Genomic DNA, 42,219 nt, shown 5'->3' with positions numbered 1-42,219 from the left:
ATTCAGACTTCAGAGGGAACGACAATGACCAACCTGATCGCCAAGTTCGCCGACGCCGCCACCCCGGCCCTGGTGGCCTTTCCGCTGGCCATCATGCTGGCCACCGCCGCGCACGCCGCGCCGGTGAGGATCCACGTCTCCGACCTGAACCTCGCCACGCACGCCGGCGAGGCGACGCTGCAGGCCCGCGTGGCGCGCGCCGCGCAGAGCTTCTGCGGGGCTGAGAAGGACCTCGGCATTCAGGCCGCCTGCAAGGCGGGCGTGCGCCAGGAAGCGCAAGAGAAACTCGCGATGGCGACGCCTGCCGCCATCGGCGCCATCGCCGCCCGCTAGCCCAGCTAAAGCCAGCCCGAGCGCTTGAACTGCCAGTAGAGGAACAGGCAGGCGGCGAGGATGCCCGCCAGCACCGCGGGATAGCCGTAGATCCAATGCAGCTCCGGCATGTGCTGGAAGTTCATGCCGTAGATGCCGGCCACCGCCGTGGGCACCGCCAGGATCGCGGCCCAGGCGGCGAGCTTGCGGGTGATCACTCCCTGGCGCTGCTGCTCCAGGAGGTTGGAGACCTCGAACACCGAGGAGAGCACTTCCCTGAGTCCTTCGACCCGGCTGGCGACCCGCCGCACATGGTCGGCGACGTCGCGGAAATAGGGCCTGACCTCGGGGTCGAGGCCCGGGATGGCGAGGTGCTCGAGCCGGCTCGCCATCTCCTCCATCGGCCCCAGGATGCGGCGGAAGCGGATCAGCTCGCGGCGCAGCAGGAAGATGCGGCGGATGTCGGCGCGCGACAGGAAGGCCTCCAGCGCCCGGCCCTCCATGGACAGCACCTCCTCCTCGATGTCCTCGACGATCGGCAGGTAGCCGTCGACGATGAAGTCCAGGATGCCGTGCACCACGTAGTCGGGCCCGTGCCGCAGCAGCGCCGGCGCCGCCTCCAGGTGCGCCCTGAGTTCCGAGTGCGCCCGCGGCGAGCCGTGGCGCACCGTGACCACGTAGGTCTCGCCCATGAAGATGTGGGTCTCGCCATAGGTGATGGAGTCGCCCTCGATCTGGGCGGTGCGGGCGACCACGAACAGCTCGCGGCCGTAGACCTCAACCTTGGGCATCTGGTGGGCGGAAAGGGCGTCCTCCACGGCCAGCGGGTGCAGCCGGAAACGCCGCGCCAGCAGCCGCAACTCCGTCTCGTCAGGGTCGACCAGCCCGATCCAGACGAACTCGCCGCGGGCGAGCTTGAGGCCGGCCTCGGTGAGCGAGGCGTCGCGGACCCTCCGGCCGTTGCGATAGATATAGGCCGCAACGACGCTCATCGGCCCTGCCTGATGAACAGCCCGACGGTGAGCGCGACGCCCAGCAGCACCACGAACCCGCGGATGATCCGCTCGTCGACGCGCTTCAACAGCATCGCCCCCCCGTAGCCGCCGGCGATCGCGCCGACGCTGACCACCGCCACCCTGAGCCAGGGGATGTGCGGCGTGAAGATGAAGATCGCCACCGCCGCGGCGTTCATGATCGAGGCGAGCACGTTCTTGGTCGCTCCGGCCGCCCGGACGGCCAGGCCCGCGGCGGTCAGCGCCGCCAGCATCAGGAAGCCGATGCCGCCGCCGAAGTAGCCGCCGTAGACGGAGATCGCGAACTGCATGGCGCCGGCGGCGAGGGGGCCCACCCGCGGCCCCGCCTCGGCCGGCCGCCTGACGAAGCTGCCGTAGGCGAACAGCCCGGTCGCGAACAGCACCAGCCACGGCACCAGTCGGGCGAAGAAGGTCGACGGCGTGAGCAGGAGCAGCACCGCCCCGAGCGCGCCGCCGGCCAGGCTGACCGCCACCAGCGCCCGGAAGCTCAGGCCGCCCGCCCCGCTGACCAGCTTGCGGCCGACCCAGCCGGTGGTCACCTGTCCGGGGAACAAGGCCAGGGTCGAGGCGATGTTGGCGGCGCGCGCATCCAGGCCCGAGAGGATCAGGGCGGGAAGCGTCACGAAGGAGCCGCCGCCCGCGAGCGCATTCTGGCAGCCGGCCCAAACCGCCACGGCGAACAGCAGCACGAACATGGCCGGTGCCTAACGCGGGCCGGCGCGTCTGGCCAGCGGCTCAGCTTTCAGGCTTGGCCTCGCGCCGCCAGACCAAGGCTTCCTCGGCGGCGGCGTCCTGGAACGAGCGGTGCTCATGGAGAGGCCGGCCCCCGGACTCCAGCGGAATCGCGCGGTCGTTGACGCGGGCGAAGGCGCGCTCCGCGCGGACCAGCCAGACCTCGGCCTCGTCCATCAGCCGGGCCCGCTCGACCGCGTCCTCGCAGCGCCCGGCCCGGGCGAACGCCTGCTCCGCGCGCGCGAGGCAGTGCTTGATCTCGACGAAGCGGTCCGGAGTCTCCGAGCTCATGGCTCGCAGAAGAACCCTCGAAAGCCCGCTCGGGTTCAAAGCCGTCACGGTTCGGCGCACCCGGCGGGCGTGGACTTGCAGTCATGACCGCGCCGCAAGCGGCCTAGCGTTCGCGCCGCGCGGCGGCGAACAGCATCCACGCGCTCGTGGCCGCAAGCCATGCGGTGATGAACGGGTGGATGAGGACGAAATCCCAGGCTCCGCCCACCACGTCCGGAAGTCTCGGCATCGCGGGTCTCCACGTTCGGGAGCCGCCCCTCACCTCGTCCGTGATAGCCAAGTAGTGTTCACCTTCCGCGAACGAGCGCGGTTAAGCGGCGCTCACAGTGAATCCTCGTTCACCACGCCGGGGACGGAACGCGGGGTCGGGCGGCGCGCGTTTATGCAAGACGCGCCGGCTCGGAACCCGATGTCCCTGACTCTCCAACCCATTCTGGTCGCCACGGGCGAGGAGGGCGAAGGCTGTCTCGTGTTCCACGACCGCTGGCTCGTCGCCGTGCTCGTGCGGCTGTCGGACCTGCACGAGGACCGCTCCGGATGCTGGTTCCTGGAAAAGGGATTCGGCGGCCTGGACGGCCCGGAGTCGCCGACGTTCGACAATCTGGACGCCGCCCAGGACTGGATCGTCGAGCATCTCGCGGGCGGCGGCGGCTCGCAGCTGGCGCAGGGCTGAGAGACGAGCTGGTCGCAGCCTGCGCTGCGCCGGCTGGGGATGGCTATTCGCTGCCCTCGGCGGCCGGCGCGCCGGAGGCGTCGCGGGGGCCGGCGCCCGGATCGCGGCCCTCCTTCTCCATCTCCCGCGCCCCGGCCAGGATGCCCGGCATGGCGTAGTTGCCTTCGTGGCAGGCGTATTCGTAGATCGGCCCGCGCGCCGCGTTCAGCGCCACTTCGCCGCTGAACGGGCGGGTGTAGATCTCCGGGTCCTCGACGGTGAAGCGGTAGAGGATCTGGGTGGGCGAGATGCGCGTGAAGCGCTCGGTGACCTTGGTGTCGCCGCCGGCTCCGCGGAAGCCCTGCTCGGGCCGCATGTTGGTGGTCTCGACGACCAGGGTGTCGCCCTCCCAATGGCCGACGCTGTCGCCCATCCATTCCTTGATGCTGGGCGGAAGGTGCTGGGCGTCGAGGCGGATGTGGCGCAGGTCGTGGACCATCTCCACCAGGATCGAGACCTCGTCCTTGGACTGATAGATCTGGTAGTTGTTGTTGTAGAGCAGCGGCAGCATCGGGGGGCCGGCGGCGGAGCCGAACGAGAGGATGCACCGCTCCCCCAGCGAGCGCGATTCCGGGCCGTCGAAGGCGCCGCGCCTGAAGCGCGCCGCCAGCCGCGTCCTGCCCTCATCGGTGAGCGGCGGCAGACGCCCGTTCGGCGGATCGACGATGATCGAGGTGCGCTTCTCCCCGGCGATCGCCATCACCTCGGTGCCCGGATCGGTCCAGGCGAAGTTGTAGCCGCAGTCGCTGCCCTTGAAGCCGCGTCCGCACTCGTAGGGCAGGTCCGTGGTCTTCAGCTTCGGATCCGTCGGAGCGTTCGCCTGGGCGATGAACTTGGCGTTCGCATGCTCGATCGCCGCGGCTTCCTGCGGCGTCATGGCGAGACGCTCGCTGTACTTCGGGTCGCGCTCGAGCGTGGTGAGGGTGGCGTTGGTCCAGACGCCCTCCAGGTCGGGCTGGCCGAAGGCGTTCCGGGGCGCGTGGTAGGCCGGCGGCTTGGCGGCGGGAGACTGGGCGAACGTCGGCGCGGCGGCGAGCGCGCTGATCACGGCTGCAATCGACAGGGCTGCGGATTTCACGGGCATCTCCCCCGCGCAGGGCCTTGAACGCCATGGCCGCGCACCCCGACGATACCGCCGCCGCGCGCGGGGTGACAACGTTCGCCTGGTTGCACGCTTGAAACCGGGCCGCGGCCGGTCTAGGGCCGCTCTCACATGAGCGACGCCCCGCCCGACCGCCTCTCGGTGGATCCTTCCAGCCCCCACTACGACGCCGAGGTCCTGGCGCGCGGCGTGGGGGTGCGCTTCATGGGCCAGGAGAAGACCATCGTGGACGAATACTGCGTCTCAGAGGGCTGGATCCGCGTGGTCGCCGGCAACGCCAAGGACCGCAACGGCCGTCCCCTGATGCTGAAGCTCGCCGGCCCTGTGGAGCCCTATTTCCGGGACCAGGCGTAGGGCCTGTTCCGCGGCAAGGCCGCTGCGCGCTTGCGCCGCAGCGGGTGCGACGCGCCGACATAGCGGCCTCGGTCCGACGCGGTGACAAGACTTGGCGCATCGGGCGAACGCCGATTTGTCCGGGGCCGGGGAAATTCGATCATGAGCGAGCTGACCGTCGTGGCCCGGAGCGGCCGATGGATGCTGGTGGACCAGGACGACGCCGAGCTGGGCGCCTATGGCTCGAAGGCCGAAGCCCTGGAGGCGGCCGGCGACTTCGCCCGGGTCGACCAGGAGCCGCGCCATGTGCTGATCCAGGATGACGCCGGCGACTGGGACGAGGCGTTCGTCGCGCCGCGGCCCCTGAACTGATCGCCGGCGCGCGGATCGCCCTTGCCGGAGCTCCGGCCCGGCGGGATGCTGGGCCGATGAGCGACGAGCCCGCAACCCCGCCGGACGGCTGGAAGCAAACCGGCGTGAAGGTGATCCCCGGCGACCGGCTGGACGACAACACGGCCCAGACCCCCGGCATGCATCGCGCTGCGGCGATCGACTACGCACGGGCGGGCGCGAAGAAGCTCTGGGCGGGGACCGTCCACATCCATCCCGGCGCCAAGACCGGGGCGCACCACCATGGCGCGCTGGAGAGCGTGATCTACGTGGTGAGCGGTCGGGCCCGCATGCGCTGGGGAGAGCGGCTGGAATTCGTCGCCGAAGCGGGGCCGGGCGACTTCATCTATGTGCCGCCCTATGTGCCGCATCAGGAGATCAACGCCTCGGGCGAGGCGACGCTCTCGTGCGTGCTGGTGCGCTCCGACAGCGAGGCCGTGGTGGTCAATCTCGACATAGAGCCGGTGGAGAAGCCCGAGGGCGTGGCCTGGGTGGACCCAATCCACAGGCCGCCAGGCTGAGGCTCGCTCCGCCGCTCAGCCGCCCAGCCGCCAGCCGGTGGCGGCGATCAGCCGTTCGAAGAACTCCGGCTCATAGGCGTGTTCGGGGTCCTCGCGGACCAGCAGGTCCATGGCGTGGGCGTCCTTGCCCACCAGGATCCGCCAGCGCTCGGCCCGCACGCCGTCGAGGATGATCTTGGCGGCTTCCGCAGCCGAGGTCGGCGCATCCTCCAGGAACCGGCGGGCCTGCTCGGCGGCCATCGCCGAGATCTGCTCGTCGCTGAGCTGGGCGGCGGCCTCGCCCATGGCCCGGGCAATGCGGGCGCGGGCGCGGGCGATGTCCTCGGCCGAGAGCTGATCCTCGTCGCGCCCGGAGATCACCTTGCGCGAGTTGGCGACGATCGAGGTGCCGATGTGCCCCGGCATCACGACCGAGCACTTGATGTGCGGCGCATTGAGCCGCAGGTCGGTGACCAGCGCCTCGGTGAAGCCCTTCACCGCGAACTTGGCGGCGGCATAGGCGGTATGGCTGACGCGCGGGCCGAGCGAGGCCCAGAAGCCGTTGACCGAGGCGGTGTTGACGATGTGGCCTTCGTCGGCCTCGAGCATCATCGGCAGGAAGGTGCGGCAGCCGAGATAGACCCCGCCCCAGCAGACATTGAAGGTCTTCTCCCATTCCTGCCGGGAGTCGTTCACGAACGAGCCGCCGCCGCCGATGCCGGCGTTGTTGAACAACAGGTTCAGCTTGTCGGTCTGGTGCCGCTCGGCGGCTTCGCCGCGGAAGCGGATCAGCTGGGCCTCGTCCGAGACGTCGGCGACATGGCTCGAGACCTTGGTGCCCTGCGGCGGGCGATCGGCCTCGATGAGCGCCACGGTCTCGGCCATCGACTTCGCCGAGACGTCGCACATGGCGACATTGCAGCCCTCGGCGGCCAGCTGGCGGGCGAGCTCGCGCCCCATGCCCGTGCCGCCGCCGGTCACAACCGCGAACTTGCCTTCGAACGATTTCATGTCCGCCCCCAACCGCTCACGCCCGCACTGGCGGGAATCCAAGCGGCCTATCGACCGCAACGCAAGCGCGACGTGGCGGAAGGCGATCGATTGAACCGGCGTCGCCGCCCCAGCGGGGATCAGCGGCTAGAAAGATTATCAGCGATAAGTTATCCTTGAGGCAAGCCAACAAGGCGCGGCGCGGACCGACGCCGTCTCATGCGGCGCTGGAGGACAACGGGATGGACGACGCCGGGATGATCGCGCGCTCACAGGTGGACGCACGGGTCGAGCACTTTGACGTGCTGATCGTCGGCGCCGGCATCTCGGGCGTGGGCTCGGCGGTGCACCTCAAGGAGCAGTGCCCCGACAAGAGCTTCGTCATCCTCGACGCGCAGGAGCATTTCGGCGGCACCTGGTGGACGCACCAGTACCCGGGCATCCGCTCCGATTCCGACCTCTACACCTTCGGCTACCGCTTCAAGCCGTGGACCGGGACGCCGATCGCCACGGGCGACAAGATCCTGGCCTACATGGGCGAGGTGATCGAGGAGAACGGCCTGGCGGGCCACATCCGCTATGGTCACAGGATCCTGGCCGCCCGCTGGTCGAGCGAGACGAGCCTGTGGACCGTGGAGGCGAAGCGCACCGACACCGGCGAGCGCAAGGTCTTCACCGCCAACTTCCTCTGGATGTGCCAGGGCTACTATCGCCACGAGCAGGGCTACACCCCGGAGTGGCCGGGCATGGCCGAGTTCAAGGGCCGCATCGTCCATCCGCAGACCTGGCCGGCTGATCTCGACTATCGCGGCAAGAAGGTGGTGGTGATCGGGTCCGGGGCGACCGCGGCGACGCTGATCCCGGCCATGGCCGACGAGGCCGGGCACGTCACCATGCTGCAGCGCTCGCCGACCTACTTCGTGCCGGGGCGCAACGTCGACGACCTCGCCGACACCTTGCGCGGCCTGGAGATCGACGAGCGCTGGATCCACGAGATCGTGCGCCGCCAGCGGCTGAAGATGGGCGGCCTGTTCACCCGCCGCTCGTTCGAGGAGCCGGAGGCGGTGAAGCAGGAGCTGCTGTCGATGGTCGAAGCCTTCGTGGGCCCGGAGATCACCGCCAAGCACTTCACGCCGAGCTACCGCCCCTGGCGGCAGCGCATCGCCTTCGTGCCGGAGGGCGACATCTTCCAGAAGGTGAAGGACGGCAAAGCGAGCGTCGTCACCGACGAGATCGAGCGCTTCACCGAGACCGGCATCCTCCTGAAGTCCGGCGAAGCGCTCGCGGCGGACATCATCATCACCGCCACCGGCTTCAACCTCTGCGTCCTGGGCGACATCGCCTTCGAGGTGGACGGCCGGTCGGTCGACTTCGCCGAGACGATCACCTACCGCGGCATGATGTTCACCGGCGTGCCGAACCTGGTCTGGGTGTTCGGCTACTTCCGGGCGAGCTGGACGCTGCGCGTCGACATCCTGGGCGATTTCGTCTGCCGCCTCCTGAACCACATGCAGGCCAAGGGCGCGGCCAGCGTGACGCCGAAGCTGCGGCCCCAGGACGAAGGGCTCGAGCCGCTCTCCTGGATCGACCCGGAGAACTTCAACCCGGGCTATCTGATGCGCGACATCGAGAAGATGCCGAGGCGCCTCGACAAGCCGGAGTGGCAGCACACTCAGGACTATTGGGCCGAGCGCAACGAGCTCCCGAACATCGATCTCGACGGCCCGGAGTTCGCCTACGGCGGCAAGGTGGGCGCAAAGGCGCGGGAGCGGGAACCCGCTTAGCGGCGTTACGGCGCGTCGCCCTGCGCGGTTCCGAACGCGCGGCCCTTGGCTTCGGGACCGAACCAGGTGACCAGCGCCAGGATCACCGCGACCACGCCGCACACCAGCGCCAGCGCGAAGCCGTAGTCATCGCCGCGGCTCTCGGCCAGCCCCGCCTGCCAGGTGGCGTTGCCGGCGGCGAACAGGTTGCCGAGCTGGTAGGCGAAGCCCGGAAATGCGCCGCGCGCGCCCTCGGGGCTGAGCTCGTTCAGGTGGGCGGGCACCACGCCCCAGGCGCCTTGCACGCTGACCTGGATCAGGAACGCGCCCAATCCCAGCATCAGGGGCGTCGCCGAGAACGCCCACAGCGGGATGATCGGCAGCGCGAGCAGGGCGGCGATGACGATGGCCCGCCGGCGCCCGATCTTCTCCGACAGCGCCCCGAAGATCAGGCCTCCGACGATGGCCCCGAGATTGAGCACGATGGTGAGGGCGGTCACCATGCCCGCGGAAAACCTGTGCTGCACCTTCAGGAAGGTCGGATAGAGATCTTGGGTGCCGTGGCTGAAGAAGTTGAACGCCGTCATCAGCACGACGACATACACGAGCAGGCCCCAGCGGCCCTTCATCGCGGCGGCGAAGCTGACGCCCCGGCCGGCGGCCCGGGTCGCGCGGGCCGTCTGCCAGGCCGGGCTCTCGGGCACGTGGGCGCGGATGAACAGAATGAGCAGCGCCGGCAGGGCGCTCATCATCACCAGCCCTCGCCAGCCGATCGTGGGCAGGAAGAGGTTGGCGATCGAAGCCAGGAAAAAGCCGACCGGATAGCCTTCCTGCAGGATGCCGGAGACCACGCCGCGGCTCTTCGCGGGGATCGTCTCGAGCGCGAGCGACGCGCCGATTCCCCACTCCCCGCCCATGGCGAAGCCGAACAGGGTCCGGAGCACCAACAAGGTGATCAGGTTGGGCGAGAAGGCCGACACGAAGGCCAGCGCGGCGTAGACCGCCACGTCGATCATCAGGACCGGCCGGCGGCCGTAGGTGTCCGCGAGGCGGCCGAAGACAAAGGCCCCCACGGGTCGTGCGGCGAGCGTGAGGGTGATCGCGACGGCGACCTGCTTCACGTCGGTGTGGAACTCGGTGGCGATGTCCTTCAGCACGAAGGTGAGCAGGAAGAAGTCGAAGGCGTCCAGCGCCCAGCCCAGCAGGGCGGCGATGAAGGCGGCCCTCTGCGGCTTGTCGAGCGCGCGCAGCTCGTCCACGATCACCATGCTCGGACTCCCCTCCCCGATTTGCCCGCAGACTAGCCCGCGCCGCAGGGCCGAAGGCAAGGGCCTCGCCGCCGAAGCGCGCTAAGGTGGGGCATGAGCTGTCCCTTCTCCCCCGGTTTCCGCGACGAACTGCTGGCCCGCTGCAGCGCCTTCCCCCGCATCGCCGAGGAGACCGCCGGCCTGAAGCGGGCCGCGGTGGCGATCGCCCTGGTGGAGGCCGACGATGGCTCGGGCGAGACGGCCTTCCTTCTCACCCGCCGAGCCTCCGGCCTGCGGGCCCACGCCGGCCAGTGGGCGCTGCCGGGCGGCCGCTGCGATCCTGGCGAGAGCCTGGCCGAGACCGCGCTGCGCGAACTGCAGGAGGAGCTCGGGGTGCGGCTGCCGGCGGAGGGCGTCCTGGGTCTGCTGGACGACTATCGGACCCGTTCGGGATTCCTCGTTGCGCCGGTTGTGGCCTGGCTGGCCGATCCCGCCGAGCTGCGGCCGAACCCGCAGGAGGTCGCCTCGGTGCACCGGGTCCGGCTGGACAGCCTGGGCGGCGAGGACGCCGTGGCCTTCGAGACCATCCCCGAGAGCCCGCGGCCGCTGATCCGCCTCAAGATCGGCGACCAGCATATCCATGCGCCCACCGCCGCCCTGATCTATCAGTTGCGCGAGCTGGTGGCCGGACGCGTGACCCGCGTCTCGGAGCTGGAGCAGCCGGTGTTCGCCTGGCGCTGACCAAGCCGCCGATGCCGCAATACCGGATGCACGCCGCCGACGCCGCCGCGGTGGCGGCCTATCTGGCCTCGCTGAAGCGATAGCCGGCGAGTCCGCGCCGATCCGTCGCGGACGCCCGGCGCGGGCGTTAGGGGAAGCTCCACCATGGCCATGTTACAGACCGGTCCCGAGGGACGTATTCGGGATCAGGGGCTGCCATGCGCCACCTCCGCGCCCTCCTCGCCGGTATCTGCGGCGGGCTCTTCCTCTGCTCAGCGCCCGGCCTGGCGGCGGCCCAGGTCGGCGTCGAGGCCGCGGTTCTCGACGAGCTCAACTTCGCCCGCACGCATCCGGCGCAATATGCCCGCGAGCTGCGGCGCAGCGCCGCGCGCGGCGGGGAGGTCGGCTACTCCGAGATCGGCAACGAAGACCTGGACGCGCTCGCCGAAGCGATCGATTTCCTCTCGCGGCAGCGGCCGCTGCCGCCGCTGAAGCCGAGCGAGGGGCTCGCCGCCGCGGCGCGCGCGCACGCCCGGATGCAAGGCCGCACCTATCTGGTCGGCCACGTGAGCCCGGACGGCGCGACGCTCTCCGAGCGGCTGCACGCGCACGGCGTCTGGGCCGGCCTCGCCGCCGAGGACATCTCCTACGGGTACGACGATCCGCGCGAGGTGGTGCGCCAGCTGATCATCGATTCCGGCGTGCCCAGCCGCGGGCATCGGCAGAACATCTTCGGCGCCCACTATCAGCTCGCCGGCGTGAGCTGCGCCGCCCACCGCGCCTGGGGCGCGATGTGCGTCATCGACTTCGCCGGGGCTCTCGCGCAGCGGTGACGTTCGCCTGGCGGCGACGGGATTCGACTGACGTAGGGTCCGCCCGCCATGATCGCCGGCGAGAGAGACCTTTTCGCTGGAGCCCGCCATGCCCGAAGCCCTGATCATCGACACCTGCCGCACGCCAAGGGGCATCGGCAAAGTGGGCAAGGGCGCGCTCGCCGACCAGCACCCGCAGCACCTCGCCGCCACGGTCCTCAAGGCGATCGCCGAGCGGAACAACCTGAAGACCGAGGAGGTCGACGACATCATCTGGGGCACCGCCTCGCAGAACGGCAAGCAGGGCAACGACCTCGGCCGCATGGCCGCACTCGACGCCGGCTACGACGTCCGCGCCTCGGGCGTGACGCTCAACCGCTTCTGCGGCTCAGGGATCACGACGGTGAACCTGGGCGCGGCGCAGATCATGGCCGGCATGGAAGACCTGGTGATCGCCGGCGGCACGGAGATGATGTCCTACACCGCGACGCTTGCCGCGCAGCGGAATCCGGAAGACGGGCCGCCGCTGATGGACGCCGGCAACGAGCGGCTGCGCGCCAGGCGCCCGCAGTCCCATCAGGGCGTCTGTGCGGACGCCATCGCCACCCTGGAGAACATCCCGCGCGAGGCGCTGGACGAGCTCGCCTATGTCAGCCAGCAGCGCGCGGCCAAGGCGCTGGACGAGGGCCGGTTCGACCGCTCGCTGGTGCCGCACTACCGCGAGGACGGCACGCTGGCGCTCGACCGCGAGGAGTTCCCCCGCCCGCAGACGACGCTGGAGGGCCTCGCCGCCCTGAAGCCCTCGTTCGAGGCGATGGCGAACGCGCCCCTGGACGCGCAGGGGACGACGTTTGCGGGGCTGATCCAGCAGGTCTATCCGGACCTGAAGATCCGCCACGTGCACCACGCGGGCAATTCCTCGGGCGTGGTGGACGGCGCCGCAGCCGTGCTGCTCGCCTCGCCGGAGTACGCCCGGAAGAACGGCCTGAAGGCCCGCGCGCGGGTCATCGCCATGGCCAATGTCGGCGACAGCCCGACGCTGATGCTGAACGCGCCGGTCCCGGCCGCCAAGAAGGTGCTGAAGAAGGCGGGGCTCACGCCGGACGACATCGACCTGTGGGAGATCAACGAGGCCTTCGCGGTGGTCGCCGAGAAGTTCATTCGCGACCTCGAGCTCGACCGCGACAAGGTCAACGTCAACGGCGGCGCCATGGCGCTCGGCCATCCGATCGGCGCCACCGGCTCGATGCTGATCGGCACCATCGTCGACGAGCTCGAGCGGCGCGGCCTGAAGCGCGGCCTGGTCACCATGTGCGCCGCCGGCGGCATGGCCCCGGCGATCATCGTCGAGCGGATCTAGGCCGCCGCCTCGAGGATCATCACGTCGAGCTGGAAGGAGCCGTCCGGCTCGATCGCGAAGTGCGTGCGGACGGGTTCCGAAGCGGCGGCCTGCAGGGCGCGCACGGCGGCCGCGTTCAGCTCAGGCGTCCGCATGCGCTCGATCCAGCTCGGGAAATCGATCCGGATCTGGTGACGGTGCAGCGCGGCAATGCTGAACCCCGCCCGCTCGACGGCCGCCGTCCATTCCGCGGCGGTGTAGTCGCGAACGTGGCTGGGATCGCGCAGCACCTCGATCGCCTGCAGGTGGGTGTCGAGCAGCGGAGGCCCGGGCGAGACGGCGTCGATGAAGACGACGGCCGCGCCGGGCTTGGCGACGCGATGCGCCTCGGCGAGCCCGCGGTCGAGGTCGCTCCAGTGGTGGGCGCTGAAGCGCGTCGCGAGGAAGTCGAAGCTGGCGGCCTCGAACGGCAGCCGCTCCGCCGCCGCCTCGGCGGTCGCGATGTTGGCAAGACCCCGGGCGCGTGCGGCTTCGGCGACCGCCGTGAGCATCTCGGGGGCGGGATCGCAGGCCACCACCTCGGCGAAATGCGCCGCGAGGCGATAGGCGACGTGGCCGCCGCCGCAACCGAGGTCGAGGGCGCGGCGCCCGGCGTGGGCGGACGCGACGGCCGACAGCGCCTCGAGGTCGGCGCCCTGCGCATGGACGGCGCTCTCGACGTAGGCGGCGGCGCGCGGACCGAACTGGGCGCGCGCGAGGCTCTCGGGGCTGGCGGACATGGCGGTCTCCTGGCCGCGCAAGGACCCGAAATCGCCGCCGCGCGCAAGCCGTCGTTCAGGCCGGGTAGGCGAGGCTCGGATACCAGTGCGGCGGCCGGCCCTCCGGGGTCATGTCGAGGACCATCCACAGCGGCGCGGGATCCGGCGCGCCGCGCGGATCCTGGCCCGGATCGGCCGTCCGGTCGCCCATCTCGCCCGACCAGAAGTGGCGGGTGGTCCCGTCGCGGCGGGTGAAGACGTTGAGCGACGGGATGTCCGAGCCGTCGGGCGCCACGCCGAAGTAGTCGCGGGAGTAGGCGCCGTTGAGGTCGCTGTAGAGGCGCAGGTTCTTCCAGCCGCGCTCGCGCTTCCAGGCGGTGAGCCTCTCGAGGGGCGAGCGGGCGATGACCACGAGCGAGATCTGCTGGCCGATATCGGCGGCGTTGCCCTCCCAGGCGCCCAGGAGGTTGGTGCACATCGGGCACGGCCGCTCGCGCTGCGGGCCGAACATGTAGCTGTAGGCGACCAGCGTCGGCTTGTCCCTGAACAGCCCCGCGAAATCGACCTCGCCCTCCTCGCCCTGGAAGCGGTAGTCGCCGCGGACCTCGCCGCCCGGCGGCAGCGCCTGGCGCTGGGCGGCGACGCGGGCGATGTGGCGGCGCAGCTCGATCTCCTCGGCCAGCAGCGCCGTCCGGGCCGCGCGGTACTCGGCGCTTTCGTTGGGGAAGCGCAGCGGATTGTCGCGGGCGAGCTGCAGGGCAGGCGTGAGGGTTTCGGTCTTGGCGTCCATGGCGCGCCTCCGGCTTGATCAGGAGAGTTGATATCAACATAATAGCCGGCATGACCGAACCGGCAAGCCTTCCTGTCGAAACCTCGCAGCAGGTGCGCGACACCTGCCTCTGCCTGCACGCCCACCGGGCCGCGCGGGCGCTGGCCCGGCGCTTCGACAAGGCGCTAAGGCCGCTCGGCCTGACCAACACCCAGTTCTCCCTGCTGATGGCGCTGAACGGGCCGGAGCCTGCCCCCCTGGGCCGGGTGGCCGCCCTGCTCGGGGCCGACCGCACAACCCTGACCGCCGCCCTGAAGCCGCTGGCCCGGCGTGGGCTGGCGGCGATCGCCCAGGACCCGACGGACCGGCGGGCGCGACGGGTCAGTCTGACGGCGGCCGGGCACGCCGTGCTCACGGCCGCCCTCCCCGCCTGGCGCGCAGCGCACGAGGGCCTCGAGTCGGAACTGCCCGGCCTCGATCCGGGCCGGCTGCGGGCGGAGCTCAGGGCCTTGTCGGAGACCGGCTCGCCCAGCGACTGAGACGAGCGCCTAGCCGCGCGCGTCCTTGCCGGCGGCGCGGTGCAGCCACACGGCGATGCCGAGCCCTGCAGCCTGCATCGCGGCGCCCAGGATCAGCACCCCGTGGGCGTTGTGCGGCCGCACGGCGAGCGAGGCGAGCAGCGGGCCCAGCGCGCCGGAAAGAAGCTGCACCGGGCCGCTCTGCAGCGCGGCGCGGCGGGTGGGGTCGGCCTCGATGGTCATCGGCACCAGGAAGGGCGCGGCGAGCGAGCCGCAGAGGCCTGTGCCGCCGGCCAGCCCGATCAGCAGCCAGGCCGGCGGGTGGCCGGCGTAGGCCAGCCAGTTGGCGAAGAACACCGCCGCGCAGATGGCGAACACCTGGATGTAGCGCACGTGCCCGGCGATGGCGGTCGCCAGGGCCGCGCCGGCGATGGCCGTGCCGAGGGCCACCGGGATGGCGCTCCGCGCGAGCTCGAGGCTGAGGCCGGCCTGCACGGCCAGCGGCACGCCGTAGACCCCCACGCAGGAGAGCGAGGCCGAGAGCAGCAGCGTGCCGAAGAGCGCGATCCAGCCCTTCAGCGGCGGGGCGCCGGCCACGCGGTCGCCGGCGCCGGGCATGGGCCCGAGCGCGCTGGGCGCCAGGAAGGCGAGCGGAACGCCGAGCGCGCTGGCCGCGGCCACGGCCAGGTAGCCGCCGTTCGCGCCGAACCTCGGCAGCAGCAGGGCGGAGGCCAGGGTGGCGAAGGCCAGCTGGCTGACCGCCATGCCGGTGAACAGCACCGCCGCCCAGCGCTCCGGCGTCCGGGTGCGCGCGATGAACCCGATGGTGATCCACAGCAGCACGCCCTCGGGCGCGCCGGCGAGCGTGCGCACCGCGAGCACCGAGACGCCGCTGGCGCGCAAGGTCGCCAGGTTGACCGCGACCAGGCCCACCGACGCCAGCGCGGCGGTCAGCTTCAGGCGCTTCGGCCGCACCAGGATGCCGGCCAGTCCGGCGACAATGCCCGTCGACAGGGCCTCGAACATGGCCGCCTGGCCGATGCCGGCGGCCGACAGGCGATGCTCCTCGGCGAGCGCGCTGAGCATCAGGGCCAGGAGGCCCGCCATCAAGAGGGCGATGACGCCGAGCCCGATGGCGCCGGCCGTCTGCAGCGGCGTGAACGGCGCGCCGGAAACCTCGTCGACGGTGTCGTCGGGCGTGCGGGCGAGGTCGTCCGGAAAAGCGGTCATCGCGGGAAGGCTGCACCGGGATGCGCCGGGCGCCTAGGCTGTCGCAGGGTCACACCAGCGAGCCGCCGCCGTCGACGCGCAGCACCTGGCCGGTCGTGTAGCCGCCGCGCATCAGATAGAGGTAGGCCTCGGCGGCTTCCTTTGGCTCGCCGATGCGGGCGAGCGGCTGGCGGGCGGTCATCTGGGTGATCCGCGCCTCGCGGACGTCGGCGGGGATGGAGTCCCAGACCCCCGTTCGGATCATGCCCGGACAGACGCAGTTCACGCGGATGGGCGCGAGCTCGGCGGCGAGCCCGCGGGTCAGGTGCTCGACCGCGCCGGCCATGGCGGTCGAGAGGCTCGAGCCCTTCGCCGGACGGTGGGCGATCATCCCGTCGGTGAGCGTGATGGAGCCGGCGGGCGCGATCGCCTTGGCGGCGTGCTTGGCGACCGCCGCGGCGCCCCAGAAGCGCACGTTGAAGATCGCCCGGCCGGCGTCCAGGTCGAGGTCCATGAGCAGCCCCCGCCGCGGCCCGCCCCAGTCGCCGGCGGTGAAGGCGAGGTGGTCGAAGCGCCCGAGGCCGGCGAACGCGCGCTCGACCGCGCCCTCGTCGGTGACGTCGAGGACGAACCCCTCCGCGCCCGGCAGGCGCGCCGTGGCCGCCTCGACGTTCTGCGGGTTGCTGGAGGCCACCGCGACGGCGGAGCCTTCGCTCAGCGCTGCTTCGGCCACGGCGAAGCCGATGCCCGAGGTCCCACCGATCACGACGATGCGCTGGCCCGCGAGGCTCATGCGGCCCTCCCCTACTTGCCGTCCAGGCTGAAGGCCAGCAGCACGTTCAGCGGATTGCCGGTCGCGCCCGTCGCGCCCGAATAGCCGGAGATCACGAACAGCTGCGAGCCCGAGACCACCGGGCCCGTGCCGTCGATCGAGCCGCCCGGCTGGTTGGCGACGCCGTTGACCGTCATGTAGCCGCCCTTGCCGGTGTCGTAGCTCCAGACCATGCGGCCGTCGCTGGCGTCGAACGCCTCCAGCCAGCCGTCGGACGAGCCGGAGAACACCAGCCCCGGGACGGCGGTCGGCGGCGCGGAGTGGGCGTGCAGGCAGCGCGCGGCCTTGAAGCTGCAGCCGAGCTTGGGGGCCGGCGCCGACCAGATCAGCTTCCCGCTGGCCGGATCGAGGGCGTAGACGCCGGGCTTGGCCACCGCCGGCGGAAGCGCGAACGGATCGGAGATGGCGACGTAGAGCGCGCGCCCGTCATAGGCCATGCCCCATTCCACCCCGCCCAGCGCCGAGCCGGTCCCGACCTGGGTGCGCCAGACGAGCTTCCCGGTCGCCGGATCGAGGCCGTAGACCGCGCCGGACTTCTGGCCGGCGAGGATCATCTCCTTGCCGCCGGGCAGTTTGGCGACGATCGGGGTGGCCCCGAAGTCGTGGTCCGGCCCGGTCTCGCCGAGCGGGCAGTTGACGCTCTTGATCCGGCCGCAGGCGATCAGGAAGTTGTCGGCCTTGGTCACCTGGTTGGCCCAGGCGATCCGGCCCGAGGTCGCGTCGAAGGCGACCACGGCGTCGGAGGCCGGCGCGTCCACCTCGGTGTAGGAATCGCCGGTCGCCACATAGACACGGTCCCGCTTCGCGTCGATCGAGGGCTGCGACCAGATCGCGGCGCCTGCGGGGCCGTAGAGCTGGGCGCCGGCGGCGTTCTTGCGGGTGGGCTCGGCCTTGGGCAGCACGGCGGTGCGCCACCTGATCCGACCGGTGCGGGCGTCGAGCGCCACGACCGCGCCGGAGAAGGTGCAGCAGGAATAGCTCGCCGTGGTGGCGGTGATCTCCTCGCCGGAGGACAGCGGCACGTAGACCGTGCCGTCGTGGTAGGCCGCCCCGCCGGTGAGCACGCCAAGCGGATGGGTCTGCACCTCGGTCTTCCAGAGCATCTTGCCGGTCTGGGCGTCGAGGGCGAACTCGTGGCGGTTGAAGTCGCCGACGAACATCACCCAGCCGGTCGAGCCCATGCCGGGGATGCGCACCACCACCGGCGAGGTGCGCGAGCCGGATCCTAACGGCGTTCGCCAGTGGACGCAGCCCGTGGCCGCATCGAGCGCATAGGCGTCGCCGCCGCCGGTGGTGAGGAACAGGTGCTCGCCGATCACCGCGGGCTCGCCATTGCGGCCGCCGGAGACGGCGAAGGCCCACTTCAGCTTCAGGCGCCCGACGTCGCCGGCATCGATCGTGGTGTGCGGCTGATACCGGTCGCCCGTCGGATCGTGGCCGTAGCCGTTCCAGTCCGCGGGGCTCGCCTTGATCGGCGGATTTGCCTGGCACATCGGATCCGGCGGCTGCGGCGCGCCCGCCTGGGCCGGAAAGTGCAGGGCCGGCCGCTGGCGGAACGAGGCGGCGGCGGCCGGCGCGCCCATCGGCTTGCCGGACAGGTAGACGGCGAGCGCCTTGATGTCGTCGGGCGAAAGCCCCTGGGCCATGGCCTTCATCGGCCCGTCGGTCAGGGCGTAGGCGATCGCCTCCGGCGCCATGGCGGCCATGGCCTCGCGGCTGATGGCGCGCTCCACGGGCGGTTCGTGGCAGGCCTTGCAGCGGGCGTCGAAGATGGCCGCGGGCGACTGGCCCGAGGCGCCCCCGGCCTGCGCCCGGGCGGGCGTCTGGACGAGCGGCGCGGACAACAAGGCGAGGCCGAGCGCGGCCGCCGCGACGACCGCCATACGCGACTGTGACACGATCACGAATTCCCCCGAAGGTGTTCTGGGCGCGGAGCATCGCGCGCCTGCTTGGCGCCGAGATTTCGCCGGGGCGCCGCTTATTGCAAGCGGGCAATCGGGCGCCGTCGCGTCAGGCTCGCCGGATGCGCGCGGGCGTGCCAAGCTTCTCCCGATGGGAGGAGGCGCGCGATGAAGGCGGCGGCCTTGATGCTGGCGACGCTGGCCCTGGCGCCCGCCCAGATGGGCGCGGACGCCACGCGCGAGGCGGTGGGCTTCATCTGCGGCGCGGAGCACACTCCCGCCGCGGCGGGACCGGTGAAGGTGGTGCTGGAGGACGGGGTCGGCAACGCCCACTGGGCGATCCGCACCGCCGATCCGCAGGCCCAGCGCTGGTTCGACTACGGGCTGAACCTCTACCACGCCTTCTACCACCAGGAGGCCAAGGCTGCGTTCAGGCGCGCCATGGCGCTCGATCCGGCTTGCGCCATGTGCGCCTGGGGCGAGGCGCTGTCGCTGGGCGCCACGCTGAACTACCCGATCTCGGCGGACGAGACGGCCGCGGCGCTGAAGGTGGCGCAGCAGGCGCAGGCGCTCGCCGCCAAGGACGATGACAAGGCGCGCGCGCTCACCGCCGCGCTCGTCACCCGCTACAGCCCCGAGCCGGGCAAGGGCGAAGCGGCCTTCCGGCGCGAGATGGACGCCATCGCCGCCCGCTGGCCCGCCGACGACGACATCGCCGTCGTGACCGCGCACGCCATCCTGATCCCCTCGCGGGCGGACGACTTCTCGACCGTGCCGCGCGCCATGGCCATCCTCGAGGGCGTGCTGAAGCGCAGGCCCGACGACATCGCGGCCATCCACTACTACATCCACGCGACGGAATTCGCCGGCAGGGCGGAGCTCGCCCTGCCCTACGCCGAGCGGCTGGCGAGCCTGGCGCCCAAGGCGAGCCACCTGGTGCACATGGGCGCGCACACCTTCATCAACGTCGGCGCCTATGAGCGCGCGGCCGTGGTCAATGCCGAGGCGCTGGAGGTCGACGCCGAGTTCAGCCGCGAGATGGGCTACGTCCGCCCGCTGGGCGCGGCCATGTACTATCCGCACAATATCGGCTTCGGGACCGAGGGCGCGCTGATGGCGGGCGACGCGGCTCTGGCGCTCCGCTTCGCCGACGACGCCAAGGTGGCCTTCCCGGAAGGCGTCAGCCGGCGCGCCAGCGCGCTCAGCCGCAGCTTCGTGGCCTACGGGCGCTTCGCCCCCGACAAGGCCCTGGCGATCCCGGAGAGCGCGGCCGGCGACGGCCTGCTGGCCGTCTACCGCCACTACGCGCGCGGGGAGGCCTTCGCCGCGAAGGGGGATGTCGCCGGCGTGCTCGCCGAGGCCGCGGCGCTCAAGGCCATGAAGCCCGCGCCCGCGGACGCGGCGATCGCGCCGCACATCGAGCTGGCCGCCGGCGTGCTGAGCGGACGCGCCGAGATGATGCAGGGCCGCCCCGAGCTGGCGGCCAGGACCTACGCCCAGGCCGCTGCGGTCCAGGAGGCCGCGTTCGGCAAGGAATTCGATCCGCCGCCCTGGTGGTACCCGGTGCGGCGCAGCGAGGCGGCCGCGCTGCTGGCGGCCGGACGCGCCCGGGAGGCCGCGGCCGCCGCCGAGACGAGCCTGACGCGCTGGCGCGCCGACGGTCTGGCGCTCAGGGTGCTGGCCGAGGCGCAGGAGAAGCTCGGCCGGGCCGCCGAGGCCAGGCGCGAGCGCCAGGCCGCGCGGCGCGATTATCGCGGCGATCCCGCGGCCCTGCCGCTGGCGCTGATCTGAAGGAGAGGCTCGCGATGAGCACGCGACACCTGGTCGATCCCGAGCTCGCCGCCGCGTTGGAGGTGCTGCCGCCCTTCGAGCTCTCCGCCGAGACCCTGGCGGCCACGCGCGAGCTGATGAAGGGCTTCGCCCCGCCCAAGGAGACCTACTGGCGCCAGGACGTCGGCGTGCAGGCGGCCGCCGCGCCTGGCCTGAACGGCGCGCCCGAGGTCCCGCTGGTTGTCTATCGGCCCTTGCGGGCGGAAGGCCCGCTGCCGGCGATCCTGTTCATCCACGGCGGCGGCTATGTGATGGGCTCGGCCGAGACCGGCGCCCCGGCCTGCGTGAACGCCGCAGGCGACCTGCCCTGCGTGGTGGTCAGCGTCGACTATCGCCTGGCGCCCGAGACGCCGGCGCCCGGGCCGGTGGAGGACTGCTACGCCGGCCTTCTCTGGCTGCAGCGGCATGCGGGCGCGCTCGGTGTGGATGCGAGCCGCATCGCGATCTGGGGCGAGAGCGCCGGCGGAGGCCTCGCGGCGGCGCTGGCCCTGATGGCGCGTGATCGGGCCGAGGTCCCGCTGCGGCTGCAGATGCTGATCTACCCGATGCTGGACGACCGGACGGCGAGCGAGGGGCCGCGCAACCCGCACGTCGGCGAGTTCATCTGGACCAACGCCTCCAACCGGTTCGGCTGGGCCTCCCTGCTCGGCAAGGCTCCCGGATCGGAGGGCCACCACCCCTATGCGGTCCCGGCCCGGGCGGAGGACCTGAAGGGCCTGCCGCCGGCCTTCATCGCCGTGGGCTCGCTCGACCTCTTCCTGCAGGAGGACCTTGACTATGCGGGCCGCCTGCTCGCGGCCGGCGTGCCCACCGAGCTGCACGTGATCCCCGGCGCCTACCACGCCTTCGAGGCGCTCGCGCCGCAGTCGGCGGCCGCCCAGGCCTATGTCCGGCTGCGGCGGGACGCGCTCGAGCGCGCGCTGAAATGACCGCGTCATCCCGGACGGCCGCAGGCCGATCCGGGACCCAGGGCAACGGCGTTGCAGAGCCGTCTGGGTCGCGGCTCTCCGCTGCGCGCCGGCCGGGATGACGAAGGTTATTGGGATCGCGCCAGCAGCGCCGCGAGGTCGTCCTGCCAGAGCGCGGCGAGCTGGCGCCATTTCCGCGCCCCAAGCCGGAATCAAAGACCCAACGGCCGCGCTGGCGCAACACAGACCCGAGCCGTCGGCGGCCTGACAGGCTCATTCAGCACCGGTTCAGGTGCCGCGCGTTAACCCTTGAGACTGACGCGGCCCGCCCGGCGGTGGGCCGCCCGCAATGGAGGTTCGAGATGAACAAGACCCTCGCCGCCGCCATGGCGGCCGTCACCTTCGGGGGCGCGGTCGCCGCGGCCGCCCTGCCGAGCGCTGCGGAAGCCCACGACTGGCACGGCGGCTACCGCTACTACGGGGGCTATCACCATCACCACGGCGATGCGGCCGGCGCGGCGCTGGTGGCCGGCGTCGCCGGCTTGGCGCTCGGCGCGGCCCTGGCCGACCGGCCGCACTATTACAGCTATTCCTACGGCCCGGCCTATTACGACGACTACTACGGCGGCTACGCGGTGTGCGAATCCGCCCGCTGGGTGTGGGACCCCTACATCCATCGCCGCGTGCTCGTGCGCCACCGGTATCCTTGCTGACCTGACGCGGAGCCCTCCTCGTCAGGGAGGGCGGACGGCGCGCAGCGCGGGCCGGGCGGGGGTGCGTGGGCAGGCTCGGACCTCGAGCCCGATCCGCATCCCCCACCCTGGCCGCGGCTCGGCCATCCCTCCCCTGGAGAGGCGGGATTATTCGACCGCGAAGGTCAGCCCGGCGTTCCGCTGCAGGCGCTCCACCAGCTTCATCCCCATCGCCGCGCCGGGGGTCCAGACGCCCCCGGGCGTATCCGGGCAATCCTTCACCAGACACAGCGCGGCTTCGGCCAGCATCTTCGAGGTCGACCCGTAGCCGGGGTCCTTGTCGCCCTTCACCGAGACGCGCACCTGGCGGCCACCCGCGGCCAGGCCGACGAACAGGATGTCGAAGAAGCCGGTCTCCCGCTCTTCCCTCGAAGGGCCCTCGCCGGGCTTCGGACCGCCGTCGCCCAGCGCGGTGAACTCGGTGGGCGCGCCGGGCGCGAGGATCGCCATCTCGTCGTACTGGAACGCCCGGCCCCAGGGATGATCCATCAGGTAGTTCGACCGGTGGACGTTCTTGGTGTTGATCATCGCCATCATGAAGGGGCCGACCTCGGCGTCGAGATCGGGGTCGCGATGGACCTTGTCGCCCGCCGGCTGGTCCGGGCCGCGAAAGCCCGGGGTCAGCGCGAACGGATCCATCAGCACGCCGAGCACCGACGGGTCCTTCTGGACCGCGTCGCGAGTCGCAGCGCCGGACGCCGCCGTCCCCCCGGAGAGCCCGCCCTTGATGGCGCGCACCCGACCCTTCACGCGCGGGACGTAGGCGCCGAGCCGCTGCCGGGCCGTCTCCTCGCAGAACAGGACGCCGAGCTCGAAGGGGATGGAATCGAAGCCGGCGGAATGGACGAGGCGCGCCCCGCTCGCCTTGGCCGCCGCTTGGTGCGCGGCGACGGTCCTCGCCATCCAGTTCGGCTCGCCCGTGAGGTCCAGGTAGTCCGCGCCCGCCGCCGCGCAGGCGGCGATCAGCGCGTCGCCGTAGAGCTGGTAGGGCCCGACCGTGGTGATCACCGCCTTGGCGCGGCGGACCATGGCGTCCAGCGAGGCCGCATCCGAGGCGTCGGCGACCAGCAGCGGCGTCTCCTTGGGCGCACCGATCTCGTCGCGCACGGCCGCGAGCTTGCCCGCCGAGCGGCCGGCCATCGCCCAGCTGATTTCGCCGTCGTCCCCGTAGCGCCGGGCCAGGTGCTCGGCCACCAGCCGGCCGGTGTAGCCGCTCGCGCCATAGACGACGACGTCGAATTCGGCTTTCGGGTCCATGCGCTCTCTCCTGATCCTGGCCGCAGGAAGCATACGTTTACGCGGTAAGCAAACCGCAATGCGAACCGCCTCTCCCACTCCCGGCGAGAGGACAGGAAGGCGATGAAACGTAACGGGAACATGCTATAGGGGCCGGCATGGCCGATGCGGGCGCGCAGCTTCCCGACCTCCTGCCGCCGAAGTTCCGGGCGTGGTTCGCCGGGCGCGGCTGGACGCCGCGGGCGCACCAGCTGGCGATGATCGAACAGGCGCGCGCCGGCCGCGACGCCCTGCTGATCGCGCCGACCGGCGGCGGCAAGACGCTGGCCGGCTTCCTGCCCAGCCTCATCGAGCTTTCCGAACGGCCGCCGGCCAGCGCGCCCGCGGGGCTGCACACGCTCTACATCTCGCCCCTGAAGGCGCTGGCGGTGGACGTGGAGCGCAACCTCACGGCGCCGATCGTCGAGATGGGGCTGCCGATCACGGCGGAGAGCCGGACCGGCGACACCGGACTCTCGCGCCGCCAGCGCCAGCGGGTGAAGCCGCCGGAGATCCTGCTGACCACGCCCGAGCAGCTCGCCCTGCTGTGCGCCTGGGAGGGCGCGCGGCTGCTGTTCGAGGGCCTGCGCTGCGTGATCCTCGACGAGATCCACACCCTGCACGCCTCCAAGCGCGGCGACCTCCTGGCGCTGGACCTGGCGCGCCTCTCCAGCCTCGCCCCGCGCATGCGCCGCGTCGGGCTCTCGGCGACGGTCGACGATCCCGAGGTGATCAAGCGCTGGATGGCCGGACCCGCAGGTTCGGGCGGGATCGAGCTGGTGACCGGCCCGCCCGGCGCGCAGCCGATCGTCGACATGCTGCTCTCGGAGGGGCGCGTGCCCTGGGCCGGCCATACGGCGCAGCACGCCATGGCGGAGGTCTACGAGGCGATCCAGCGCTCGAAGACGGCGCTGGTGTTCGTCAACACCCGCTTCCAGGCGGAGTTCGCCTTCCAGGAGCTCTGGCGGCTGAACGAGGATGCGCTCCCGATCGCGCTGCACCATGGCAGCCTGGCGGCCGAGCAGCGGCGCAAGGTCGAGGCGGCGATGGCCCGAGGCGCACTGCGCGCCGTCGTCTGCACCTCGACCCTGGACCTCGGCATCGACTGGGGCGACGTCGACCTGGTCATCCAGCTCGCCTCGCCGAAGGGGGCGGCGCGGATGGTGCAGCGGATCGGCCGCGCCAACCACCGGCTGGACGAGCCCAGTCGTGCGCTGTTCGTGCCGGCCAACCGGTTCGAGATGCTGGAGTGCCAGGCGGCCCGCGAGGCGATCGCCCAGAACGTGCTGGACGGCGATCCGCCGCGGGACGGCGCGCTGGACGTGCTGGCCCAGCACGTCATGGGCTGCGCCTGCGCCGAGCCGTTCGACATGCTCGAGCTCTACGACGAGGTCCGCAGCGCCGGGCCCTATCGCGACCTCGCCTGGGAGGACTTCGAGCAGGTGGTCGATTTCGTCTCCACCGGCGGCTATGCGCTGAAGACCTATGACCGCTTCCGCCGGATCGTGAAGGGTCCGGACGGGCGCTGGAGGGTGCGCAACGGCGAGGTCGCCCAGCGGCACCGGCTGAACGTCGGCGCGATCGTCTCGCCGGCCATGCTGGCGGTCAGGATCGCCGGCCGGCGCGGGGCCGTCGGGCGCAAGGTCGGCGAGATCGAGGAGGGCATGCTGGAGATGCTGGATCCCGGCGACACCTTCGTGTTCGCCGGCCAGGTCTGGCGGCTGGTCGGCATCACCAACCTCGACGTCCTGGTGCAGCCGGCCAACGATCGCGACGCCAAGATGCCCTCGTGGGGCGGCTCGAAGTTCGCGCTCTCCACCTTCCTGGCCAAGCGCGTGCGCCAGCTGATGACCGACCAGGACCACTGGCGGGTGCTGCCCTTAGACGTGCGCGAATGGCTGGAGGCGCAGCGCGACCGCTCGTTGATCCCGGCCGAGGACGAGATGCTGCTGGAGACCTTCGCCCGCGGGCATCGGCATTTCCTGGTCTGCTATTCCTTCGAGGGCCGGCTGGCGCACACCACGCTCGCCATGCTGCTGACGCGCCGGCTGGAGCGGCTGGGCGCCGCGCCCTTGGGCTTCGTCTGCAACGACTACGCGCTGGCGGTCTGGGCGTTGAACCCGCTGGACGGCCTCGATTTCGACGCGCTGTTCGCCGAGGACATGCTGGGCGACGACCTGGAAGCCTGGCTCGCGGAGAGCTTCATGATGAAGCGCGCCTTCAAGGGCTGCGCGATCGTCTCGGGGCTGATCGAGCGGCGCTTCCCGGGCGACCAGCAGAAGACCGGCCGGCAGATCACCTTCTCCACCGACCTGATCTACGACGTGCTGCGGCGGCACGAGCCGGACCACCTGCTGTTGCGCTGCGCCCGGGCCGATGCGGCGACCGGCCTCATCGACGTGGCGCGGCTGGGCCAGATGCTGGCGCGCATCCGCGGCCGGATCCGGCACGCGCGCCTGGACCACCTGTCGCCGTTTTCGGTGCCGATCCTCCTGGAGATCGGCAAGGAGCGCTCGCCGGGCCAGGCGGGCGAGATCATCCTGCACGAGGCGGAGGAAGACCTGATCGCCGAGGCCCTGAGTTGACCAAGCCGCTGCCCGCCTATGAGTTCTCGACCGCGCCCTGCGGTTCGCTGCGGCTCATGCTGGCGGGCGCGCGGGCGGAGCTGCGCACGTCCGGCGCGCTGTGGCTCGATCGCGACGCCGCCCTGGTCGCGGCCGACCTGCACCTGGAGAAGGGCTCTTCCTACGCCGCGCGCGGCCAGATGCTGCCGCCCTACGACACCCGCGACACCCTCGCGCGGCTGGAGGCCGAGATCGAGGCGCTGCGGCCCAGGCTCGTGGTGCTGCTGGGCGACACCTTCCACGACCGGCGCTCGGAGGATCGGCTGGCCCGCGACGACGCCGCGCGGCTCGGGGCGCTCGCCGCCGGCCGGACGCTGATCTGGGTGATCGGGAACCACGACGCCGACGGGCCCAAGGCGCTGCCGGGCGAGGTCGCAGGCGAGCTCGCGGTCGGCGGCCTCACCCTGCGCCACGAGCCGCGGCGCGGAGTCTCGCCGGGCGAAGCGGCCGGCCACCTGCACCCTGCGGCCAAGGTGCGCGCGCCGCGGGGCACGATCCGGCGGCGATGCTTCATCACCGACGGAGAGCGGATCGTGCTGCCGGCCTTCGGAGCCTATGCGGGTGGCCTGAATGTGCGCGATGAGGCCTTCCTGGGCCTGTTCGCGCGGCCGCCGCTGGCCGCCGCCGTGGGCGGCGCGCGCGTCCATGCGGTGGGCTGGCGTTCGCTGGCGGCCGACTAGGCGCCTTTCACTTCGAAGGCTGGCTTGCGGGCGAGCCCTGGGCCGGCTGACCGGGTTGCGGGGGCGGCGGCAGGCTGTTCGCCGCCGGTCCGGCCGGCGTCGGATGGGTGTCGGAGAGCGTGGTCGTATCAGGCGGCGGCGCGTGCGGGGCCTGGGCGGCCGGCCCCTGGGCCCCGGGGGTCGAAGCGGCGTCGGGCATGGCGGTGGCGACCTCGCTGTGCTCGGGCGAATGCTGCTTGACGCAAGCGGCCAGGCTGAGCGCGGCGATCGCGCTGGCGGCCAGGAGGGCGGATTTCATCGGGCGTCTCCTCGATTTCGCGCCGTGAAACGCCCGGGACGCGCCTTGGGTCCGCTCAGCCCGCCGGACCCCGCCCGCGGCGGAGCTGCAGATCGACCCCGCTCGCGCGGTGGGAGACGAAGAGGCTGTTGCTCCAGCGGTTGAAGCCGATCACGCGAGCGCCATGCGCGCCCACCAGCTGCATCCCATCGGCGGTGGGCCGCCAGCCGGCGACGGCCGACGGCAGATCCGCGCCGCAGGTCGCCGGGGCGTTGGCCGCATAGGCGCCGCCTCGCGTCTTCCTGGCGGTCAGCGTGATCACGCAAAGATCGCGGCCGCCGGCGGCCAGGGTCCACGGCCCGGCGGCGTCAGACGGCGCGAGCGGCAGGCCCGCCTGGTTGTCCTCGGCCCGCGCCGCCTGTGCGAAGGCGAGCAGCGCCGCGGCGGTCAGGCCGGCCATGACCTCGGGTCTCATGCAGTTCCTCCCTGAGGTTCGCAGGGAGGAGAACGCGAGCCGTCGCGGCCGAGTTGCGGTCCAGATGCGGACGTGGCCCCGTGCGTTGGGGAGCCCGGGGCCACGCCGCTGCTGCGATTGGGGGCTATTGCTCCCCGGACGCCGCGACACGTTCGCGCGAGCGGACCTGCAGAGCGGTCGCCTGCTGCGCAGACGGCGTGCTGCTGGCCACCGCCGCCCGCAGGCAGGCCCGGCGCGCCTGGACCGCCGCCAGATCGACGATCTGCGGCGCGGGGCCGCAAAGCGCCGAGGCGGCCGCCGAGATGCGAGCCGCAAGCTGCGCCTGCCCGGAAGCGCTGGCGAGGTTGAGATCGGAGTATTGGACCACCGTCTTCGGCGCATCGCCGGCGGCGGCTTGGGTCGCGGCGCCCGCACATCCCAGGACGAGGGCTGTCGTCGCGATCGTGGCAAATGCCTTGAGCATAGTCGCACCCCATCAGAATCGTTTGTGATGGGCTGAGCATGAGGGCAAATTGTTGCGCGAGTATTTGCATTTCCTGTGGTCGCGTCGACAGCGATGAGCTAAATGCCGCCAATCGGCGAAATAATATTGCTCGTCTGGCGGGCGCCGCGAACCCTCGGTTGTTCCTCGATGAAAGATGGCTCTCCTTCTCATCGCTACTATGACGTGACGTTCGACGCCGACTTTCTCACCGCGGCGCGCGACGATGGCCGGCAGCTTCGCTTCTCCCGCTTGGAACGGACCCTTCTGACCAGCCTGGCGCGCAGGCCAGGGCGGCTGTTCTCGCGCGAACAGCTGCTCGCCGCGATGCGCTCGGAGCCGGACGAGCTCAACGATCGCAATGTCGACTTCGTCATCAACCGGCTGCGCAGGAAGCTCGACGATCCGGCGCGGGCGCCGCGGTTCATCGCCACGCAATACGGCGAAGGCTATGTCTGGATCGCCCCGCTGCGCCAGGTCGCCGCCCGCGGGTTCCTGGTGATCGGGCCGCTGCGCGGGCTCACCGGCGCCGCCGATGGGCCAATCCTCCACCACATGCTCGACCGACTGCATGAGCAGATCGCCGGGCGCTGCGCCGTGGGGCAGGAGATCGTCCTGCTGCCGAACTGGTCGCGCGAGCCCGGCGCCTTCCGGTTTTCGGTGAGCGTCGACCTGATCTTCGACGGCGGCCGCCTGCAGGCGGCGTTTGCGTTGCGTGACGAGGACCGCGGACGCGTGGTGCGCGTCGTGCGCTGCGCCCTCGAGCCCGAGGTGATCGCGGAGCGGATGCGCGAGGCGGCGAGCCGGCTGGTCGCGGCGATCTGGCGCGATCTGGTGCTGTTTCCCGGCGCACAGCACGAGCCGGCCGGTCCGCCGCTCGAAATCCGCATGCAGGACGCGGCCGCGACGCTGTCCCGCAGCATCGATCGGGGCTGGGCCTATATCGCCGAACGCCTGGCGGAAGAGCAGGCCGAGGCGCCCGACGACCCGGAGCTCGCGGTCATGCGGGCGACCTATCTCTATGCCCGCATGATGGGCGGCATCGACTTCGACGGCCAGCCGGAGAGCTATCGCCGCCTGGAAGCTGAAATGGAGCGGCTGCTGCTCGGCGCTCTCCCGGAGGTCCGCGCGGATCCGATCCTCAGGCTGGCGGTCGCCAAGCTCTTGTTCATGGTGGGCGGCCGTCACCTTGCGGTCGTCGAGGAGCTGATCCGCGAGAGTCTCGCCGAGAGCAGCATGTTTGCGGCCGTGCTCTCGCACCAAGGCACGCTGCACGCGTTCCGCGGCGATCTTGCCGCCGCGGTCGGCGCGTTCGACCAGGCGCTGGCGCTCTGCCAGCCCGGCACCGAGTTCCAGATCTATCTGCTCGTCAAGAAGTCGACGCTGCCGTTGGCCGACGGCGATTGGCCGGGCTGCTGCGCGATCTTCCGGCAAATCGTCGAGCATAAGCCTGCGGCGGAGCGCCAGTTGCAGCTCTTCTACCTGCCGGGCGACGACCGGCTGCTGGAACCCCCCATGGCGAAGGCTGTCGAACGGGCCACACGGGGTCTGGCGGCCTGGGTCATGTCCCACCAGCTGTTCATGATCGCCCGCCACTTCAGCGAGCCGCGACACGCGCGCAACATCATGGCTGGGCCCGCGCGCCACCTCCTGCCCCGCTTCGGGGACTCCATACTGCCGGCCGAGGCCCCATCCGGCATGGCTTGGCTGCTGGACGAGCTGCGCGCCATGGCCGCGCCCGGCGAGCGCTGCGCAGGCTAGCCGCGCAAAGCCTTGTCGAGGCAGACCGCGAGAGAGATGCAGGCCGCAGCGGTGATCGCCGTGGAGAGCTTCGGGTAGCGGGCCGGCACCTCGGGCGCCTGGTGATCGAACAGCCACTGGACCAGGAAGGCGGCGATGCCGGCGCCGATGATCCAGCGATCGGCGATGCGATGGCGCGCGAGCAGCAGCAGCCAGGCCACGACCCCGGAGGACACCGAAATCATCTGGCGCGGCCACCGCGGGCGGGGCAGCAGGCTTTCCATTCCCCAGCGGACGCCGCCCAGGAAGCACAGCACCACCGCCGACCAGGTCAAGATGACGGTCAAGGCCGGCCTCGCCGCCTCCGGCGGGCCGTAGCCATAAGCGGCGGCGGAGATCGGAAACGGCGCGAGCGCCAGGAGCGCGATGGCCCAGAGCGCCATCGGCGGCGCCTCGTTGCGGGAGAGGATCTCCGCCTCGTCCATCAGCATCCAGTCCCCCCGTCGCGCTGGCGATGCGGCCTTGGACGCACCCGGCGCGAGATCCTCGCGGCTAGACCTGCCGACCCCGATGGTTGGACCGCGGAAAGGTAAACGCCGCGTTCACGATGAGCCGGCCCCTCAGCGCGTGAATACCGAAAGCTTCGCCGTAGTGCGGGGATCGAGCGAACCGGTCGCGGTCAGGCCGTGATCGCGCTGGTAGGCCGCGATGGCGAGCGTCAGGTTGGATGAAGGGGCGCCGCTCACCGCGCCCCGATAGTAGCCGAGCCGGGCCAGCACCCGTTGCGCCTCAGCCACGGTCGCGCCGTTCGCCGTGTGGCTGGCGGGCGCGGCCTCGCCGCGCGGGCGGAACGCCTGGGCCGCCTTCTGCGCCGATGCAAGGGCCGCCGGCGAGAGCTTCGCCTCGAGCGCGAGGGCGTTGGCGCGCGCCTCGCCGTCGCCGCCGGCCGCAGCGATCGAGAACCACTTGTACGCCTGAGCCTCGTCGCGTCCCACGCCCGATCCGGATTCGTAGAGCAGGCCGAGGTTGTACTGCGAATCGACCACGCCGGCCTCGGCGGCGCGGCGGAACCAGGCGGCGGCCTCGGCGAGGTTCTGCGCGCCGCCCTCGCCGCGGAAATAGTAGAGGGCGAGGTTGTGCATGGCCGAGCGGTCGCCGCCCTGGGCCGCGGCCTCCGTCCACCTGCGGGCTTCGGCCGGGCTCTTCAGCACCCCGAACTGGCCTGTCTCGTAGAGTTTGGCGAGGTAGAACTGCGCCGGCCCGTAGCCGTCATCGGCGACCCGCTTGAGCCGCATGAGACCGCCCGCTTCGCCCGATTCAAGACTCCGCACCGCCGCTTCGTAGGCCGCAGCACGCGCCTGCGGGGCGACTGCAGCGTCGATCTCGGGAGTTGGGGCTGCGGCGCCGAGCGACTGGGGCGCCAAGGCCACCGCGGCGCGTGGCGCAGGCGCGCCCGGCTCAGGCGAAAGCGAGGCTTCCGGCTCGGGGCGCGGCCCCTCCATCAGGACGACGCCGGCGGCCGCGACCGAGAGGAAGGCCGCGCCGCCGGCGACCATCAGCGCCGTCTGCCAGCTGGAAGTCGGTCGCAGCTGCGAACGGAAGCCCAGCCGCCCGAACAGGCGCCCGCCCGCGCGGCCGGCGGGCCGGCGCTCGGGGGGCGCGAAGGCTTGCGGACCGGCCGCGGCGCGCGCGGCGATCCTGGCCTGCTCGATCACCTCGCGGGTGGACAGGCCCTGGCGCTCGGCGGCCAAGGCGTCCCCCGTCTCGTCGTCGGCGGCGAAGGCGTCGTCCTCGAGGTCGGCGATGGGCGCGAAGTCGTCTTCATCGTCATCATAGAGGGTGGGGCCGCTCGGCGGCGGTTCCGGCTCCAGGTCGGCCGGCGCGGGCTCGGCGCGGGCCAGGAGCTCGGGAAAGGCGTGCACCGGCGGGGGCGTCGGCTGGACGGAGGTCGCCTCGAGCCTGGCCTGGGCCGCGGCGAGCCGCGCCTCGATCCCCGCGCGCGCCTCTTCCAGAAACCGGGCGGTGCGCTCCTCGCTCTGGCGCAGGCGCTCGGCGAGATCGTCGGACAGCCGCTCGTGACGGTGCTCCATGCGCTCGGTGACGCGCGCCACCTGCTCGCCGACATCCTCGATGGCCTGCGCGGCGCGACGCTCCGATTGTTCGAGGCGCTCGCTCAGACGCTCGGCCCCGCGGCCGATCTCCTCGCCCAGCCGGCGCAGCGCCTCGGCTTGCGCCTGCTCGGCGTGGGCCAGCCGGCCCTCCAGCATCGCGCCGAGGCGTCCGACATCGGCCGCGACCTGCTCGGCGGCGGCGGCGCTCTGCTGCTCGGCGCCCTGCAGGCGTCGGTTGAGGGCTTCCGCCAGGGCCAGGACCTCGCGGCCCATCCGATCGATAGCGCGCGCGGAGCGGGATTCGACGGCCGCGACCTGCGCAGCCATCCGGGCGAGGCGATCGTCGAGCGGCCCGGCCGCGGCGCCTCCCAGGTGGGCGGCCGCCTCGGCGCGGGCTTCATCGACCCGGCGGCCGAGGTCCTGGGCGAGCGCCTCCAGGCGCCGGTCGAGGCCGAGGCTCGCGCCCCCTTCCACGACGCGCAGGCGGCCATCGAGCGCCGCCAAGGCCTGGCGCAGCGCCTCCAGCGACTCCGTCGTGCGCCCCTCCGCCCCGGCCAGGCGTTCGCCGATCCGCGCCGTGACCTCGTCGATCAGCTCCGCGCCCCCGGAGCTCGGGATCTCGACCTCATCGCCGTAGAGAGCTCGAAGCGCCTCGGCCGACCGGGGTCCGGCGGGGTTCGCCTCGCCACGCGCCGGCGGGCGATGCGAAATCTCCTCGATCCGGGCGGCCACGGCGATCTGCTCGCGCTCGGCGGCGTCGATTCGCGCCACGGCCTCGCGCACGGCGTGCTCGATCCCGGAGATCGCCAGGCTCGTGCGCGTCTCCGAGGCCTCGATGCGGTCGGCGAGCCGGTCCAGGGCCTGGGCCACGCGGCCGGGGTCCTGGCCAGGGCCGCGGGAGGAGGCCAGACGGAGGGGACTTCCGGGCGGAGTCCGTGCGGGCCGCGCAAGGTCGGCCTGGGAAGCGACCTCTTCGGGCACGTCGTCCTCGAGGATGACCCGGTTCAGCCACTCGCCCAGGGTCACTCCGGAGCGACGGGCAAGCTCCTTGGCGACCTCTCGGGCCTTAGGATCAATCCCCTTGACGCTCCAGGGCGCCGCCCCCGCCATCGAATCGTTCTCCAGGACAACCAGGACGCTAACCACCGATTGTTGGGGTGTAAACGCGAGCAACACGCAAGATATTGCGTCTGGATGGGTTCTCCTGTGGACGGACGCGCCGCGCCAGGCGGCGCGGCTTCCGCCGAGTCGCCGCGGGTGCGATAGGCGGTCGCAGATGGACCTCACGCCCACGCTCATGGTCGGCGGCGCACTGGCCGCGATCGCCGTGGTCTCAGGATGGCTGGGCGCCCGGCCGCCGAATCCGAAGCGCGGGCCGCGGCTGATCCCGTGGCGCCTGATCATGCTGCTGGCCGCGGCCGGGGTCATGATCATGGCGGTCCACGTGGTGAACCTGCTGGGCTTCAGGACCGGCCGCTAGGCGGCTTGCGGCATCTCCCGCCCGGGCTCGCGGCGAGGCCGCTTGGCGAGCCCCGCGACGCCGCCGGAGGACAGCAGGCCGACATCGGCCAGCAGCAGGGGGATGGCCCACCTGTGCGGCGCGGCGATGTAGCGGGGCTGCCAGACCGGATCGTACTTGTCCTTGTAGCGGCGGACGCCCTGGAAATTGTAGATTTCCTCGCCACGCTCGAAGAGCAGGCGTCCCACGCGCGACATCATCGGCGCGAGCGGCCGGTCCTCGAGTCCGGCCAGCGGCGCCATGCCGAACTCGATGGCCTCGAAGCCCTGCTCGCGGCCCCAGGCGATCAACTCCACGAACAGGTAGTCCATGATGTTCTTCGGCGCCTCGTCGGCGTAGCGCATCAGGTCCATCGAGAAGGCGCTCTTGGCGGCGGTGGTCCAGAGCGTCGCGAACGCGACGGGACGGCCGCGGTCGCGGACCAGGGCGACCGGGAACTCCCTGACGTAGCGCGGCGTGAAGCTTCCCATCGAGAAGCCCTTCTCACCGCCGGCGTGGTGCGAGAGCCATTCGTCGGAAATCGCCTGCAGGTCGTCCATCACGGCGGCCACCCGATCGCCGGTCAGCACCTCGAAGCTCGCGCCCTCCTCGGCCGCCTTGCGCCAGGCGCGACGCAGGTTGCCGCGCCGGCGGCCCTCGATGGAAAAGGTCTCGAGCGGCACGGCGGCCGCCTCCCCCACCTTCTGGATCGAGAAGCCGAGCTCGACAACATCGGGCAGGTCATCCGCCAGCAGGCCGTAGAGGCCGGGCCGCGCGGCGTGGGAATCGGCGAGCTCGCGGAACGCCCAGAACAGCTCCAGCCGTTCGTCGCGCCGCCCGACCGGCCCGCCGAGCGCGATCCAGCTGCGGCCGCGCACGCCGAACATCAGGAAGCTCTCGCCGCTTGCCGAGAAGATGAACCGCTTGTCGCCCAGGAGGGCGAGGTTGGACGAAGCCTCGGCGGCCTCCGCGCCCGCCAGGATGGCGCGCACCTTGTCGAACTCCGGATCGGCCTCGCCGGCGACCTTCGGCGTCGCGGCGGAGGCGAACAGCCGCCACAGCCCGAACGCGAACAGGCCCAGCGCCGCGCCCGCCCAGGCGCGGATCGAGCGCTCCGCATCGGCGTCGGCCATCACCCGCCACCAGGGCAGGCTGGCGTAGTCGGCGTGCTGGAACGACCACAGGCCCAGCAGCCCCGCGCCGAGCACCGCGCAGGCGGCCGAGACCAGCCAGCCAGGCGTGATCTCCATGCGCATGAGCCGCGCCTTGCGCGGAAAGGCGCGGTGGAACGGGAGCAGCAGCACCGCGAGCGCCACATAGGCCGCGGTCTCCTCCCAGTTGAGGCCCTTCAGCAGGGCCAGCGGAGCGGCGACCAGCAGCACCGTCACGCTGGCCCACCAGGCGGCGTCGAGCCGCGCCCGAAGGCCGAACGACAGCAGGATCAGCGCCAGGCCCAGGATCGAGGAGAGGAAGTGGCTGGTCTCGATCAGGTAGACCGGCGCGACTTCCAGCAGCTTCATGAACCGCACGGGCTCGGACGGCGTCGCCCCCGACGCCACCAGCGCGACGCCGGCCCCGAGCGTCAGCAGCGCCGCCGTCCAGGGCGCGGCCGCGAACAGCGCCGGCCGGACGTCTCGGAACAGACGAAGGAATTGCATGCGACCTCGTTGCAGTGCGGCGCGCCTTATAGCCCGGATCGGACGCGAGTGGCCCGCGGCGTTGTCTCAAACAACTGTTCGTCCGGCTTGGCTCGGGCGCGCCGCCCGCGGTAAGGTGGGGGCTCGACATTCCCCGATCCCGCGTTGGAGGACGCCATGGCCGACTTCGGCGGCGCCGAGCTCGAGGCATTCCGCACCGAGGTGCGAAGCTGGCTCGAGGCCAATTATCCGCCAGAGCTGCGCCAGCCGGACGCCAAGACCGATCCGGAAGCCGTCTGGGGCGGCCGCGCCTTCGAAGGCTCCCAGGATCCGCAGATCGTCTGGATGCGGCGCATGGCGCAGAAGGGCTGGACCGCGCCGACCTGGCCCAAGGACTACGGAGGCGGCGGGCTCTCGCCGCAGCAGGCGCGGGTGCTGGACCAGGAGTTGAGCGCCGGCCGCTACCGTCCGGCGCTGCTGTCCTTCGGCCTGTGGATGCTCGGGCCCGTGCTGCTCGAATACGCCAGCGAAGAGCAGATGAAGGAGCACCTGCCGAAGATCGTGAAGGGCGAGATCCGCTGGTGCCAGGGCTACTCCGAGCCGGGCGCCGGGTCCGACCTGGCCGGCCTGCAGACCCGCTGCGTCGACAAGGGCGATCACTGGCAGATCGACGGCAGCAAGATCTGGACGAGCTACGCCAACAGGGCGGACTGGTGCTTCTGCCTGGTCAGGACGGACCCGTCGAAGAAGCACGAGGGGATCTCCTTCGTGCTCATCGACATGGCGAGCCCCGGGGTCGAAACGCGGCCGATCCGGCTGATCTCGGGCGAGAGCCCGTTCTGCGAGACCTTCTTCACCGAGGTGAAGATTCCCAAGGGGAACCTGGTGGGCCGGCTGAACGGCGGCTGGGAGATCGCCAAGCGGCTCCTCCAGTACGAGCGGCAGAACATCTCGGCGGGCTTCGGCGAGGGCGGCACGGCGGGCGGCGCGTCCGGCGACCTGGCGCAGATCGCCAGGCGCTACCTCCCGGACGAGAGCGGTCGGCTCGCGGATGGCGACCTGCGCCGGCGGATCACCGAGAACAAGATGGACTTCCAGGCGCTGCGCCAGACCATCGCCCGCTCGGCGGCGGAGAGCCGGGCCGGCAACGGGCCATCGGCGGCGACCTCGATCATCAAGTACGCCGCGGCCGAGCTGGCCAAGCAGCGCTCGGAGCTGATGATCGAGGCCATGGGCGGCCACGGGCTCGGCTGGGAAGGGGAAGGCTTCTCGGCCCCGGAGATCGCCGCCGTGCGCGGCTGGCTGCGCACCAAGGCCAACTCGATCGAGGGCGGCACCTCGGAGATCAACCTCAACGTGGTGGCCAAGCGGGTGCTGGGCCTGCCCGACCCCAAGTGAATTCTTAGACGCTCATCTCATTAGAGGCATTTCAAATGGCGGATTTCGGCGGCGGCGTGGACCTCGAGGCGTTCCGGATCGAGGCGCGGACCTGGCTCGAGGCGAACTTCCCCAAGACCCTGGCCAACGACCCGGCGGCCCAGACCGCCAAGATGCAGGCCCTGCCCGAGAGCGAGGAGGCCCGCGCCTGGCGCCGCGCCATGGGGGCGAAGGGCTGGGGCGTGCCCACCTGGCCGAAGGACGCCGGCGGCGGCGGGCTCTCGCGGGCCGAAGCGCGCGTGCTGCAGGAGGAGATGGCGAGGATCGGCGCGCGCAATCCGATCGGCGGCATGGGCGTGATGATGTTCGGGCCGACGCTCATCGAGTACGGGACGGAAGCGCTCAAGAAGCAACATCTCCCAGGTATCGTCTCGGGGGAAGTCAGGTGGTGCCAAGGTTATTCCGAACCCGGTTCCGGCTCCGACCTCGCCTCTCTTCAGACGAAAGCTGAAGACAGGGGCGATCATTACCTTGTCAACGGCCAGAAGATCTGGACAAGCGGCGCTCACCTGGCGGATCGGTGCTTCTGCCTGGTGCGGACCGATCCCAGCAAGAAGCACGAGGGGATCAGCTTCCTGCTGATCGACATGAAGACGCCCGGCGTCGAGACACGGCCGATCCGGCTGATCAACGGCACCTCGCCGTTCTGCGAGACCTTCTTCACCGACGTGAAGGTCCCCAAGGACCAGCTGTTCGGCCCGCTGAACGGCGGCTGGACGGTCGCCAAGCGGCTGCTGCAGTTCGAGCGCGACAACATCTCGGCAGGCCTGGGCGGCGGCAACATCGGGGCGGCCCAGGTCTGGCCGGTGCAGGATGCCGCCAAGGCGTACGTGGGCGTCGACGAAACCGGGCGGCTCGCCGACGCCGACTTCCGCCGGCGGATCACCGACCATCTGATCGAGGCGAAGAGCTTCCAGCTCACCGTCCGGCGCGCCGGCGACGAATCCAGGTCGAACCAGGGGCCGTCCGCGGCGACCTCGATCATGAAGTACGCGGGCGCCAAGATCGCCCAGGACCGCAACGAGCTGCTGATCGAGGCGCTCGGCCACCAGGGCCTCGGCTGGGAAGGCGAGGGCTTCTCCGAAGCCGAGGTCAACGCGCTCAGGACGATGCTGCGCTCGAAGGCCAACTCCATCGAAGGCGGCACCTCGGAGATCAACCTGAACGTGGTCGCCAAGCGGGTGCTGGGCCTGCCGGACCCAAAGTGAGGCGAAGAGCAGTCAGCGCTGACTCCTAATGCCCGATTTTGCGTGTTATAATAGATTAAATATTTGAATTATTGAGGAGAATTGAGATGGCCGATTTCGGCGGCTCCGATCTCGACGCGTTCCGGGCCGAGGCCCGCGAGTGGCTGGAGGCCAATTTCCCGAAGTCGCTGAGGAATTCCGAGCAGGCGATGATCCCGGGCGGCGAGAAGCCGAGCGGCGATGCGCTTGTCTGGAAGCAGCGGATGGCCGAGAAGGGCTGGGGCGCGCCCACCTGGCCCAAGCAGTACGGCGGCGGCGGCCTCGCGGGCCCGCAGGCGCGCGTGCTGCAGCAGGAGATGGACCGCATCGGCGCCTACAACCCGGTGGCCGGCATGGGCACCTCGATGTTCGGCCCGACGCTCCTGGAATACGGCACCGAGGACCAGAAGCAGCGGCATATCCCGCCGATCGTCCGCGGCGAGATCCGCTGGTGCCAGGGCTATTCCGAGCCGGGCGCCGGCTCAGACCTCGCAAGTCTTCAGACGAAGTGCGAAGATGCGGGCGACCACTGGGTGGTCAATGGCCAGAAAATCTGGACAAGTGGCGCACAATACGCGGACTGGTGCTTCTGTCTTGTCCGCACGGACACTTCCAAGAAGCATGAGGGCATCAGCTTCGTGCTGATCAACATGCACCAGCCGGGGGTGGAGACCCGGCCGATCAAGCTGATCGCCGGCTCCTCGCCGTTCTGCGAGACCTTCTTCACCAACGCCCGGGTCGAGAAGAACGACATGGTCGGGCCGCTGAACGGCGGCTGGACCGTGGGCAAGCGGCTGCTGCAGCACGAGCGCTCGGGCCAGGGCGGCAACCGGATGATGTCGGGGCCGAGCGTCGTCGACCTCGCCAAGACCTACGTCGGCGTGGACGCCAAGGGCCGGATCGCCGATTCCGACCTGCGCTCGCGGATCGCCAAGCACCAGATCGACGCCAAGGCGCACGCGCTGACGCTGAAGCGGGCGGCCGACGAGGCGAAGGGCAACCTCAACCCCTCGGCCACGACGTCGGTGATGAAGAACTCCGGCACCTGGATCGGCCAGGAGAAGGCCGAGCTGACCCTCGAGATCATGGGCCACCAGGGCCTGGGCTGGGACGGCGAGGGCTTCTCGAAGCTCGAGCGCGATGCGGTGAGGAGCTGGCTGTCGGGCAAGGCGACGACGATCTTCGGCGGCTCGCAGGAGGTGCAGTCGAACATCGTCTCCAAGCGCATCCTGGGGCTGCCGGACACGACGCAGTCGACCTGAGCACAATGCCGTCATCCCGGCGGCCGTGAGGCCGATCCGGGACCCAGGGTTCGCCGCCTTGCAGAACCCGCTGGGTCCCGGCTCTCCGCTTCGCTTCGGCCGGGATGACGGCCAAGAGAACGGTCAAGGTGGAGGAACGACGATGGCGGATTTCGGCGGGACCGAGCTGGAGACCTTCCGGGCCGAGGCGCGCGAGTGGCTGGAGGCGAATTTCCCGATGAGCCTGCGCGGCCAGCAGGAGGAGCCGGAAGGCCCCGACGAGAAGAGCGCCGACCGCGAAGCCTGGAAAAGCGCCATGGGCGAGAAGGGCTGGGGCACCCCCGCCTGGCCCAAGGCCTACGGCGGCGGCGGGCTCTCGCGCGAACAGGCCAAGGTGCTGGCCGAGGAGATGCGCCGGATCGGCGCCTACAACCCGATCGGCGGCATGGGCGTGGTGATGTTCGGCCCGACGCTCCTGGAGTACGGCACCGAGGACCAGAAGCGGCGGCACATCCCGCCGATCGTGAAGGGCGAGCTGCGCTGGTGCCAGGGATTCTCCGAGCCGGGCGCCGGCTCCGACCTGGCGGGCCTGCAGACCAAGGCTGAAGACAAGGGCGAGTATTTCCTGGTCAATGGCCAAAAAATCTGGACAAGCGGCGCGCACCTGGCCGACTGGTGCTTCTGCCTCACGAGGACAGATCCGAGCAAGAAGCACGAAGGGATTTCGTTTCTTCTGATCGACATGAAGGCCCCTGGCGTCGAGCCCAAGCCGATCCGGCTGATCAACGATACGACGCCTTTCTGCGAGACCTTCTTCACCGACGTGAAGGTGCCGAAGGAGAACCTGGTCGGGCCGCTGAACGGCGGCTGGACGATCGCCAAGCGGCTCTTGCAGCACGAGCGGCAGGGGATCTCGGGCGCCGGCGGCACCTCGAGCGGCAATCCCTACTACATGCCCGGGCCGCAGCTCACCGATCTGGCGCGCGACTACGTGGGCCTGGACGAGACGGGTCGCCTGCGCGACGGCGACCTGCGCCGGCGGATCACCGACCACCTGATGGAGGCCCAGGCGTTTGCGCTCACCGGCCGGCGGGCGCTGGAGGAGACCAAGTCGAACCAGGGCCCGAGCGCCGCCTCCTCCGTCCTGAAGAACGTGGGTTCGAAGCTGCGCCAGGACGGGGCGGAGCTCAGGCTCGAGGTGCTGGGCCAGCAGGGCCTGGGCTGGTCCGGGGCCGGGTTCACGCCCGACGAGCTCGCGATCATCAAGGTGATGCTGCGCGGCAAGGCCGGCACGATCGCCGGCGGCAGCTACGAGATCCAGAACAACATCATCTCCAAGCGCATCCTCGGCCTGCCCGAGACCACGCAGAAGGGGTGAGAAGAACCACGGAAAACACGGAAGACACGGAAGAGGGAACCACGGATTTCACGGATCGGCGACCGCAACGGAGGCGCAGCGGGCTAGCAGGAAGGCGCGCCGAAGGCGCGCGTGCGCTGCCAGTCCAGAGCTTTCCCGGCATCAGTGTAATCCGTGAAATCCGTGGTTCGTTCGATGGCGCCCTATTCCGTGTGTTCCGTGTCTTCCGTGGTCTTGCTACAGAGATCGTGACGGCGGCGTCATTTCAGGCCGTCTGACGGATATTCAAGGAGCGGATTTCGAATGGCGGATTTTGGAGGGAGCGAACTCGAGACCTTCCGCGCGGATGTGCGGACATGGATCGAGGCGAACTTCCCGGCCTCGCTGAAGGGCAGGCCCAACCCGATGATGCGGGAGGAGCGGACCAAGCCCACGGCCGATCAGGAAGCCTGGCGCAAGGCGATGGGCGAAAAGGGCTGGGGCACACCCACCTGGCCGAAGGAGTACGGCGGCGGCGGGCTGAGCCCCGCGCAGGGCCGGATCGTGCAGCAGGAGCTGGCGCGCGCCGGGGCCTACAATCCGATCGGCGGCATGGGCGTGATGATGTTCGGCCCGACGCTGCTGGAGTACGGCGCCGAGGCGCAGAAGCAGGAGCACATCCCGCCGATCGTGCGCGGCGACCTGCAGTGGTGCCAGGGCTACTCCGAGCCGGGCGCCGGCTCCGACCTGGCAAGTCTTCAGACGCGCGCCGAAGACAAGGGCGACCACTTCCTGATCAATGGCCAGAAAATCTGGACAAGTGGCGCACAATTCGCGGACTGGTGCTTCTGTCTTGTCCGAACGGATACTTCGAAGAAGCATGAAGGCATCTCGTTCGTGCTGATCGACATGCATCAGCCGGGCGTGGAAGTCCGGCCGATCAAGCTGATCGCCGGAAGCTCGCCGTTCTGCGAGACCTTTTTCACCAATGCCGTGGCGCTGAAGAAGAACCTCGTCGGGCCGCTGAACGGCGGCTGGACCATCGGCAAGCGCCTGCTGCAGCACGAGCGCTCGGGGCTCTCGGGCGGGGGTGGCGGCGGCTTCGGCGGCAGCGCGGCGCCGGAGGAGCTCGCCAAGACCTACGTCGGCGTCGACGAGGAAGGCCGGATCGCCGACCACGACCTGCGCACCCGGGTGGTGCAGAACGCCATCGACCTGCGCGCCTTCCAGCTCACCGCGATGCGCGCGATGTCGGAGGCGAAGGGCAACCAGGGCCCGACGGCGGCGACCTCGATCATGAAGAACGCGGCCACCCGCACCCTGCAGGACCGCGCCGAGCTGACCCTCGAGATCATGGGCCACCAGGGCCTCGGCTGGGAGGGCGACGGCTTCTCCAGGGACGAGCTCGCGGCGGTGCGCGGCTGGCTGGGCGGCAAGGCCACCACGATCTACGGCGGATCGCAGGAGATCCAGAGCAACATCATCTCCAAGCGCATCCTGGGCCTGCCCGACCTGACGCAGTCGTCGAAGTGAGGAATTGAACCGCGGAAAACGCAGAAAGACGCGGAAGGAGAACCACGGATTTCACGGATTGCACGGATGAGGTTCGGAACACCTTGTTCTCGGATCATTGCGCGCCAGAGGCGCGCGGTGACAACCCCGCCCAGACTGCCGCGTCATCCGTATGGATCCGTGAAATCCGTGGCCTTCTTCCTTCTGCGTCTTCCGCGTAGTCCGCGGTTCCCAAAAACGACTTGAATCCCGCCGCCCGGCGGGGCTGGAATTGAAACCGAAACGATTTTGACGAGGACATTGAAATGGCCGTTCTGACCGAAGAACAGAGCATGCTGAAGGACGCGGCGAAGAGCTGGGTCCAGGAGAAGAGCCCGGTCTCCGCCTTCCGAAAGATGCGCGATTCAGGCGTCGAGCTGGGCTATGACGCGGGCGCCTGGAACGAGATGGCCGAGATGGGCTGGGCCGGCGTCATCATCCCCGAGGAATACGGCGGATCGAACTTCGGCTACCTGAGCCTCGGCCTGATCCTGGAGGAGCTGGGCCGCACGCTCACCGCCTCACCGCTCTTGGCCTCGGGCCTGGCCGGCGCCTCGGCGCTGATCCTCGGCGGCACGGATGCGCAGAAGTCCGAATGGCTGCCGAAGATCGCCGAAGGCTCGGTGGTCGCCACGCTCGCCGTCGACGAGGGCCCGCACCACAATCCGGAGAAGGTCGAGACGGCCTTCAAGGACGGCAAGATCACCGGCAAGAAGACCTTCGTGCTGGAGGGCATGGCCGCCAACATCCTGATCGTCTCGGCCAAGGGCCCGAACGGGATCGGCCTCTACCTGGTGAAGGCCGACGACGCCGGCGTGAAACGCCAGCGCCTGCACCTGGCCGACAGCCGCGGCGCCGCCAACGTCGAGTTCTCAG

42 protein-coding genes and 1 pseudogene are annotated in these 42,219 nt (G+C 70.9%); 23 read left to right on the top strand and 20 right to left on the bottom strand.

Annotated features, from left to right (window positions below):
* A partial coding sequence (locus VLI41_RS06325; protein ID WP_325267215.1) for a UrcA family protein occupies nt 1-333 on the top strand: 333 nt, incomplete at its 5' end.
* A 5-nt stretch (nt 334-338) separates the two neighbouring features.
* Here the strand turns inward: VLI41_RS06325 and VLI41_RS06320 are convergent.
* From VLI41_RS06320 to VLI41_RS06305, 4 genes are all read right to left on the bottom strand, one after another.
* Nucleotides 339-1,304: a magnesium and cobalt transport protein CorA gene (locus VLI41_RS06320; RefSeq protein ID WP_325267214.1), complete on the bottom strand. Its 966-nt coding sequence runs from the start codon at nt 1,302-1,304 to the stop codon at nt 339-341.
* Entirely contained in the window at nt 1,301-2,041 is a 741-nt protein-coding gene (locus tag VLI41_RS06315) for a TSUP family transporter (protein WP_325267213.1), read from the bottom strand. Before VLI41_RS06315 ends, VLI41_RS06320 begins: the two co-directional genes overlap by 4 nt.
* Before the next feature lie 40 nt (nt 2,042-2,081).
* The gene (locus VLI41_RS06310; protein WP_325267212.1) at nt 2,082-2,369 is read right to left on the bottom strand and encodes a hypothetical protein; all 288 of its coding nucleotides are present in this window, start codon (nt 2,367-2,369) and stop codon (nt 2,082-2,084) included.
* Nucleotides 2,370-2,472: 103 nt separating this feature from the next.
* The gene (locus tag VLI41_RS06305; protein ID WP_325267211.1) at nt 2,473-2,598 is read right to left on the bottom strand and encodes a hypothetical protein; all 126 of its coding nucleotides are present in this window, start codon (nt 2,596-2,598) and stop codon (nt 2,473-2,475) included.
* A gap of 180 nt (nt 2,599-2,778) precedes the next feature.
* Here VLI41_RS06305 and VLI41_RS06300 point away from each other — a divergent pair, with 180 nt between their 5' ends.
* Nucleotides 2,779-3,042, top strand: coding sequence for a hypothetical protein (locus tag VLI41_RS06300; RefSeq protein ID WP_325267210.1), 264 nt, complete (start codon nt 2,779-2,781; stop codon nt 3,040-3,042).
* Nucleotides 3,043-3,085: 43 nt separating this feature from the next.
* Here VLI41_RS06300 and VLI41_RS06295 read toward each other — a convergent pair whose 3' ends face one another.
* On the bottom strand, nt 3,086-4,159 hold the full coding sequence (locus VLI41_RS06295) for a hypothetical protein (RefSeq protein WP_325267209.1): 1,074 nt from the start codon (nt 4,157-4,159) through the stop codon (nt 3,086-3,088).
* A gap of 135 nt (nt 4,160-4,294) precedes the next feature.
* Here VLI41_RS06295 and VLI41_RS06290 point away from each other — a divergent pair, with 135 nt between their 5' ends.
* From VLI41_RS06290 to VLI41_RS06280, 3 genes are all read left to right on the top strand, one after another.
* Nucleotides 4,295-4,537 carry a DUF3297 family protein gene (locus tag VLI41_RS06290; RefSeq protein ID WP_325267208.1) on the top strand — a complete coding sequence of 81 codons (243 nt, stop codon included), beginning with the start codon at nt 4,295-4,297 and terminating at the stop codon, nt 4,535-4,537.
* Nucleotides 4,538-4,678: 141 nt separating this feature from the next.
* The gene (locus VLI41_RS06285) at nt 4,679-4,888 is read left to right on the top strand and encodes a hypothetical protein (protein ID WP_325267207.1); all 210 of its coding nucleotides are present in this window, start codon (nt 4,679-4,681) and stop codon (nt 4,886-4,888) included.
* Nucleotides 4,889-4,944: 56 nt separating this feature from the next.
* Nucleotides 4,945-5,427 (top strand): cupin domain-containing protein, encoded by a 483-nt coding sequence (locus tag VLI41_RS06280; RefSeq protein WP_325267206.1) that lies wholly within the window; start codon nt 4,945-4,947, stop codon nt 5,425-5,427.
* 15 nt (nt 5,428-5,442) lie between these two features.
* On the opposite strand, the gene VLI41_RS06275 is transcribed toward VLI41_RS06280, so the two are convergent.
* Entirely contained in the window at nt 5,443-6,417 is a 975-nt protein-coding gene (locus VLI41_RS06275; protein ID WP_325267205.1) for an SDR family NAD(P)-dependent oxidoreductase, read from the bottom strand.
* A gap of 221 nt (nt 6,418-6,638) precedes the next feature.
* On the opposite strand from VLI41_RS06275, the gene VLI41_RS06270 reads away from it, so the two are divergent.
* Nucleotides 6,639-8,180, top strand: coding sequence for an NAD(P)/FAD-dependent oxidoreductase (locus VLI41_RS06270; protein WP_325267217.1), 1,542 nt, complete (start codon nt 6,639-6,641; stop codon nt 8,178-8,180).
* A gap of 5 nt (nt 8,181-8,185) precedes the next feature.
* On the opposite strand, the gene VLI41_RS06265 is transcribed toward VLI41_RS06270, so the two are convergent.
* The gene (locus VLI41_RS06265; RefSeq protein WP_325267204.1) at nt 8,186-9,427 is read right to left on the bottom strand and encodes an MFS transporter; all 1,242 of its coding nucleotides are present in this window, start codon (nt 9,425-9,427) and stop codon (nt 8,186-8,188) included.
* A gap of 93 nt (nt 9,428-9,520) precedes the next feature.
* On the opposite strand from VLI41_RS06265, the gene VLI41_RS06260 reads away from it, so the two are divergent.
* The 3 genes from VLI41_RS06260 (at nt 9,521) to VLI41_RS06250 (ending at nt 12,298) form a co-directional block, all read left to right on the top strand.
* Nucleotides 9,521-10,147: a CoA pyrophosphatase gene (locus VLI41_RS06260; RefSeq protein ID WP_325267203.1), complete on the top strand. Its 627-nt coding sequence runs from the start codon at nt 9,521-9,523 to the stop codon at nt 10,145-10,147.
* Between the two features lie 197 nt (nt 10,148-10,344).
* Nucleotides 10,345-10,959, top strand: coding sequence for a CAP domain-containing protein (locus VLI41_RS06255; RefSeq protein ID WP_325267202.1), 615 nt, complete (start codon nt 10,345-10,347; stop codon nt 10,957-10,959).
* Nucleotides 10,960-11,047: 88 nt separating this feature from the next.
* Complete coding sequence (locus VLI41_RS06250) at nt 11,048-12,298, top strand: acetyl-CoA C-acetyltransferase (protein ID WP_325267201.1); 1,251 nt, start codon at nt 11,048-11,050, stop codon at nt 12,296-12,298.
* Here the strand turns inward: VLI41_RS06250 and VLI41_RS06245 are convergent.
* Entirely contained in the window at nt 12,295-13,056 is a 762-nt protein-coding gene (locus VLI41_RS06245; protein WP_325267200.1) for a class I SAM-dependent methyltransferase, read from the bottom strand. The two genes, VLI41_RS06250 and VLI41_RS06245, sit on opposite strands and share 4 nt — an antisense overlap.
* Nucleotides 13,057-13,111: 55 nt before the next feature.
* Complete coding sequence (locus VLI41_RS06240) at nt 13,112-13,825, bottom strand: DUF899 family protein (RefSeq protein ID WP_325267199.1); 714 nt, start codon at nt 13,823-13,825, stop codon at nt 13,112-13,114.
* A gap of 50 nt (nt 13,826-13,875) precedes the next feature.
* Here VLI41_RS06240 and VLI41_RS06235 point away from each other — a divergent pair, with 50 nt between their 5' ends.
* Complete coding sequence (locus tag VLI41_RS06235; RefSeq protein WP_325267198.1) at nt 13,876-14,343, top strand: MarR family winged helix-turn-helix transcriptional regulator; 468 nt, start codon at nt 13,876-13,878, stop codon at nt 14,341-14,343.
* A 9-nt stretch (nt 14,344-14,352) separates the two neighbouring features.
* Here the strand turns inward: VLI41_RS06235 and VLI41_RS06230 are convergent, their stop codons facing one another.
* From VLI41_RS06230 to VLI41_RS06220, 3 genes are read right to left on the bottom strand one after another with little or no spacing between them, the layout of a single operon-like run.
* Complete coding sequence (locus VLI41_RS06230) at nt 14,353-15,552, bottom strand: hypothetical protein (RefSeq protein WP_325267197.1); 1,200 nt, start codon at nt 15,550-15,552, stop codon at nt 14,353-14,355.
* A 49-nt stretch (nt 15,553-15,601) separates the two neighbouring features.
* Nucleotides 15,602-16,324, bottom strand: coding sequence for an SDR family oxidoreductase (locus VLI41_RS06225; protein WP_325267196.1), 723 nt, complete (start codon nt 16,322-16,324; stop codon nt 15,602-15,604).
* Between the two features lie 11 nt (nt 16,325-16,335).
* The gene (locus VLI41_RS06220; RefSeq protein WP_325267195.1) at nt 16,336-18,261 is read right to left on the bottom strand and encodes a PQQ-binding-like beta-propeller repeat protein; all 1,926 of its coding nucleotides are present in this window, start codon (nt 18,259-18,261) and stop codon (nt 16,336-16,338) included.
* Nucleotides 18,262-18,432: 171 nt separating this feature from the next.
* Between VLI41_RS06220 and VLI41_RS06215 the strand changes: the two genes are divergently transcribed.
* The 3 genes from VLI41_RS06215 (at nt 18,433) to VLI41_RS06205 (ending at nt 21,715) form a co-directional block, all read left to right on the top strand.
* Entirely contained in the window at nt 18,433-20,055 is a 1,623-nt protein-coding gene (locus VLI41_RS06215; RefSeq protein ID WP_325267194.1) for a hypothetical protein, read from the top strand.
* Between the two features lie 14 nt (nt 20,056-20,069).
* The gene (locus VLI41_RS06210; RefSeq protein ID WP_325267193.1) at nt 20,070-21,023 is read left to right on the top strand and encodes an alpha/beta hydrolase; all 954 of its coding nucleotides are present in this window, start codon (nt 20,070-20,072) and stop codon (nt 21,021-21,023) included.
* Nucleotides 21,024-21,364: 341 nt separating this feature from the next.
* Nucleotides 21,365-21,715, top strand: coding sequence for a hypothetical protein (locus VLI41_RS06205; protein ID WP_325267192.1), 351 nt, complete (start codon nt 21,365-21,367; stop codon nt 21,713-21,715).
* A gap of 147 nt (nt 21,716-21,862) precedes the next feature.
* On the opposite strand, the gene VLI41_RS06200 is transcribed toward VLI41_RS06205, so the two are convergent.
* Nucleotides 21,863-23,011: a saccharopine dehydrogenase family protein gene (locus VLI41_RS06200; protein WP_325267191.1), complete on the bottom strand. Its 1,149-nt coding sequence runs from the start codon at nt 23,009-23,011 to the stop codon at nt 21,863-21,865.
* Between the two features lie 137 nt (nt 23,012-23,148).
* Here VLI41_RS06200 and VLI41_RS06195 point away from each other — a divergent pair, with 137 nt between their 5' ends.
* Together VLI41_RS06195 and pdeM are read left to right on the top strand one after the other, a co-directional pair.
* Nucleotides 23,149-25,614 (top strand): ligase-associated DNA damage response DEXH box helicase, encoded by a 2,466-nt coding sequence (locus VLI41_RS06195; RefSeq protein WP_325267190.1) that lies wholly within the window; start codon nt 23,149-23,151, stop codon nt 25,612-25,614.
* 56 nt (nt 25,615-25,670) lie between these two features.
* On the top strand, nt 25,671-26,333 hold the full coding sequence (gene pdeM / locus VLI41_RS06190; protein WP_325267216.1) for a ligase-associated DNA damage response endonuclease PdeM: 663 nt from the start codon (nt 25,671-25,673) through the stop codon (nt 26,331-26,333).
* Between the two features lie 7 nt (nt 26,334-26,340).
* Here pdeM and VLI41_RS06185 read toward each other — a convergent pair whose 3' ends face one another.
* From VLI41_RS06185 to VLI41_RS06175, 3 genes are all read right to left on the bottom strand, one after another.
* Nucleotides 26,341-26,631 carry a hypothetical protein gene (locus VLI41_RS06185; RefSeq protein ID WP_325267189.1) on the bottom strand — a complete coding sequence of 97 codons (291 nt, stop codon included), beginning with the start codon at nt 26,629-26,631 and terminating at the stop codon, nt 26,341-26,343.
* Between the two features lie 55 nt (nt 26,632-26,686).
* On the bottom strand, nt 26,687-27,085 hold the full coding sequence (locus tag VLI41_RS06180; protein ID WP_325267188.1) for an AprI/Inh family metalloprotease inhibitor: 399 nt from the start codon (nt 27,083-27,085) through the stop codon (nt 26,687-26,689).
* Nucleotides 27,086-27,209: 124 nt separating this feature from the next.
* The gene (locus tag VLI41_RS06175) at nt 27,210-27,548 is read right to left on the bottom strand and encodes a UrcA family protein (protein WP_325267187.1); all 339 of its coding nucleotides are present in this window, start codon (nt 27,546-27,548) and stop codon (nt 27,210-27,212) included.
* Between the two features lie 204 nt (nt 27,549-27,752).
* Between VLI41_RS06175 and VLI41_RS06170 the strand changes: the two genes are divergently transcribed.
* Nucleotides 27,753-29,327: a winged helix-turn-helix domain-containing protein gene (locus tag VLI41_RS06170; protein WP_325267186.1), complete on the top strand. Its 1,575-nt coding sequence runs from the start codon at nt 27,753-27,755 to the stop codon at nt 29,325-29,327.
* Here VLI41_RS06170 and VLI41_RS06165 read toward each other — a convergent pair.
* On the bottom strand, nt 29,324-29,797 hold the full coding sequence (locus VLI41_RS06165; protein WP_325267185.1) for a DUF3429 domain-containing protein: 474 nt from the start codon (nt 29,795-29,797) through the stop codon (nt 29,324-29,326). The genes VLI41_RS06170 and VLI41_RS06165 overlap by 4 nt on opposite strands.
* A gap of 129 nt (nt 29,798-29,926) precedes the next feature.
* The gene (locus VLI41_RS06160) at nt 29,927-32,287 is read right to left on the bottom strand and encodes an SEL1-like repeat protein (RefSeq protein WP_325267184.1); all 2,361 of its coding nucleotides are present in this window, start codon (nt 32,285-32,287) and stop codon (nt 29,927-29,929) included.
* 406 nt (nt 32,288-32,693) lie between these two features.
* On the opposite strand from VLI41_RS06160, the gene VLI41_RS06155 reads away from it, so the two are divergent.
* The gene (locus VLI41_RS06155; RefSeq protein WP_325267183.1) at nt 32,694-32,897 is read left to right on the top strand and encodes a hypothetical protein; all 204 of its coding nucleotides are present in this window, start codon (nt 32,694-32,696) and stop codon (nt 32,895-32,897) included.
* Here VLI41_RS06155 and VLI41_RS06150 read toward each other — a convergent pair.
* Nucleotides 32,894-34,573, bottom strand: coding sequence for a bifunctional lysylphosphatidylglycerol flippase/synthetase MprF (locus tag VLI41_RS06150; RefSeq protein ID WP_325267182.1), 1,680 nt, complete (start codon nt 34,571-34,573; stop codon nt 32,894-32,896). The genes VLI41_RS06155 and VLI41_RS06150 overlap by 4 nt on opposite strands.
* Before the next feature lie 156 nt (nt 34,574-34,729).
* Between VLI41_RS06150 and VLI41_RS06145 the strand changes: the two genes are divergently transcribed.
* From VLI41_RS06145 to VLI41_RS06135, 3 genes are all read left to right on the top strand, one after another.
* The gene (locus VLI41_RS06145; protein ID WP_325267181.1) at nt 34,730-35,950 is read left to right on the top strand and encodes an acyl-CoA dehydrogenase family protein; all 1,221 of its coding nucleotides are present in this window, start codon (nt 34,730-34,732) and stop codon (nt 35,948-35,950) included.
* A 35-nt stretch (nt 35,951-35,985) separates the two neighbouring features.
* The gene (locus VLI41_RS06140) at nt 35,986-37,197 is read left to right on the top strand and encodes an acyl-CoA dehydrogenase family protein (RefSeq protein ID WP_325267180.1); all 1,212 of its coding nucleotides are present in this window, start codon (nt 35,986-35,988) and stop codon (nt 37,195-37,197) included.
* An 86-nt stretch (nt 37,198-37,283) separates the two neighbouring features.
* Nucleotides 37,284-38,477: an acyl-CoA dehydrogenase family protein gene (locus VLI41_RS06135; protein ID WP_325267179.1), complete on the top strand. Its 1,194-nt coding sequence runs from the start codon at nt 37,284-37,286 to the stop codon at nt 38,475-38,477.
* 11 nt (nt 38,478-38,488) lie between these two features.
* Here the strand turns inward: VLI41_RS06135 and VLI41_RS06130 are convergent.
* Nucleotides 38,489-38,584, bottom strand: a pseudogene (locus tag VLI41_RS06130) (hypothetical protein); the annotation flags it as partial.
* A gap of 35 nt (nt 38,585-38,619) precedes the next feature.
* On the opposite strand from VLI41_RS06130, the gene VLI41_RS06125 reads away from it, so the two are divergent.
* From VLI41_RS06125 to VLI41_RS06115, 3 genes are all read left to right on the top strand, one after another.
* Nucleotides 38,620-39,834, top strand: coding sequence for an acyl-CoA dehydrogenase family protein (locus VLI41_RS06125; RefSeq protein ID WP_325267178.1), 1,215 nt, complete (start codon nt 38,620-38,622; stop codon nt 39,832-39,834).
* Nucleotides 39,835-40,116: 282 nt separating this feature from the next.
* Nucleotides 40,117-41,325, top strand: coding sequence for an acyl-CoA dehydrogenase family protein (locus VLI41_RS06120; RefSeq protein WP_325267177.1), 1,209 nt, complete (start codon nt 40,117-40,119; stop codon nt 41,323-41,325).
* Between the two features lie 284 nt (nt 41,326-41,609).
* Nucleotides 41,610-42,219 (top strand): acyl-CoA dehydrogenase family protein (locus tag VLI41_RS06115; RefSeq protein WP_325267176.1); only part of this gene is annotated, 610 nt, incomplete at its 3' end.

The sequence above is a fragment of the Phenylobacterium sp. genome, assembly GCF_035475775.1.
GTDB lineage: Bacteria > Pseudomonadota > Alphaproteobacteria > Caulobacterales > Caulobacteraceae > Phenylobacterium.
This window is presented reverse-complemented; position numbering and strand designations above follow the sequence as displayed.

Bases quoted from the DNA above. Each gene is read 5' to 3' on its own strand.
- VLI41_RS06260 (WP_325267203.1), top strand. From the start codon at position 9,521: ATGAGCTGTCCCTTCTCCCCCGGTTTCCGCGACGAACTGCTGGCCCGC.
- VLI41_RS06125 (WP_325267178.1), top strand. From the start codon at position 38,620: ATGGCGGATTTCGGCGGGACCGAGCTGGAGACCTTCCGGGCCGAGGCG.
- VLI41_RS06205 (WP_325267192.1), top strand. From the start codon at position 21,365: ATGAACAAGACCCTCGCCGCCGCCATGGCGGCCGTCACCTTCGGGGGC.
- VLI41_RS06225 (WP_325267196.1), bottom strand. From the start codon at position 16,324: ATGAGCCTCGCGGGCCAGCGCATCGTCGTGATCGGTGGGACCTCGGGC.
- VLI41_RS06255 (WP_325267202.1), top strand. From the start codon at position 10,345: ATGCGCCACCTCCGCGCCCTCCTCGCCGGTATCTGCGGCGGGCTCTTC.
- VLI41_RS06270 (WP_325267217.1), top strand. From the start codon at position 6,639: ATGGACGACGCCGGGATGATCGCGCGCTCACAGGTGGACGCACGGGTC.
- VLI41_RS06240 (WP_325267199.1), bottom strand. From the start codon at position 13,825: ATGGACGCCAAGACCGAAACCCTCACGCCTGCCCTGCAGCTCGCCCGC.
- VLI41_RS06150 (WP_325267182.1), bottom strand. From the start codon at position 34,573: ATGCAATTCCTTCGTCTGTTCCGAGACGTCCGGCCGGCGCTGTTCGCG.
- VLI41_RS06195 (WP_325267190.1), top strand. From the start codon at position 23,149: ATGGCCGATGCGGGCGCGCAGCTTCCCGACCTCCTGCCGCCGAAGTTC.
- VLI41_RS06265 (WP_325267204.1), bottom strand. From the start codon at position 9,427: ATGGTGATCGTGGACGAGCTGCGCGCGCTCGACAAGCCGCAGAGGGCC.
- VLI41_RS06230 (WP_325267197.1), bottom strand. From the start codon at position 15,552: ATGACCGCTTTTCCGGACGACCTCGCCCGCACGCCCGACGACACCGTC.
- VLI41_RS06120 (WP_325267177.1), top strand. From the start codon at position 40,117: ATGGCGGATTTTGGAGGGAGCGAACTCGAGACCTTCCGCGCGGATGTG.
- VLI41_RS06155 (WP_325267183.1), top strand. From the start codon at position 32,694: ATGGACCTCACGCCCACGCTCATGGTCGGCGGCGCACTGGCCGCGATC.
- VLI41_RS06275 (WP_325267205.1), bottom strand. From the start codon at position 6,417: ATGAAATCGTTCGAAGGCAAGTTCGCGGTTGTGACCGGCGGCGGCACG.
- pdeM (WP_325267216.1), top strand. From the start codon at position 25,671: ATGCTGGCGGGCGCGCGGGCGGAGCTGCGCACGTCCGGCGCGCTGTGG.
- VLI41_RS06315 (WP_325267213.1), bottom strand. From the start codon at position 2,041: ATGTTCGTGCTGCTGTTCGCCGTGGCGGTTTGGGCCGGCTGCCAGAAT.
- VLI41_RS06185 (WP_325267189.1), bottom strand. From the start codon at position 26,631: ATGAAATCCGCCCTCCTGGCCGCCAGCGCGATCGCCGCGCTCAGCCTG.
- VLI41_RS06320 (WP_325267214.1), bottom strand. From the start codon at position 1,304: ATGAGCGTCGTTGCGGCCTATATCTATCGCAACGGCCGGAGGGTCCGC.
- VLI41_RS06140 (WP_325267180.1), top strand. From the start codon at position 35,986: ATGGCGGATTTCGGCGGCGGCGTGGACCTCGAGGCGTTCCGGATCGAG.
- VLI41_RS06180 (WP_325267188.1), bottom strand. From the start codon at position 27,085: ATGAGACCCGAGGTCATGGCCGGCCTGACCGCCGCGGCGCTGCTCGCC.
- VLI41_RS06165 (WP_325267185.1), bottom strand. From the start codon at position 29,797: ATGCTGATGGACGAGGCGGAGATCCTCTCCCGCAACGAGGCGCCGCCG.
- VLI41_RS06135 (WP_325267179.1), top strand. From the start codon at position 37,284: ATGGCCGATTTCGGCGGCTCCGATCTCGACGCGTTCCGGGCCGAGGCC.
- VLI41_RS06215 (WP_325267194.1), top strand. From the start codon at position 18,433: ATGAAGGCGGCGGCCTTGATGCTGGCGACGCTGGCCCTGGCGCCCGCC.
- VLI41_RS06250 (WP_325267201.1), top strand. From the start codon at position 11,048: ATGCCCGAAGCCCTGATCATCGACACCTGCCGCACGCCAAGGGGCATC.
- VLI41_RS06210 (WP_325267193.1), top strand. From the start codon at position 20,070: ATGAGCACGCGACACCTGGTCGATCCCGAGCTCGCCGCCGCGTTGGAG.
- VLI41_RS06200 (WP_325267191.1), bottom strand. From the start codon at position 23,011: ATGGACCCGAAAGCCGAATTCGACGTCGTCGTCTATGGCGCGAGCGGC.
- VLI41_RS06285 (WP_325267207.1), top strand. From the start codon at position 4,679: ATGAGCGAGCTGACCGTCGTGGCCCGGAGCGGCCGATGGATGCTGGTG.
- VLI41_RS06305 (WP_325267211.1), bottom strand. From the start codon at position 2,598: ATGCCGAGACTTCCGGACGTGGTGGGCGGAGCCTGGGATTTCGTCCTC.
- VLI41_RS06245 (WP_325267200.1), bottom strand. From the start codon at position 13,056: ATGTCCGCCAGCCCCGAGAGCCTCGCGCGCGCCCAGTTCGGTCCGCGC.
- VLI41_RS06290 (WP_325267208.1), top strand. From the start codon at position 4,295: ATGAGCGACGCCCCGCCCGACCGCCTCTCGGTGGATCCTTCCAGCCCC.
- VLI41_RS06175 (WP_325267187.1), bottom strand. From the start codon at position 27,548: ATGCTCAAGGCATTTGCCACGATCGCGACGACAGCCCTCGTCCTGGGA.
- VLI41_RS06235 (WP_325267198.1), top strand. From the start codon at position 13,876: ATGACCGAACCGGCAAGCCTTCCTGTCGAAACCTCGCAGCAGGTGCGC.
- VLI41_RS06300 (WP_325267210.1), top strand. From the start codon at position 2,779: ATGTCCCTGACTCTCCAACCCATTCTGGTCGCCACGGGCGAGGAGGGC.
- VLI41_RS06280 (WP_325267206.1), top strand. From the start codon at position 4,945: ATGAGCGACGAGCCCGCAACCCCGCCGGACGGCTGGAAGCAAACCGGC.
- VLI41_RS06145 (WP_325267181.1), top strand. From the start codon at position 34,730: ATGGCCGACTTCGGCGGCGCCGAGCTCGAGGCATTCCGCACCGAGGTG.
- VLI41_RS06310 (WP_325267212.1), bottom strand. From the start codon at position 2,369: ATGAGCTCGGAGACTCCGGACCGCTTCGTCGAGATCAAGCACTGCCTC.